The sequence below is a fragment of the Paracoccus xiamenensis genome (assembly GCF_011308835.1).
In the GTDB taxonomy this organism is placed as follows: Bacteria; Pseudomonadota; Alphaproteobacteria; order Rhodobacterales; family Rhodobacteraceae; genus Paracoccus; species Paracoccus xiamenensis.
Map to the genome: position 1 here is coordinate 56794 of NZ_JAAOHY010000010.1, position 49471 is coordinate 106264.

Here is a 49471-nt window from a genome sequence, read left to right on the forward strand (position 1 = left end):
TGCTTGTTGAACAGATATTCAGTTGTCGGCCCATCCTTGACCATCGTGACGGCGGTATCCGGCACGAAAGTCAGCACCCAGCCCAGCCGTCTGCAGCGCGAGCAGTTGCAGGCATTAACCTGATCGAGATCGGCGTCGACCTCGAACGCGATGGCACCGCATTGGCAGGAACCGGAATAGTGTTGAACAGCCATTTCACTCCTCCATTTGTTCTGTTAATGTTCTGGCGACTTGTGCATTCCGTTGCAATGATTATCTGATGCGCTTGCGTCTTAGGGACAGGTCCATGGAACAGAAGTTCATCGAAGTGCGCGGCGCGCGCGAGCACAATCTGAAGGGCGTGGATATGGATATCCCGCGCGATCAGCTTGTGGTGATCACCGGCCTGTCGGGTTCGGGCAAGTCCAGTCTTGCCTTCGATACGATCTATGCCGAAGGGCAGCGGCGCTATGTCGAAAGCCTGTCGGCCTATGCGCGGCAGTTCCTCGACATGGCCGGCAAGCCCGATGTGGACCATATCAGCGGTCTCAGCCCCGCGATCAGCATCGAACAGAAGACGACCAGCAAGAACCCGCGTTCGACCGTGGGCACGGTCACCGAAATCTACGACTACCTGCGCCTCCTGTTCGCTCGTGTCGGCACCCCCTACAGCCCCGCGACCGGCCTGCCGATCGAGGCGCAGCAGGTGCAGGACATGGTCGACCGCATCATGGCCATGCCCGAAGGCACGCGCGGCTATCTGCTGGCCCCCATCGTTCGCGACCGCAAGGGCGAGTACAAGAAGGAGTTTCTGGAGCTTCGCAAGCAGGGCTTCCAACGCGTCAAGGTCGATGGCGAGTTCCATGAGCTTGAGGCGCCCCCCGAACTCGACAAGAAATTCCGCCATGACATCGACGTGGTGGTCGACCGTCTGGTGACTGCGCCGGGGATGGAAACGCGGCTGGCCGATTCGCTGCGCACGGCGCTGGATCTGGCGGACGGCATCGCCGTTCTGGAAACCGCGCCGTCAGAGGGCGAGCCTGAGCGCATCACATTCTCCGAAAAATTCGCCTGCCCGGTTTCCGGCTTTACCCTGCCAGAGATCGAGCCGCGGCTGTTTTCCTTCAACGCGCCGATGGGGGCCTGCCCGGTCTGCGACGGGCTGGGGATGGAGCTGTTCTTTGACGAACATCTCGTCGTACCCGATCAGGCGCTTTCGGTCGCGGGCGGGGCCATTGCGCCCTGGGCGAAATCAAAATCGGCCTATCTGACCCAGACCATCAATGCGCTGGCGAAGCATTACGGCTTTGACAAGAAAACCGCGTGGCGCGATCTGCCCGACAGCGTGAAAAAGCTGTTCCTCTATGGTTCGGGCAAGGACGAGATCAAGTTCCGCTTCGACGATGCCGGCCGCGTCTATGAGGTCACCCGCCAGTTCGAAGGTGTCATCCCCAATATGCAGCGCCGGTTGCGCGAAAGCGACAGTAACTGGGTCCGCGAGGAGATGGAGCGTTATCAGAACAACCGCCCCTGCGGCGCCTGCGAAGGCTATCGCCTGCGCCCCGAGGCGCTGTCGGTCAAGATTGCCGGCACCCATATCGGGCAGGTGGTCGAAAAATCCATCCACGAGGCGCTTGCCTGGGTCAAGGACGCGCCCGAACACCTGTCGAAGCAGAACAACGAAATCGCCGTCGCCATCCTGAAGGAAATCCGCGAAAGGCTGGGCTTTCTGGTCAATGTCGGCCTTGATTACCTGACCATGTCGCGGGCGGCGGGCACGCTGTCGGGCGGGGAAAGCCAGCGGATCCGGCTGGCCAGTCAGATCGGATCGGGGCTGACCGGGGTGCTTTATGTGCTGGACGAACCCTCGATCGGGCTGCACCAGCGTGACAATGACCGGCTGCTGCAAACGTTGAAGGGGCTACGCGATCAGGGCAACTCGGTGCTGGTCGTCGAACATGACGAGGACGCGATCCGCCATGCCGATTATGTCTTCGACATGGGGCCGGGCGCGGGCGTTCACGGCGGCACCGTTGTTGCCAAGGGCACGCCTGCCGAAATTGCCGCCAACACCGCCAGCCTGACCGGGCAGTATCTTTCGGGTCTGCGTGAAATCGCGGTGCCGGCAGTACGGCGCAAGGGCACCGGCAAATCGGTGACCGTGGTCGGCGCGACGGGCAACAACCTGCACGATGTCACGGCGGAATTTCCGCTTGGCCGCTTTGTCTGCGTGACCGGCGTATCGGGCGGCGGCAAGTCGACGCTGACGATCGAAACCCTGTTCAAGACCGCATCCCAGCGGCTGAACGGCGCGCGTCAGGCGCCCGCGCCGTGCGAGACGATCAAGGGGCTGGAAAACCTCGACAAGGTGATCGACATCGACCAGCGGCCCATCGGGCGCACGCCGCGGTCAAACCCGGCGACCTATACAGGCGCTTACGACCATATCCGCGACTGGTTCGCCAACCTGCCCGAATCGAAGGCCCGCGGCTATAAGCCCGGCAGGTTCAGCTTCAATGTGAAGGGCGGCCGGTGCGAGGCTTGTCAGGGCGACGGGCTGATCAAGATCGAGATGCATTTCCTGCCCGACGTCTATGTCCAATGCGAGACCTGCAAGGGCAAGCGCTATAACCGTGAAACGCTGGAGGTGCTGTTCAAGGGCAAATCCATCGCCGATGTGCTGGATATGACGATCGAAGAAGCGCAGGAGTTCTTCAAGGCCGTGCCCTCGATCCGGCGCAAGATGGATGCGCTGATGCAGGTCGGGCTTGGCTATGTGAAGGTCGGCCAGCAGGCGACGACGCTTTCGGGCGGCGAGGCGCAGCGGGTGAAGCTGGCCAAGGAGCTGGCGCGGGCTTCGACCGGAAAGACCCTGTATATCCTTGATGAACCAACGACCGGCCTGCATTTCGAAGACGTGCGCAAGCTGCTGGAGGTGCTGCATCACCTGGTCGATCAGGGCAATACGGTGGTGGTGATCGAACATAACCTCGATGTCATCAAGACCGCTGACTGGATCATCGACATCGGCCCCGAAGGCGGCGATGGCGGCGGCAGGATCGTGGCCGAGGGCACGCCCGAGGATGTGGCGCAGGTCGCTGAAAGCCATACCGGGCGTTATCTTGGGCCGATGCTGCCTGCTGCGCCGGCGCGGAAGGCCGCCAACCGGAAATAACTGCGGCAAATCCGTCACGACTGGTGCGGGAAGGCTGCATTTCGTTCAAAACTGCGGGAACTTCTGGGCCGGGCGCTTGCTTTTCCCTGCATGTCAGGGCGATAGCCCGATAGTATGCAGGGCGGTTTCGACCCGCCCCACTGGTTGTTACGCGCCGCCGGTCTGCCCCGGGGCGCCATGGAAGGAAGTCAGAATGCGCATTCTCCCCGTCGCGCTTGCGGTGGTTCTCGGGCTTGCGGCCTGCGCCCCCACTACGCCTGTCGCCACCGCCCCCTCGAAATTCGTACCGACCTATTACGAGGCCCGCACCGATAGCGGCCCGAATGGCGAGCCGATTGAGATCAAGGCCGTGAAGACCGCCTATCTGAACGAGCGCACGATGCGCACGACGGTGCCCTATAACGGCCCCGAAAGCGCCGGCAGCATCGTTGTCGACCCCTATGCGCGCCTGCTGTATTACGTTCAAGCGGGCGGTATGGCCGAACGTTACGGCGTGGCCGTGGGCGCGGCGGGCAAGAACTTTGCCGGCAATGGCACCATCGCCCGCAAGGCGGCCTGGCCCAGCTGGACCCCGACCCAGAACATGGTCAACAGCCAGCCTGAACTTTACGGCTCGCTGAAGGGCGGCATGAAGGGGGGCCCGGACAACCCGCTGGGCTCGCGCGCGCTGTATCTCTATCAGGGTGGCCGCGATACCTATTACCGCATCCACGGGACGCTGGATCCCTCGTCGATCGGCAAGGCGACCTCGGCCGGCTGTATCCGCATGTTCAACCAGGACATCATTGACATGTTCGACCGCGTGCCGAACGGCACCCCGGTCCATGTTCGCACCCGCTCGGAAAGCGTGCGCTATGAAGGCCCGGTGGTGGAATCGCCCGAAGGTTATGCGCTGCCGGCCAATCAGACCCCGGCCACGACTTCGGAAATGGCGCCCGGTGTAAGCCCGGTTGAAAGTGCCGTGCAGGGCTGATCGACCTCAGCCAAGTTATGAGGAATTGCCCCGATCCGGCTGGATCGGGGCTTTTTCTTGCGGGTCCCGCCTGCAAGCGGAACTTTCTTTGTTATGCTGGTTCGGCTATCAAATCTATGACAGCTGCCGAGGATCGTCATGCCGAATTTTTCTGCCGAAGAACGTCGCGCCCTTTCTGGTGAGGAACTGGAACTGGCCACCCAATCGCGTCAACCCCAGCTTGGCGCGCTCAGTGACGCCGCGCTGGCGGGGCTGATTTCGCGGCTGCGGTCAGCGCGCGACAAGGCGCGCGGTCGGGGCAACCGCCAGGCGCGAGAGGCGCGTGGCAAGGCCGATCCCGCCGGTGTTCAGCCCGCCAGCGGCAATGCTGGCACGGTGCAGAAGGAAAAGCTGCTGACTGCTGCCCTGCGCCGGGCGACAATTGAACACAAGCGCCGGCTGGCCAACGCGGCGAAGACCGCCGGCAAGGCCGTTGACGCGGCGCAGGCGGCCAAGGCCGATGCATCGGTGCCGGAGGCCGTGAAATCAGCCGACCCCGCGCCCCTCGGCGCTGCCGCGAAAAAGCCGGGCGGCGTTCGCAAGCCTGCGACCCGCAGCAATGCTGCCGCGCGGGGCGCGCGCGCCAAGGCCGCAGCCCAGCCGACCGACCGCCGCGGCAGTGGCCCGCGCAAGGTGGCACAGCCGAAGCGGGCCGCTTCGGAGGCGGTTACCGAGACCCCGGCCGTGGACGCCCCGGTCATCGACACCCCGGCTGCGGACACGGCGCCGGTTGCGAAGGCCGCGCCTGCATCCCAGCAAAAGCCGGCCGTCACGGCGAAGGAAAAGCCCAAGTCTGCGTCCGTGCCGGCCGCAGAAGCCACGCCTGATCCGGTGGCTGTGACGCCCTCGGCCGCCGCGCTGGTAAAGGATCTGACAGAGAAGGCCGCCCGTCGCACCGCCAAGGCCGAAAAGGCAGAGGGCAAGGCAAGGAAAGCGGCCCGGCAGGCGGACAAACTGGGCAACAAGAAGTCGGCCAAGGCGCTGAAGAAGGCCGAGGAAAAGGCCCGCAAGGCGCAGCGCAAAGCCCGCAAGACGGTGCGGCAGGCACGCAAGGCCGCGGCTGATCTGAGCTGAGGCATTCCGGCCCGGATCGTCCGAAATTCCGCTGCGGCGCGGTTTTACAAGCTGCGCCGATTTGCTAATCCGACAGGGGGTAAGCAAGCGCGGGTTCGGGTCATGCGCCGTCTGGTAACGACAATCACGGCAATTCTGCTGGCGGCGAACGCAGCGGGCGCACGCCCGGCGGTGGACGCGATCTATGGCCTGCCGCCAGTCGCCGAAGTGAAGGACCGCCGCTGCACCGCCGACGGGCTGCATTGCATCAGCGTCGCGACCTATGTCGCCGATGTCTGTCGCAGCATCGAACGCGCCGCCTCGCGCGAGGGGTTGGACAAGGGCTTTTTCGCCCGGTTGCTGTGGAAGGAAAGCCTGTTCGAACCGGGCGCGATTTCGCCCGTCGGGGCGGAAGGCATTGCGCAGTTCATGCCCGGCACCGCCCGTATTGTCGGCCTGCACGACCCTTTCAACCCGGCCGAGGCGATCCAGGTCTCTGCCGCCTATCTGTCGCGGCTGTCGCGGTTTTATGGCTCGATCGGGCTTGCCGCTGTCGCCTATAACGGCGGCGAGGGGCGGGCCGATGGCTTCATGCGCTCGGGCGGGACGCTGCCCTATGAAACTCAGGATTATGTCCAGGCGATCACCGGCTTCAACGCCTGGAAATGGCGCGAGGACCCACCCAAGCCCGAGGAGGTCGATCTGCGGCTGGACGGCGACAAGCCGTTCATTGACGCCTGCGTCGAGATGGCGGGCAATCGCAAACTGCGCGATTTCAGCACCGAGCCGCGCGACCCCGTGCTGCCCTGGGGCGTGATCCTGGCCTCGCACCCGACGCGTGGGGGCGCGCAGGGGCAGGTGACGCGGCTGAACCGGGCGCTGCGTCCGCTGCTGGGCGGCAAGAACGTCACCTATGTGCGCCGCTCGCTTCGGCAGGGTGCACGGCGGGTCTATACCGCGCAGGTCGGCTGGAATTCACGCGGCGAGGCGAACAAGTTCTGTCAACGCGCGCGCACCGTCGGCGTGAACTGCATCGTGCTGAAGAACTGATCTGAAATAGAGACACGGGGCGGGCATTCGAGCCCGGACGGTGACAAATGCCCGTCGCGCGCTGATGGCGACCAAAGGCGAGGGGCGCCGCAACGCGACGCCCCCCTTGTTGCTGCTGGCCCCGATCACTCGGTCCAATGCACCTTTGACAGGTCGTTCGCCGGGGTGGGCGCGTTTTCCCACAGGCCTTCAATCTTGGCATTGGCCACGCCGGTCTTGGCCAGCTGGAACAGATAGGCATTGGCGAAATCATCGGCGATGAGGGTCTGGGCCTGCTTCAGCAGCTCGGACCGGCGGGCGTCGTCGGTCGTGCTGTTCGCCTCGGCCAGCAGGTCCTTGAGCGCCTGATTGTTGTAGTTGAAGTAGTAATCATCGCGCGTGTAGATCCCGATATCCATCGGCTCGACATGGCTGATGATGGTCAGGTCGTAATCCTTGCCCTTATAAACCGTTTCCAGCCATTGCGCCCATTCCATGTTGGTTGCTTCGGTCTGGATCCCCACAGCGCGCAGCTGGGCGGCCAGCAATTCGCCACCGCGGCGCGCGTAGGGCGTTGGGGGCAGGGCCAGACGCAGCTTCAGGTTTTCGACCCCAGCCTCGGTCAGCAGGGCCTTGGCCTTTTCCGGGTCATAGGCCGATTTCTCGGTCAGGTCGGTATAGTCGGGGTGGTGCGGGGCGAAATGGGTGCCGATGGGGGTGCCATAGCCGAACATCGCGCCGTCGATCAGTTCCTGCCGGTTGATGGCATGGGCGATCGCCTCGCGGACCTTGACGTTATCCAGCGGCGGCACAGCCTTGTTCATGGTCAGGATCGTCTCGCCCTCGGTCGTGCCGACGATGACCTTGAAGCGCGGATCAGCGCCAAGCTGGGCCAGCGTTTCGGGCGCGGGATAGATCGGGAAGGCGTCGACATCGCCGGCCATCATCGCGGCAAAGGCAGCCGTTGGGTCGCCAATGAAGCGGAAGGTGGCGGTCTTCAGCGCGGGCTTGTCGCCCCAATAGCCGTCGAACGCGTCCAGCCGGATGGAATCCCCCTGCCGCCATTCGCCGAACTTGAACGGGCCGGTGCCGACGGGCTGGGTTGCTTCGTTGGCGACGCTGGCCTCGTCCAGCATCACCGCATCGCCCCATGCCATCTTGAAGGGGAACATGCCGTCAGGTGCTTTCAGGGTGACCCGCACGGTCTTGGGATCCACGGCCTCGACCGTGTCGATATTCTCGAACAGGGTCTTTTGCGGGTTGGTCGAATCCGCCGCCCGCGCCCGATCCAGCGAGAAGACGGCGTCTTCGGCGGTGAAATCGGCGCCGTCGTGGAATTTGACGCCCTCGTGCAGGTGGAAGACATAGGTCTTGCCGTCGTTTTCCACATCCCAGCTGGCCGCCAGCGCGGGCAGGATCGCACCGTCAGGGCCGAACTTGGTCAGCCCTTCGAAGACATTGGCATAGACGATTTCGTCGATGGCGGCGGCGGCGTTGCCGGTCGGGTCAAGGCTTGGCGGCTCCAGCACCATGCCCAGCGTGATCGTGTCCTGCGCGGCAAGTGCGGGCGAGGCCATCAAGGCGAATGCGGCAACGGTCGACTTCCAATCGTGGAACATTGTTCCCCCCAAAGGTCAAAGCTGCTGGCCATAATGGGAGGATATTGCACGCAATCAAGGCCAAACCGCGCTGACCCGCAGGCGGCGGGGGCTAGCGCCGCTCGGTCAGTTGCTGCAGGGCGCCCGCGCACATCAGCCACAGGCTGGTGATGACAAGGCCCCAATTCGCCCAGCTGGCCGGGTGGAAGTCAACTAGGATCGCCCAGCTTGCAAAGGCCACCCAGGCAGCGGCCATCGGCAGCGAAATGGCGCGCCAGCGCTCGGTCCGGACCGGGTGGATGAACTTGACATTGGTGAACATGGCCACGGTCAGGATGGTCACGATCAGCAGGATCAGCCAGAAATTCGGTTTCAGCGCGAACAGCACCAGCACCAACATGTTCCAGCAGGCCGGAAAGCCGGCAAAGGAGTTGTCACGCGTCTTCATCCGCGCGTCCGAAAAATATAGGATCGAGCCATAGGTGATCGCGATGATCGCGAACCAGCCCGTCCAGCCCGGCAGCAGCCCCGATTTGAACAGCGCAAAGGCGGGGATGAAGACATAGGTCAGGAAGTCGATGATCAGGTCCATCAGCACGCCGTCATACAGCGGCCAGTTTTCCTTGACTTTGTAGCGGCGCGCCAGCGGGCCATCGACGCCGTCGACGACAAGCGCCACGATCAGCCAGAAAAACATCAGCGACCACATGCCATCGGCAGCCGCCAGCATGGCCAGCATGGAAAAGACTGCGCCGGTGGCGGTCAGCAGGTGGACGGACAGGGCTTTCAGGCGGATCTGCATCAGGTGCTTGTCGCATCCCCCTTCAAAACACGCAAGTTGGAAGGCGGTCAGGTATACAATCGGGCGCTTCAGCGGTTTAGGGCGGCGAAAGGGCTGGGCAGGACGGCCATTCCTTTGGGATTGTTCGATTCTCTGCTAGGATCGGCGCATCTGATTGACGGGGCTGAAATGACGTTTGTTCCCATTGCAGATGCCGCGACCCAGACCGGGATCGCCGAGGATGTCATTCGTGACTGGGTTGCCCGCAAGCGGCTGTCAGAGGTCGGGGGCAATGTCGACCCGGTCGCCTTGGCCGAAATCGCCCGGATGGAGAATGTGGCTCATCGGGCTGACCAGCGTGATGCCGCGCTTGCGGTGTTGGGCGACAAGATCCCCGCACCGGATCCCTTATGGCTGAAAGTATTACCGGTTCTCGTGGGCCTGCTCGGGACCGTGATCGGGTTGGTGGCGCTTGGGGTCTCGAACGGGCAGTTGCAGGTCGCGACCGACGCCGCAGTGACCTCGCAGCAGGCGCTGGATCAAAGCCGGCAGGCATTCGAGGCGCAAACCAAGGCAATGCAGGTCCAGACGGCCCATGATTACCAAATGGAGCTGCTTCAGACGTTCAGGGATCTCTCTGCAACGTCCGAAACCGCGATGACGCAACCCGATACGCTGAGCATGATCTATCAGGAACAGCTGTTATTGGGGCAGGAGCTGGCGATTGGAGAGAGCATCGCCCCCGATTTCTGGGCGAAATTCAGCGGCCGGCTTTGTTCCAGCTGGAAGGCGCAACTGTGCGAGATTCAAGATCCCTATTACGCCGGGGTGGCGCGGCAGAACTATCCGCAATTGAGTGAAATCTGTCTGCCGGATGAAGCAGGAGACCAGATGATATGCAGTTGAAACGTAATTTGCGTGTTCCTGCCGCGGCCGTGATGTTGCTGGGTCTGGTCGCGGCGGCTGTCGCGCAGAACGACGCCACGCGCGGCGCTGTCGAGGCCGCGATCGGGTTCATCATCGGAAACAGGCAGTCGCAGGAAAGCGCTGCCCTGCAAAACGCCACCTATGGCGCCAATGCAGGCCATGCCCGGCTTGCCCGTTTCAACGCAGATATGTCCAACCCAGAGTTGACGAGCTTCGGACCGGAGATCGTGCAAGAACTGGTGTCCACGCTGGTCCGCGCGCAGCAGAACTATGGCAATGCCGCGCAGATTTTTGGTCAGATGACGGAAAACGGCGAAGAGTTCGCGCTCGCGGACGAACAGCGCGCCGCGCTGGACCGACTGGGTTATCCAACCGATCCAAAGACGCTGACCGCGCGCTTGGCCATGGAAACCGGTGCGGTCGCCACGCTGCTCAATTCGGTGATGGTTGCGACGGATGCGGATGGCGTGATCGACTTGCAGCTTTATCCCGACGGGGTGGAGAATGTGGAGCCTGCATTGGCGCTGGGAAGTGCGATGCAATTGTCCAGCCGGCTGAATGCGGTCATGCTGATCCTCGGGCCGATCCCGGGCGCGCAGAATGTCGCGGTCGGGCTGCCGTCACCGGCGCAATTCTAGGCCGCTTGCGGACCGCTAGCGCCTTGGATGGGCGCGGCGATAGACCTCCATCAGGTGGGCATCATCGACGCCGGTATAGACCTGCGTGGTGGCCAGGCTGGCATGGCCCAGCAATTCCTGAATGGTGCGCAGGTCGCCGCCTGCGGCAAGCAGATGGGTGGCGAAGCTGTGGCGCAGCGCGTGGGGTGTCGCGGTGGGCGGCAGGCCCAGCGATTGGCGCATCTTGGCCATCGCGCCTTCCAGCACACCGGCGCGCAATGGCCCGCCGCGCGCGCCGCGAAACAGTGGGTCGTCCGCCTCCTCCGGCGGATAGGGGCACAGGCGCAGATAGGCAGTGATGGCGTCCCGCGCGGCAGGCAGCACCGGCACCATGCGTTCGCGTCCGCCCTTGCCGCAAATGGTCAGCGCCTCTCCCATTGGCCAGTCGCGGGTGGTCAGCGCCAATGCTTCGGAGATGCGCAGCCCGCAGCCGTAAAGCAGGGTCAGCACCGCCGTGTCGCGGGCGGCGATCCAGGGCTCGGGGTGGTGCTGGCCCGCGTAATCCAGCAGCTCGCGCGCCTGTTCGGTGCCAAGGGGACGCGGCAGCGAACGCTGATATTTCGGCCCGCGTGCCGACAGGGCGGCGGAAAGGTCATAGCCCTCGCGGTCGGACATCCAGCGCAGAAAGCTGCGGATGGCCGACAGCCTGCGGGCCAGCGACCGCGCAGACAGACCGCGCGCACGTTCGGCGGCCGCAAAGGCGCGGATGTCGGTCTGTTTCAACGACGCCAATGAGGCAGGCGTCGCCCCCGCGCCACGATAGCCACCCAGAAAGGACAGAAAGCCGATTACGTCATCGCGGTATGCGGCGATCGTGTGAGGGGAACGGTCGCGGGCCGCGGCCTCGCCTTCTAGCCATCTCGCGACTGCATCCGCCATGGCGGGCGTCAGCGCGAGCGGCTGGCTCATTCGTCCAGCCAGCGCAGCAGGGCCAGCCGGAAGGCCTGCCCGAAGAAGCGCAGTAGGTCGGTGCCCTGCGCGGCGCTGAAACGGCCCGGCTCGTCCGAACCCATCAGCAGCAGCGCGGGCATCCGGTTGGGGCCAAGATCAAGCGGGATCAGTGCCTCGGATGCGACCGGCGCGCCATGCAGGCCCGAGGTGGCAAGGGCGACCCGGCGCAGGATCACCTCGCCCGAGGGCTGGCCGCGCCGGCCGCCAGCGATGGCGCGCGCGACGGTGCCGGCCGGGACCATGGTCAGCGGGCCACCCAGTTCGGGCGCGCCTTCCTTGGTCGCGGTCTCCATGACCAGCACCAGCGTATCGACGCGCAGGATGTCGGCCAGGTCCGCATGCAGGTTTTCAAGGAAGCCGTCAAAGTCGACCGGCTCCAGCAGGGACAGCACGGCGCGATGGACGGTGTTCATGCCTGACTGGTTGTCATAGGCGGCGGCGATAACGTGCTCATGCGCCGATTCAAGCCGGTCCAGCCGTGCCTCCAGGGCCGTCATGGCACGGCCCCGGATGTCGATGACATTGGCGCCGACCCCGTCCTCATGCGCGCCGACAATGGCGCGCATCAGGTCGCGGTCCATCAGGATCGCGCTGGGATCGTCCAGCAGCGCCTGCCGCAATTCGGGGGTCAGGGCCTCGTCGCTCATTTGCCGATCTTCTGGCCGGTCTTGGCCCAGTCGGCGTTGAACTGCGCCAGACCTTTGTCGGTCAGCGGGTGGCTGGCCATCGACTTGATGACCGAGGGCGGCGCGGTGATGACATCGGCGCCGATCTTGCCGGCTTCGATGATGTGGTTCACCGACCGGATCGAGGCGGCGAGGATCTGGGTGTCATAGCCGTAATTGTCGTAGATCTCGCGGATGTCGGCGATCAGGTCCATGCCGTCCAGATGGATGTCGTCCAGACGCCCGATGAAGGGGCTGATGAAAGTGGCGCCAGCCTTGGCGGCCAGAATTGCCTGCGCGGCCGAGAAGCACAGCGTCACGTTGACCATATGGCCGTCATCGGACAGCACCTTACAGGCTTTCAGACCGTCCCAGGTCAGCGGCACCTTGATGGTGATGTTCGGCGCGATCTCGGCCAGGACTTTGCCTTCGCGGATCATGTCATCAGCCTTTTCGGCGACGACTTCGGCCGACACCGGGCCAGCGACCATGTCGCAGATCTCTTTGGTGACCTCGGTGATGTCGCGGCCCGATTTCAGGATCAGCGACGGGTTGGTGGTCACCCCATCGACCATGCCCAGATCGTTCAGCTCGCGGATGGCATCGACATCAGCGGTATCGAGAAAGAATTTCATGGCGCACTCCTCAGCAGCATTTGCCGAAGTGATAGCGCATCCGGGGGCGCGCTGAAAGCCGGGGCGCTTGTTTTTCGCGCCCGCTCGGGCCAAGTCTGCGGGACTTCGCTTCTGGGCAGGCATTCGCACGTGAGCTTCTATCAACAAGGCCAACGCATCGGCGTGATGACGACCGAACCCGTGGGGCTGCTGGATTATCTGGCCCCCGAGGGCGGGGTGGCCGAAGGTCAGATCGTGATCTGCCCGCTGGGTCCGCGCCGCGTCATGGGCGTGGTCTGGGGACCGGGCGAGGGGTCGTTCGATCTGGCCAAGCTGCGCCCCATCGTGCGCGCCGTCGATGCCGCGCCGTTGTCGGGCGAGATGCGCGAATTCCTGACCCGCGCCGCCGAATACACGCTGACGCCGATGCCGCTGATGGTCCGAATGGCCATGCGCGCGCCCGATCTGGACAAGCCCCCCGCCGAGCGCCGCATCATCCTGCGCGCCGGACCCGAGCCCTCGCGCATGACCGACGCCCGCGCCGCCGTCCTGCGCGTCATCGACGATCACGGTGGGGCCAGCTTTTCGCCGTCCGAACTTGCGGGGTTGGCGGGCGTGGGCAGCAGCGTGGTCAAGGGGTTGGTGGCCTCGGGCACGCTGGTCGAGATGAGCGCGCCGAAGGACGCACCTTATCCGCGGCTGGACCCCGATCTGCCCGGCAAGCCGCTGGCCCCGGATCAGGCCGCCGCCGCCGATGCGCTGCGTTCCGCCATGGCCGGGGGCACTTACGGCACCACGCTGCTGCGGGGCGTCACCGGGTCGGGCAAGACCGAGGTCTATCTGGAGGCCGTCGCCGCCTGCCTGCGCGCCGGCCGGCAGGCGCTGGTTCTTCTGCCCGAAATCGCCCTGTCGGCCGAATTTCTCGACCGGGTCGAGGCACGCTTCGGTGCGCGTCCCGGTGAATGGCATTCCGGCATCAGCCGGACCGAGCGGCGCCGGTTGTGGCATATGGCCGGGCAGGGCGAGGTCGGGCTGGTCGTCGGCGCCCGGTCGGCGCTGTTTCTGCCGTTCCGCGATCTTGGCTTGATCGTCATCGATGAAGAACACGATTCGTCCTATAAACAGGAAGATACCGTCTATTATTCAGCCCGCGACATGTCGGTGCTGCGCGGCTCGGTGGCGGGGGCGCAGGTGGTGCTGGCCTCGGCCACGCCCTCGCTGGAAAGCTGGGTGAATGCGGCCAGCGGCAAATATGCCCGGCTTGATCTGCGGTCCCGCTATGGCGAGGCGGAGTTGCCCGACATGGCCGCCATCGACCTGCGCGCGCAGGAGATGAAGGGCGCGCAATGGATCTCGCCCGCACTGGCGGGCGCGGTCGAGGCGCGGATGGCTCGGGGCGAACAGTCGCTTCTGTTCCTGAACCGTCGCGGCTATGCGCCGGTCACCGTTTGCCGGGCCTGCGGCGAACAGGTCGCCTGCCAGCAATGCGACGCCCGGATGGTCGAGCATCGCTTTCAGAATCGCCTCGTCTGCCATCAATGCGGTGAATCGCGGCCGATCCCGACCGAATGCCCGTCTTGCGGGGCCGAAGGCAAGCTTGCCCCCATCGGTCCCGGCGTCGAAAGGCTGGCCGAGGAGGTCGCGGCGCGGTTCCCCGACGCCAAGGCGACAGTGCTGTCATCCGACCTGTTTGGATCGGCGCGGGCGCTGAAGGACACTATTGCCGAGATCGCGCAGGGTGACACCGACATCATCATCGGCACGCAGATCGTCGCCAAGGGACATAATTTCCCGCGCCTGACTCTGGTCGGCGTGATCGATTCCGACCTGGGCCTGCAAGGCGCCGACCTGCGCGCGGCCGAGCGGAGCTTTCAACTGATGCGGCAGGTTGCGGGCCGGGCCGGACGGATGGGGGGCGAAAGGCCGGGGCTGGCGCTGTTGCAGACCCACCAACCCGAACACCCGGTCATTCGTGCGATCCTCGCGGGTGATGACGAAGGGTTCTGGGATGCCGAGGCCGCGATGCGCCGTCAGGCCGGCATGCCGCCTTACGGGCGCTTGGCGGGGATCATCCTGTCACATCCCGATCCGGCAACGCTGGCCGACTTCGCCCGCCATCTGGCCAGTCGCGCGGGTCCGATCCATACGGCGGGGGCGGAACTGTTCGGCCCCGCGCCCGCGCCGATTGCGCGCATTCGCGGGCGGCACCGGATGCGGATGCTGATCCGCGCGCCGCGTCAGGTGGCGATCCAGTTGGCGATTGCCGATTGGCTGGGGCCGGTGAAACTGCCAACCAATATGCGGCTATCCGTCGATATTGATCCGCAGAGTTTTCTGTGATGCAGCGCTACGGATTCTGAATATCAGCGCCGCGCCGCGAAGAAGTCGCGTAGCAGATTGCGTGATTCCTCGGCGGCGATGCCATCGTGGGTTTCCGGGCGGTGATGGCATTGCGGATGGTCGAAGACGCGCGCACCGTGGCGCACACCGCCCATGCGCGGATCGTCGGCGCCGTAATACAGCGTAGCGATGCGGGCGGCGGAAATGGCGGCGGCGCACATCGGGCAGGGCTCCAGCGTGACCCAAAGGCGATAACCGGGCAGGCGTTCCGACCGGGCGGCGGCACAGGCGGCGCGGATGACCTCGATTTCGGCATGGGCGGTGGGGTCGTGGTTTTCGCGCGTGCGATTGCCGGACGCGGCGATGACGCGGCCTTGCGGGTCGGTGATGACCGCGCCCACGGGGATCTCGCCGCGCAGCGCGGCGGCGCGGGCCTCGTTCAGCGCGCGCGGCATATAAGAGGTAAAGCCGGTCATGAGGCCTTGTCGCGTGGGGCGGGCGATCTGGCAAGGGGTCGATGAAACGCTTTCCTTCGTGATACGTTAGGCGCTATACACGCCAATTCGCCGCAGAGATGCGCCAAAGGAGAATCGCATGACCGACACCCCGAACACCCCCGCAAAACCCGAATCTGCCGATCGCATCGCCAAGGTGATGGCGCGCGCCGGCGTCGCCAGCCGCCGCGAGGCAGAGCGGATGATCGTCGAAGGCCGCGTCACCGTAAACGGCAAGAAGATCGACAGCCCGGCGCTGGATGTGTTGCCCAGCGACAGGATCGTCGTCGACGGTACCCCGCTGGAGGCACCGCAGGAAACGCGTTTGTGGCTGTATTACAAGCCGCTGGGTCTGGTAACCTCGGAATCGGATGAAAAGGGCCGTCAGACGGTGTTCGATGCCCTGCCGCGCGATCTGCCGCGGGTGATGTCGGTCGGCCGGCTCGACCTGAACTCGGAAGGCTTGCTGCTGCTGACCAATGACGGCGAGCTGAAGCGGCGGCTGGAGCTGCCCGCCACCGGATGGCTGCGCCGCTATCGTGTGCGGGTGAACGGGCAACCCAACGATCTGACCTTTGCGCCGTTGCGCCGCGGGGTGACTATCGAGGGCGAGGAATTCGCCCCGATGGAGATCAAGCTGGACAGTCAGCAGGGCGCGAATGCCTGGCTGACCGTCGGCATCCGTGAGGGCAAAAACCGCGAGATCCGCCGCGCCATGGCGCATGTCGGGTTGCAGGTGAACCGGCTGATCCGTATCGGCTATGGCCCGTTCAAGCTGACCGGGCTGGAGGAAAACGAGGTCCGCGAGGTCAAGCGCCGGACCTTGCGCGACCAGCTGGGTGGCCTTCTGACCGGCGAGACCGAGGAAAAAGAGCGCCCCTTCCGCGAACGCGGTGCCGAGGACAAGCCGCGCGGCGACCGCAAGCCCTATGCCCGCCGCGAGGATGGCGACCGTAAGCCCTTCGCGCGTCGCGATGACGGTGACCGCAAGCCCTATGCCCGCCGCGAGGACGGCGATCGCAAGCCCTTCGCACGTCGCGAGGATGGCGACCGCAAGCCCTATGCGCGTCGCGATGACGGTGACCGCAAGCCCTATGCCCGCCGCGAGGATGGCGACCGCAAGCCCTATGCCCGCCGCGAGGATGGCGACCGCAAGCCCTATGCCCGCCGCGAGGATGGCGACCGTAAGCCCTTCGCGCGTCGCGAGGATGGCGACCGCAAGCCCTATGCCCGCCGCGAAGATGGCGACCCTAAGCCCTTCGCGCGTCATGAGGACGGTGACCGCAAGCCCTATGCCCGCCGCGAAGATGGCGACCGTAAGCCCTTCGCGCGTCGTGAGGACGGTGACCGCAAGCCCTATGCCCGCCGCGAAGATGGCGACCGTAAGCCCTTCGCGCGCCGCGAGGATGGTGATCGCAAGCCCTATGCGCGTCGCGAAGACGGTGACCGCAAGCCCTCAGGGGCGCGGGGTGGGTTCAAGTCGGGTGGAAAGGGGCCGGGCGCGAAAGGGCCGGGAGGGCGCTCTTTCGGCGGGCCGCGCGGCGGCAAGCCCGGTGGTGCGGCGGGCGGCCCCAAGGGGCCGCGCCGGCCAAAGGCGTAATCACTTCGTCAGGATCAGCTTGCCGGCGCGGGTGACGCGCAGGTTGTAGACTTGGTCGTTCAGGACGATCAACGCCTGGTTGCCGCCTTTCGTCAGGTCAGTTGCTTCGTGAACGGGAAGACCGTTCACGGCAGTAATTCCGGTCATTCCGAAGTCGGCGGGGCGTGTCGCAGTCATGGCGCATCCTTTCTTGAGTCCTGCGGGCAGATTGCGCGACGCCTGCCTGAATGTCAAAGTGTTTTTGTCGTCTATTTATTTTCTTCGGTCAGGCAGGCAACGATCCGCTGCCCGAGTTGATCGAGAAGTTGCCCGTAAAGCGCTGCACCCGGCTCGAATTCCGTGCCTTCCGGCGACAGTGCCTCGCCGATACGCAGGTCGGTGCCGGTGGTCAGATCCTCGATCAGGCGGGCGGGTTGATTCGCCTCTGGGAAGGCGCAGACCGCGCCGGCTTCCGCGATCTGTTCCTGCACCTCGTTGATACGCGCCGCCGAGGGTGCGGTCGCATCCCCCAAAGACACCGCGATTGCCGGCCGCAGACTGTAATGGTCGGTGAAATAGCCGTAAGCGTCGTGGAAGGTCACGAAGGGCTTGTCCGTCGCCGCGGCGAGCAGCCGGGCAAGCGCGGCGTCGCGATCGGCGAGATCGGCTTGTGCTGCCTCGGCATTGCTGCGGTAGGTCGCCGCATTCTCGGGGTCGGCCTCGGCCAGGCGCGCAGCGATGGCGTCAAGCCAGGCGGCACCGTTCTGCGGATCCAGCCAGGCATGAGGGTCAAGGCCGGAATGGTCGTGGCCGTGATCGTGGCCGTCGCTATGATCGTGATCGTGATCGTGATCGTGATTGCTGGTGGCATGGTCATGGTCATGGTCATGGTCATGCGCGGCGTCGTCACCGAAGCTGCGCTGTTGGGGGCTGGTGGGCAGTAGCGGCAATTGCTGCCCAGCCGGCATTTGCGTTGCGGCGCGATCCAGCCAGGGCGTCAATTCCGGGCCAACCCATACCAGCAGGTCGGCATTCTGCAGCGCGCGCGCCTGACTGGGGCGCATCTGGAAATCATGAGGATCCGCACCCTTGTCCAGCAACAGGACCGGCTGGCCCAGATCGCCCATCACCTGCTGGACCAACGACGCGGTGACCGGCGTATCCGCCACCACAGACGGCACTTCGGCCATTGCAGGGGCAGCCAACAGGCCAAGACTCAGCATAATTTCGGGACGCATGGCGGTTCCTTCCTTGAGATTTCCGCCGGAAAATGTATGTAATAATGTAACAGGTCAATAGGAATGTTATAGCATAACATGAAATCTGCATTCGAGAGCCATAACCACAGTGCCTGCGCCGATGCCGCCATGACCCGCGCGACGAACCTGGCGGCGGCGCGGGGGCTGCGCCTGACCCCGGTCCGGCGCCGTGTGCTGGAAATCCTGCTGGAGCGTCATCGCGCCCTCGGCGCCTATGAGGTGCTGGAGCGGTTGGCGGCGGAAGGCTTGGGCAAGCAGCCCCCGGTCGCCTACCGGGCGCTGGAATTCCTGGTCGAGAATGGCCTTGCCCATCGCATCCAGCGGCTGAACGCCTTCACCGCCTGCCAATCTGTGCATGAGGACGGGCAGGCGCCTGCCTTTCTGATCTGCCGCGAATGCCAGACCGTGGATGAGCTTGACGCGGCCGACCTGCGGGACGCGCTTTCCACGAGGGCAGGGCAGGCGGGCTTCACTGTCGAACGCGCCACCATCGAGGCGCTGGGTCTGTGTGCCACCTGCGCAGGCCGCGCATGAGGGCCGAGATCACCGATCCGACGCCGCTGATCGAGGCGCGCGATCTGACCGTGCGCCTTCGCGGTGCGGATCAGCCGATCCTCACCGATGTCGATTTCACCATCAGGCCGGGCGAAATCGTCACCGTGGTTGGGCCGAACGGTTCTGGCAAGTCGACGCTGGTGCGTGCGGTTCTGGGCCATGTGGCGGCTGAATCCGGGCGGGTCATCCGCCGCAAGGGGCTGCGCATCGGCTATGTCCCGCAGCGCGTTCATGTTGATGACCGCATCCCTATGAGCGTCCGGCGGTTCCTGTCGCTGCCCAGACGCGTCAGCGACGCCGATGCCGCCAGCGCGCTGGCGCGTACCGGGGTCGATGGGTTGCAGGACCGCCAGATCACCCGGCTGTCGGGCGGTCAGTTCCAGCGCGTTCTGCTGGCCCGTGCGCTGCTGCACAGGCCTGAATTGCTGGTGCTGGATGAACCCACGCAGGGGCTCGACCAGCCCGGAATCGTCGCCTTTTACCGCCTGATCGAGGAGATCCGGCGCGAAACCGGCGCTGCCGTTCTGATGGTCAGCCATGACCTTCTGGTGGTCATGCGGGCCTCGGATCATGTGATCTGCCTGAACGGTCATGTCTGCTGCCATGGGACGCCGCAGGCGGTCAGTGCCGCGCCCGAATATCAGGCGCTGTTCGGTGCCGATTCCGCGCAGACGCTGGCGCTGTATCGCCACCAGCACGACCATGACCATGATGGCCATCACCATGGCGAACACGATCATCACCATCACGGGGACGCCCATCATCATGCTTGACGATTTTCTGGTGCGTGCCGGCCTGGCTGGGCTGGGCGTTGTGCTGGCGGCGGGTCCGCTGGGCTGTTTCGTGGTCTGGCGGCGCATGGCCTATTTCGGCGACGCGACCGCACACGCGGCGATCCTGGGCGTCGCGCTGAGTCTTGGATTCGGGGCGCCCGTCTATCTGGGGACGCTTGGCGTCGCCATCGCGATGGGGTGGCTGGTCGCCCATCTGGCGGGGCGGGGAGAGGCCGTGGACACCGCGCTGGGGGTGCTGGCCCATGGCGCGCTGGCGGTGGGGCTGGTCGCGGCCAGCTTTGTGCCGGGGCTGCGCAATGACCTGAATGCCTGGCTGTTCGGCGATATCCTGCTGGTGCGCCCGGCAGATCTGGCCTGGGTCTGGGGCGGTGCGCTGCTGGTGCTGGGGCTGCTGATCTGGCGCTGGCAAGCCATGGTAACCGCCACCGTGAACGAGGAACTGGCCATGGCCGCAGGCATCAATCCCGCGCGCGAGCGGCTGATCCTGACGCTTGCCATGGCGATTATCGTCGCCGTCGCGATTCGCATAGTCGGTGCGCTGCTGGTGTCTGCGCTGCTGGTGATTCCCGCCGCCGCTGCGCGGGGTCTTGCCCGCAGCCCCGAGCACATGGCCGTGATCGCCACCCTGATCGGGGCGGTTTCCGTCGGGTTGGGGCTGGCCGCAAGCCTTTACGCCGACACCCCGGCCGGCCCTTCGATCATCGCGGCGGCGAGCGTGATTTTCCTGTGTGCGCTGCCTCTGCGCCGGGGCTTGGCATAAATGCAACAGTACCCCGCAGGTTGCCGAACCGGGCTGGAACCCCACCCCTCGCAAGGTGTTGTGAAATATGCAACAGTCGGCGCAAACCCGCTTGGTAAAGGAATTAATCCGGCTTTCAAAGCCAAGCGGATTGTGAGACTGTCGCGTCGATGTTGCTGGTAACGGCAGCTTTCATCAAGACCTAACGGAGCATGATCATGACCAAATTTGCTACCTTCTCGCTGGCCCTCGGCCTGACCGCTTCTTCGGCTCTGGCCGGTGGCTACGTTGCCCCCGTCGTGGAAGTCGAGCCCGTCGTCGTTGACGCCGCTGAGCCGGCTTCGTCGAACGCTGGCCTGGTTGTCCCGGCCCTGCTGCTGCTGGGCGTCATCGCCGCCGTCGCTTCGGACGACGACGATGATGATGACGACTCGACCAACTAATCATTGTCCGTAAGGACTTGATTGCGGAAGGGCTGGCGTTTCGCCAGCCCTTTTCGTTTTTGGGTGGTGCTGTCGTCAAAGGCCGTCACCTACGCGCTGAACGTTCTCAGGCTCTCCGGGCCGTATATGAAAAACGCCCGGCCAAAGGGCCGGGCGATGCAATTGGACCTGGTGGTGAACGATCAGGGGCGGATGGTCTGGATCGTCACATAACCGAGGTTGGGGCTGATCCATTGGCGCGAGACCGGGATTTGGCCCGAAGCGCTGACCAGATAGGAGTTCTGGACCTCAATCCCGCCACCCTGGCAGGTTTCCACGACCTGCGTGGCGTTCCAGCCCGTGCCTGCGAAGGCAAAGCTTTTGCCGCCGCCGATCGCAACCGTGCAGTTCATCGGTAGCGGACGTTCCACCCCGTCGCCTTCCAGATAGCGGTTGATGCGCGTGGCCTGACCTGACCGGCGTGACCGGATCAGAGCGGCGACATTGTCGACCTCGGCCACGGACAGATCATGGCCCAGCCCCTTGGTGCCGGTCAGCATGCCGCCGCGGGTGATGAGCGCCTGCTCGTTCGGGGTCATGTAGGTGCGCATGCCGCCATTCTCGCCGGTCATGGCCATCACCTGCGTGGCACCGCTGCTTTCCAGCCCGACCAGGATCAGCGGTGCAGGGTTGGCGGCAAGCGCGCGCGCGGCCATTTCGTCCGCCGACAGGGGGGCTTTTTGTTGGGCCTCGGCCTGATCCGCGTTGCCGGTGACGCGGCCCATGGTCGGGCCTACGGCCTGACGCAGCTGGCCGAGGATGGTGCCCTGCGCCTCGTCGTCAGGCGTGCCGCAGGCGGCCAGCAGCAGCGCGGTGGCCATCAGCCCCGCCACGTTATTCATCACGCGAGTCATCGCCAGAATTTCCCCCATCCGTCATAGAGTTTGTTGGTGTGGTTCTCGCGCACCATTTCATACAGCCGTCCATCGACACGCACGCGCGAGCCGCCGTCGCGCGACAGCGACCGGATGGTGCCGCCGATCCGGCGGTTCGAAGGCTGTCCGATCGCCCAGGTCAGCGGAATCGACAGCTTCACGCCCTTGTCGTAGGAGCCTTCGCCGAATTCTTCCTCGCTGAGGTCGGTCTTGCTGGCATAGGCGCCGACGCGCCAGCCGTTTTCGAATTCACGGTTCAGCGCCACGGTGGCGCCGACGTCGCCCGCCAGATACTGGCCGACGTCGATCTGCCCCCAGATACCGCCGCCGAAGTCGTAATAGGCCGAGACGTGGCCGGTGGTGACTTCGTAGTCGCGGAACTCGAACGCCTTTTCAAAGTCGCGCTTGCGGACGCGGTTGATTTCCGCGCCAAGCGCCAGGCGGCTGTCGACGGGTTTCCACAGGATCTCGCCCGACACGCCGCCGTAAGCGCGTTCCAGCAGGCCTATGGTGACGCGGCTATAGGTGGTTGCGGTCGGCTTGGCATACCATGCCAGCGTCAGCTCCGGCACGGTCGGGCTGGTATTGCCCGAATACATCCGGCTGTCGGACCGCACCCGCGGCACGCCGTATTCGTTTTCATCGACGCTCTGCGCTTCATATTCGCTGGTCGACATGTTGCCGGGGGCCTTTTGGTCGCTATTGCCAAAGACGCGCTGGCGCACGGTGCCCGACAGGATCAGGCCGGGCCGGATCTCGTATTTGGCCGAGGCTTCCAGCCCTGCCTCGTAACGGATCGGATCGTCCGGGTCGAACATGCCCAGCGACAGGAAGGGTTTGATACCCCAGGTGAATTTCGGATAGATGCCGGGCGAATAGATCAGGCCTTCGGGGCTGGGGTCGCCGTCGACGATCTGGGCGCGCTGCGCGATATGGGCCGAGGCGGTGTTTTCCAGCCGCTCGATATCGGAGCGTTGCAGCACCACCGACGAGGCCGGGATGCCGTTTTCCATCGAGGTGATGACGAAGGTTTCCACCGAAGGGGGCAGTGCGCGGGTCATCAGGCGGGCCGTCCGGCCGATGGCTTCGGCCTGCATGTTATAGCGCAGGTTGCGGATCCGCACCTCGGCCCGGTTGGGGGTCAGCGCCATGGATTCCAGCACCTGGCCCTCGCCCTTAAGCGCCTTGCTCAGCGCGGTCTGGATGGCGGGCTGGGCGGTCGGATCGGCGGCCCAGGAACCCGACCAGCCGTCGGGATCGGCCGACGGGGCAGGGCGCGGACGCACCGGGGCCGGGGCCGGTTCCAGACCGGAAGGGAAGGCCGATTTGCGCGCATTCAGCGCCACGGTGCCCTTGATCCCGAAGGTCTTGCCGCCGACCGTATAGGCGCCCAGCTGATAGGTGTCACCGATGCGATAGTTGACGCCGAGGTTCAGCTTGCTGTCGACCTCGTCCATGTTGCCGCGATCGACCTCGGGGTCGTAGTCGTCATAGGAGTATTCGGCCAGCACCGACAGGTTGTCGGTTGCCAGCCATTCGACCGATGCGAAAGGCTTGGCGTCGCCCCTGAACCAGTCGTCGACATTGGGCTTGCCGCCTTCATCGCTGTAATCGGTTTCCCGCCATGCGCCTGCCAGACGCCCCCAGCCCACACCGGCCGAAACCCGCAGCCGCGGGGTGATGGTCTTGCTGGCGACCAGATATTCGCCGGAATAGACGCCCGTGCCCAGGAAATCGCGCAGGCCAATCGCCAGCGAGGGCTGCCAGCCCGGCTGTTCGTTCAGCAGCTGGAATTGCAGGTCGAAGCTGCGGTCATACAGGGTATCCCTGCTGCCGTCGTCATTGGTGTTGCCGATGTCGTCGATCTGGGAATAGCGCAGCGCCGTCGTCAGCCGCGGCACCGGCTGGAAGCTCAGCGTGACGCGGCGGCCGTAATCGCTTTGGCTGACCGTTGCCGACAGCTCGCCTTCGGGCGGGGCGAAGGCAGAGGGCGTGTCGATCGCGCCCGGCATCCCATAGCTGTTCAGGGTCTGCCCCAGCGTGGGCGAGGCAACCCCCAGCGCGGTTACCGAAGCGGTCAGCAGCGCGGTAGAGGTCAGAAGCAGCGGGCGGAAGCGGCGCATGAAGGGTTCCTCGGCATCTTTTTTGTTGCGGGGACTATAGGGCGGGGGCGCGACCGCGCCAATGGCGGTTGGTCAGATTGCGGCGGGAATCCGCAACCTGTTGCCCAACTGCCTGCGCAGGCAGGACCGACCACCATGCAGAGGGCCGGTTTATGAGGTCCGATCAGCCCTGCGCGGGCTTGGCGGCAGGCGCCGTCGCGCTGGAGGTTGTCGCGGCCGTGGCCGGTGCGGCGCAGCCATTGTTGTTGCGCGAGCCGATGCGCAGCGACGCGGTCATCGGGAACTTTTCGCCCGACATGTCGTCGACGCAGTCCTTGCCGGTGATGTTCAGCGAAAACGGCACTCCGTCCAGGACGCCGATATATTCCACGCCTGAAGCATAGACCAGGCGGTTGACCGAGATGTTGCGGCCGCTTTGGTTTTCCGGGGTCTGGTACTTCGCCGTGTTGCCGGACACGTCGATGCGCCAGAACGGTTCGTTTCCGCGGGCGACGAAGGCGGCGGTGTTCAGCGTCTCGGATTCCGCGGTGGCGACGGCCTTCTGTTCGCCGGCGGTCTCGATCGGGACATCGCGGGGGGATACCGCCGGATCGACCAGCGGCGTGCTCATCGGGTCGACGGGGGTGGCGGGGGGCGTGGCCTCCAGCGGCTTGTCCCAGGGCATGCGCAGGTCTTTCATGGCCTGCTCGTCGCAGGCAGCCAGCGCCAGCGGCAGAAGCACCAGGGCGAGACGGAATTTCATCGGGCTGTCCTTCATTCTGTTTGTGGCCGTTTCGGGCTTGGGCGCGTGGCACCAATCCTGTATCCGGCCCGGGTCTGGGCGTATATTTGGGCCTGCAATAGCCTATTGCCCCCGGATCCGGCAAGCGCTGCGCCAGAAGGCAGCCGGGGGCGGCAGGTTTCGATCCGCCCAGATTCTGGTCAGCGGGCAGGATATTGCCTATTTTTCGGGCATGGGTGAAGGTTTTTCAGCGCCGTCCTGCCCTAATCTGCTTGAGAAGACCGCAACCGCGCATTCTGCAAGGCATATGGAGTTGATGACGACGATGCAGACCCCCGACGAAAAACGCCCCGCGCCCGTTCTGTCGGACCCGATCCGGCTGGGTGCGGTCACGCTGGGTGCGCCGGTTTTTCTGGCGCCAATGGCCGGAATCACCGACCTGCCGTTTCGTCGTGCCGTGGCCGGTTTCGGTGCCGGCCTCGTGGTCAGCGAGATGGTGGCCTCCAGCGAGATGGTGACCAGCCGGCCCTCGCCGCGCGCCTCGGTCCGGGCAAGGGCGCTGACCGAGGGGGGCACGCCGGTTTCCGTCCAGATCGCCGGGCGCGAGGCGGCACCCATGGCTGAAACTGCGCGCATCGTGGCCGGAATGGGCGCACGGATCATTGATATCAACATGGGTTGCCCGGCCAAGAAGGTGACGGGCGGTCTGTCGGGGGCGGCGCTGATGCGCGATCTCGATCATGCGCTTGGGCTGATTGATGCGGTGGTCGGCGCGGTCGATCTGCCGGTGACGCTGAAGATGCGGCTGGGCTGGGATGGCGATTGCCTGAACGCGGCGGAGCTTTCGGCGCGTGCGCGCGATGCAGGTGTGCAGATGCTGACCGTTCACGGGCGCACACGGGCGCAGTTCTACACCGGCAGTGCCGATTGGGCGGCGATCCGCGGGGTGGCGAACCTGCCCGACCGGCCGCCGCTGGTTGCCAATGGCGATATCGTCGATGCGGATAGCGCCCGCGCGGCGCTTGCGGCCTCTGGTGCCGAGGCGGTGATGGTCGGGCGCGGCGCGCAAGGCGCGCCGTGGAAGCTGGCCGAGATCTCCCACGCGCTTTACGGCACGCCCGCGCCGCTGGTGCCGCAGGGGGCCGCGCTCGCCGATCTGATCGCCGGCCATTACGAGGACATGATGGCCTTCTATGGCACCGATCCCGGCCTGCGCGTCGCCCGCAAGCATCTTGGCTGGTATGCGCAGGCCACCGGCGCCGAGGGCCGTGATCTGCTGATGCGCGCGCCAAGCCCGGCCGAAACGCTGCGGCTGATCCGCCAGGTGTTTGCCGACGCGCCCGGCCCCCAGCAAAAGGCCGCCGCATGAATTTTTCCCCCGGCCCCAGTTTCGATGCTCTGCCTTTGCCGGGGCTGATGCTGGACGCCGAAAACCGGCTGGTCGGGGTGAATGACGCGGCAGAGCTGTGGCTGAACCTGTCGCGCCGGACTGCGCTTGGTCACCGACTGGATGATGAGATGATCCAGTCCCGGCTGCGGATCGACCCGCCGATCTGTCCGTTGACCGACCGGGTGCGTCAGGCGCAGGGCGCACTTGGCCTGCCGCGCGTGCGCTTTGATCTTGGCGACCGCTCGGGCGGGCATCAGCCGCGTTTTGGCGACATCCATCTGGGACCGGCCCCCGAGGCACTGCCCGGCGGCGTCACCGTGCTGATCGCCCCCACCGAACCGGCAGAGCGGATGGAGCCGGGCCATGCTGCCCGCAAGGCCGCGCGTCAGGCCATCGGCATGGCCGAGATGCTGGCCCATGAGATCAAGAACCCTCTGGCCGGCATTCGTGGCGCGGCGCAGCTTCTGTCGATGAACGTTGCCGAGGAAGACCGCGAGTTCACCGAGTTGATCGTCGAGGAATCGCGCCGGATCGTGGCGCTTCTGGATCAGGTTGAACGCTTTGGGGACACCACGGCGCCCGATATGCGCGCGGTGAACCTTCACGATATCCTTGAACGCGCCCGCCGCTCGGCCGAGCTTGGATTTGCCCGCAATGTCGAGGTCATCACCGAATACGACCCGTCGCTGCCCGACGCGCTTGGCGATGACGACCAGCTGATGCAGGTGGCGCTGAACCTGCTGAAGAACGCCACCGAGGCGCTGACCCGTGGTCAGGCCGAAGGGGCAGGCGGCCGCACCATCCGCATCCGCAGTTTCTATGACGGTGCGCTGCGCGTCGACCGCAGTGCGGCAGCGCCGCAAGGCCGCCTGCTGCCGCTGCAGGTCGAGATCGAGGATGACGGTCCCGGCATCCCCGAGGGTATCGCTGCGCAGATTTTCGAGCCCTTCGTGTCGGGCCGCGAGAACGGCACCGGGCTGGGCCTGGCGCTGGTGTCGAAGATTGTCACCGATCATGGCGGCTGGCTGCGGGTCGATTCACGCCCCGGCCGCACTGTTTTCCGTATTTCATTACCAAAGGCTTGAACCCATGGACGGAACCATCCTGATTGCCGATGACGACCGCAGCATCCGCATGGTGCTGACGCAGGCGCTCAGCCGGGCGGGGTGCCGCGTTCATGCCACCGGCAGCCTGCAGCAGCTGTTGAAATGGGTCGAGGAAGGGCGCGGCGATCTGGTGGTGACCGATGTGATGATGCCCGATGGCAATGGCATCGACACCATCCCGGCCATTCGCCGCATGCGCCCGGACCTGCCCGTCATCGTGATCTCGGCCCAGAATACCATCGTCACCGCCATTCGCGCGACCGAGGCAGAGGCCTTTGATTACCTGCCCAAACCTTTCGATCTGCCCGATCTTCTGACGCGCGCCCGCGAGGCGCTGGCGCGCAGGCCCCGCAAGTCCGACCTTGCCCCCGAGGCCCGGACACTTGGCCCTATACCAGAGCCGGTCGCGAACCCGGAGCTGCCGCTGATCGGCCACGCACCTGCGATGCAGGCGCTGTTTCGGCTGGTGGCCAAGGTGCTGAATGCCGACCTGCCGGTGATGGTGACCGGGCAGGCTGGGGTGGGCAAATCGACCATCGCGCGCGCGCTGCATGAATTCTCGGACCGTTCGGCCAGCCCGTTGGTGGTGGTGACGCCTGCCGATGGCGGCGTAGAAAGCCTGACCCGCGCCGTGCAGGATGCGCATGGCGGAACCCTGCTGGTCGAAAACCCGGCCGGCTTCGACGCCACCGCGCAGACTCGGCTTCTGGCGTTGCTGGAACAGGCCGATGGGGCGGGCAGGGCGCCGCGCCTTGTCTCGACCAGCGGACCGAACCCGCAGGAGGACATGGATGAGGGCCGGTTGCGCCCGGATCTGTATTACCGCCTTGCCGGGGCGACGATCTCGGTGCCGCCGCTGTCGGCGCGACGCGACGACATCCCCGCACTGGCGCAGCACCTGATGGCGCGGGCCGCAGGGCAGGGGCTGGCCGAACGCCCCTTACCCGAGGATGTTCTGTCCGAGCTGCGGGGCCAGGACTATCCGGGCAATGTCCGCCAGCTTGAAAATCTGGTGCGGCGGCTGGCCCTGACCGGGTCGGGCCCGGTGACAATGGCCGAATTGCGCGATGCGCCGGGACCGGCGGCCCCGATGCCGACGGCTGCCGCACGCACGCCCCAACGCGCGGGTGGTGGCGGGGCAGGGCAGTTGTCCGCCTCGGTCGCGGATCACCTGCAACGCTATTTCGACTTGCATGGCGACGCGCTGCCGCCGCCCGGCCTTTACGACCGCATCCTGCGCGAAATCGAGGTCCCCTTGCTGGAAATCGCCCTGGATGCCACCGGCGGTAATCAGCTGCGTTGCGCCGAGCTGCTGGGCATCAACCGCAATACGCTGCGCAAGAAGCTATCGGATCTGAATATTCAGGTGACACGCCGCCGCCGAGTGATGTAAAACGGTCACAGCGACGCGCATATCGTCGCGTCGAAGCAACAGAGACGCCGCCCCGAACGGCGCAGGACCGAGCAGAACGAGGCCATGGCAGCATCCGGCCTGACAGCAATACGTGCCTCAAGGCTGGCCGACAGGCTGGCCCGTCTTGCCGCGCGCCGCCGTTGGCGGACGGTGGTGACGCTGGCCATCGTGTTGACGGCGCCGGTTCTGGCCACGCTTACCGTCATCGTGCTGGGCACGGTGGGGGTGACGGGCGGTTCTCGCGGGCTCAGCCTCGTGCTGGTGCTGGACTTCGTCTATTTGCTGCTGCTGCTGGGTCTGGTGCTGATCCGGCTGACGCAGATGATCGCATCGCGCAAGCGGGCGCGGGCGGGGTCGCGGCTGCATGCGCGGCTGGTCGGAATCTTCGCGCTGATCGCCATGGTGCCCACTGTGCTGGTGGCGCTGTTTGCCGGGGTGGTCATCAATATCGGCCTTGAAGGCTGGTTTTCCGATCGCGTGCGCGAAGTGGTAGGTAATGCCCAATCCGCCGCGGTGGCCTATCAGGACGAACATCGCGAGGACCTGACCGAGGATGCGACCGCCATCGCCGTCGTGCTGCGTCAGGCGGCCTCGGCCGATCCGCTGATCGATGATGGCGACCTGCGCCTGATCCTGACCGACCAGCAGTCGCGCATTCAGCGCGGCCTGCGCGAGGCCTACGTGATCGACGGCGCTGGCACCATCCACGCCCGCGGCGAGCGGTCGTATGATTTCTGGTATGAGCGCCCCGAGACGACCCAGTTCGACGCCGCGCGCAGCGACGGGGTGATCCTGATCGAGGACTGGTCGCAGAACGAATTCCGCGCGCTGGTGGCGCTGCCGCCGCTTGCAGACCGCTTCCTGTATGTCGCCCGCGACGTTGATGGTCGGCTGCTGGGCCTGCTGGACGACACCCGCGAGACGATTGGCGAATATCAGCAGCTTGAACGCGACCGCGGCCGGGTTCTGCTGGAGTTCTCTCTGGTCTATCTCGGCTTCGCGCTGTTGCTGATCGCCGCCGCGATGTGGCTGGCGCTGTGGTTCGCCGAACGCCTGTCGCGCCCCATTGGGCGGCTGGCTGAGGCCTCGGAACGGGTTGGGCAGGGCGAGCTGGACCTGCAGATCCCCGAACCCGATACCGGCGACGAGATCCAGACCTTGGGTCAAAGCTTCAACCGCATGATGCGGCAGCTGAAACAGCAGCGCGAGGAACTGGTCCAAAGCCATCAGGCCAGCGACGAACAGCGCCGCCTGTTCGATTCCGTGCTTTCCAGCGTAACCGCCGGGGTCATCGGGCTGGATGCGGGCGGGGATGTGGATTTCCTCAACCGCTCGGCCGTGCGAATGCTGGGGGTGGATCCGGCACGCGCCCATGACCGCCCGCTGGCCGAGGCGGTGCCGGAGTTCGAGCCGCTGCTGGAACGGCTGGCCGGCTCTGTCGCAGAGGCGGTGCAGGACGAGATCCGGCTGGTCCGCGAAGGCCGGATGGAAAACCTGCTGGTGCGGCTGGCCGTGCGTCACGGTCGTGATGGCGGGCTGGAAGGTTATGTGGTGGCCTTTGACGACGTGACCGAACTGGTAAGCGCCCAACGCATGGCCGCCTGGGGCGATGTGGCCCGGCGCGTGGCGCATGAAATCAAGAACCCGTTGACGCCAATCCAGTTGTCGGCGGAGCGGCTGCGGCGCAAATTCGCCAAGGCCGTGCCCAATGCCGAGGAACGCGAATCCGTCGACAGCTATGTCGATGTCATCATCCGCCAGACCAACGACCTGCGCCGGATCGTCGATGAATTTTCGCGCTTTGCCCGGATGCCCGAACCCGACCGGCGCGAAACCGATATTGCCAAGCTGCTGCGCGACACCGTGCTGCTGCAACAGGACGCCGTCCGGGCCGAGGTGATCGCGGACATCCCCGCCAGCCCGGTCAGGGTGGATTGCGACGCCACGATGATGGCGCAGGTCTTCACCAACCTGATGAAAAACGCCGCCGAGGCCATCGACGAATGCCGCGACGCCCCCGCCGAGGGCTGGCAGCCCGAAATCCGCGTGGCCCTGACCGAAACCCCTGACGCGGTCACCATCACCATTGCCGATAACGGGCCGGGCCTGCCCGAGGACCGGACGCGGCTGTTTGAACCCTACGTAACGCTGAAGCCGGGGGGGACCGGCCTTGGTCTGCCGATCGTCAAGAAGATCGTGGAAGAACACGGGGGCAGCTTCGCGCTGACCGATGCCCCCGGCGGTGGTGCATTGGCCGAAATGCGGCTGCCGCGCGAAAGAAACCCAATACGTATTGCAAGAAAAAACAAAGAGCAGGACGTGACATGAGCGACATTCTGATCGTCGATGACGAACGGGACATCCGCGAACTTATCGCCGATATCCTTCAGGACGAGGGTTTTCAGACCCGCACGGCCGCCAATTCCGATGAAGCCATTGGCGCGCTGAACGATGCCGAACCCTCGCTGATGATCCTGGATATCTGGCTGAAGGACAGCCGGATGGACGGGATCGACATCCTCAAACAGGTCAAGCGCAACAATCCCGATGTGCCGGTCATCATCATCTCGGGCCACGGCAACATCGAAATCGCCGTCGCTGCGATCAAGCAGGGCGCTTACGATTTCATCGAAAAGCCGTTCAATATCGACCAGTTGATGGTGGTGCTGAACCGGGCGATGGAAACCAACCGCCTGCGCCGCGAAAACGCGCAGCTGAAGCGGGGCGAGGTGAAGGCTGCGGAAATGCTGGGCGGCTCGGCCGCGTTCAAGCGGATGCGCGACCAGTTGGACAAGCTGTCGAAATCGAATGGCCGCGTCATGCTGACCGGAGAGCCGGGGGCCGGCAAGGAACTGGCCGCGCGCTATATCCACAGCCAAAGCCCGCGCGCGCATGCGCCTTTCATCATCGTGCCCTGCGCCACCATCGAGCCCGAACGGATGGAAGAGGTCCTGTTCGGTCGCGAAAGCGCCGACCGGGGGATCGAGCCGGGGTTGCTGGAGCAGGCACATGGCGGCTCGATCTATTTCGACGAGGTGGCGGATATGCCCCTTGGCACCCAGCCGAAGATCCTGCGCGTGCTGACCGAACAGCAATTCGCCCGCGCGGGCGGCTCGGACAAGGTGCGGGTGGACCTGCGGGTGATATCGTCCACCAATCGCGACCTGCCGGCCGAAATCGCCGCCGGACGCTTCCGGCAGGAACTTTATGACCGGCTGAACGTGGTGCCGCTGGCGGTGCCTTCGCTGGCCGACCGGCGCGAGGATATTCCGATGCTTTCGGCCTATTTCATGGCGCAGGTGCACGAGGAGCAGGGCCTGCCCACCCGCGACCTGTCCGAGGAAAGCGCCGCCGCGCTGCAGGCGATGGACTGGCCCGGCAATATCCGCCAGCTGCGCAACGTGATCGAACGGGTGCTGATCCTGGCCGAGGATAACGGCCCGATCCGCCCCAGCGAATTGCAGGGGCAGGGCGCGCCGCAGGGCGAAGGCGCCGACACGCTGACGCTTGGTCCTCGTATCACCTCTTTGCCGCTGCGCGAGGCGCGAGAATTGTTCGAACGTGAATATCTGCTGAACCAGATCAATCGCTTCGGCGGCAATATCAGCCGCACCGCGCAATTCGTGGGGATGGAGCGCAGCGCGCTGCACCGCAAGCTGAAATCGCTGGGCGTGGTTGGCGGCCGCGCCATCGACGAAGAAGACGAATAAGAAGACGGGAACGAATGGAAAAGGGGCGCGGTGTGAAAACCGCGCCCCCTTCCTTTTTTGGTGCCCAAACAGCTCGGGTTGCGGGGACGGCGCCCCGCAAGCTTAGCTGGCCGATTGCAACTGCTTCAGCAGCGTTTCATTGGCATAGCCGTCCGGGCTGACGCCGATCCGTTGCTGGAACGATTTGATCGCCGCCATGGTCTTTTCGCCGATGGCGCCGTCCGGCTCTCCCACGTCATAGCCCATGCGGTTCAGCAGGCGTTGGACTTCTTCCTTCTGGTTATGGGTCAGCGCGCCCGCTTCGCGCGGGAAGGCGCCGACGATGCCTGGACCGCCGCCGATGCGGTTGCCCAGCATCGCCACCCCAAGCGCATAGTTGTCCGAGGCGTTATAGGCCCGGATCGCCATGAAGTTCTTGGTCACCAGGAAGGCCGGCCCCTGCGCACCTGCAGGCGCGATGATCCCGCCAGCGGGCAGGCTGCGCCCGTTCACGGCGCGCACGCCCTGCGCAGCCCAAGTGGCGCCCGATTTCACATTGCTGCGCCCGGTTTGGCCATAGTTGAAATTGCCCGGCAGACGCACTTCGACCACCGCAGGCAGACCCGGCACCCAGCCCGAACGCGCCAGATAGGCCGCGGTCGAGGCCAGCGAGTCGGTCGGATCGTCCGACCAGATGTCGCGCCGGCCATCGCCGTTGAAATCGACCGCATAGGCCAGGTACGACGTCGGCATGAACTGGGTATGCCCCATCGCGCCGGCCCAACTGCCCAGCATATGCGCCGGATCGGTATCGCCGGCTTGCAGGATCTTCAGCGCCGCGATCAGCTGGCCCGCGAACATCTCGCCCCGACGCCCATCATAGGCCAGCGTCGCCAGCGATGGGATGATCTGCATCTTGCCGCGATTGCCGCCGAAGTTGGATTCCATCCCCCAGACGGCCATGACGATATTGCGATCGACGCCGTAGCGGCCCTCGATCTGGCTCAATACGCCGCGATATGTGCTTGCCAGCGCACGGCCCTTGGTGGTGCGGCTGTCGGATGCGGCGCTGTCCAGATATTCCCAGACCGGGCGCGAGAATTCGGCCTGTTTGCGGTCCAGCCGGATCACGTCGGGGTTATAACGCGCCAGCCGCATGGCGTTGTCATAGGTGGACGCGCTGATCCCTGCCGACAGGGCGCGTGGCCGGAAGGCCCGAACCCAGTTCTGCAGGCCTGCCTCGGATGCGGGCGAGGCCGCCGGGATCGGGGCCGGGGTGACCGATGACCCGGTCGAGACCGATCCGACGGGCGCGGCCGCGCAGCCCGCAAGGATCGCCAGCGCGGCGGCCGAAAGGGTAAGTCTGGTGTATCTGCTGCTCATTTTGTCCCTGCCTTTTGGGTGATTTGCAGCAACGATAGCGCAGCCAGAGGCTGAGGAAAACGGGGTGATTCGCACCCCCCGGCATCGGCGGAAATCCGCGCGGATCAGTCCTCGTCTTCGTCGGCCAGGTTCTCGCCTTCGAAGAAGGGCTGCATCTGGGCCACGATCACGGCGTTTTCTTCCAATGCGCGGGCCATCAGGGCGCGGTCCTCGTCGCCGATTTCCTGTCCGTCTGCCTCGCGTTCTTCCAGCGTGCCATAGCCGGTGACATCCAGCGGCGCCATCTCGGCCTGTTTCAGGATCGCCACGGTTTCGCGCACGGCCTCGGCCTCGTCCTTGCCAGAGGCATAGATCAGCAGCCCGGCCCCGGTCGCATCCTTGGGCAGGCCGTCGCCCTCGGTCCGGCCGACCTGCACCAGCAGCGTATAGACTTGTTGCGCCATCCCGGCCCCCTTACACATTCTGTGGAAACGGGAGTGCGCGATGAGCAAGAGTTTGGCAAGGGTCGAAGCAGCCCTGCGCGCGGCGGGTCTGGACGCCGATATCCGAGAGATGGGCGACACCCGCACGGCAGTCGATGCGGCTGCGGCGGTCGGCTGCGAGGTCGACCAGATCGCGAAATCCATCATCTTTCGGGGCGAGGACAGCGGCCATGTCGTCCTGTTCCTGACCGCCGGCGGCAACCGCGTCGATGCGGACAAGGCCACAGCGCTTGCGGGCCAGCCGCTGGGCAAGGCCGACGCGGGTCTGATCCGCGCGGAAACCGGCTTTGCCATTGGCGGGGTGGCCCCGGTCGGCCACCTGACCCAGATCGCGGCCTTCATCGACCCGCGCCTGTTGCAGTTCGGCACCGTCTGGGCCGCCGGAGGCACACCGCGCCATGTCTTCGCCATCGCCCCGGACGATCTGGTCCGCGTCAGCGGCGCACAGGCGGCGGATTTCACGCGCTGATGGATTGGCGGGGCGAGGGCACGGTGATCTCGCGCCGCCCGCATGGTGAACATGCGGTAATCCTCGATATTCTTTCGGCCGAGGCGGGGCGGGTGTCGGGCATGGTGCCGGGCGGGGCAAGCCGCAAAAGGGCGGCGATGCTGCAACCGGGCAATCGCGTCGCGGCGACATGGCGCGCGCGGCTGGAGGATCAGCTTGGCACCTTCACGGTGGAACCCGAACGCGCCCGCCCCGGTCTTCTGGCCAGTGCTGCCGCCCTTGACGGGATGAATGCGACCGCCGCGCTGCTGCGCTTTGCGCTGCCTGAACGCGACCCTCATCCGCGGCTGTCGCAGGCTTCGGAAGCGCTGTGGGACGCCATGGATGCAGGCGCCGACTGGGCCGGCGATTACGTCCGGTGGGAGCTGTTGTTGCTGGACGAAATGGGCTTTGGTCTGGACCTGTCCAGTTGCGCGGTGACCGGCGCGCGGCAGGGGCTGGCCTATGTCAGCCCGAGTTCGGGCCGGGCGGTGACGGCGGAAGGGGCGGGGGAGTATGCGCCGCGCCTGCTGCGCCTTCCGCCGATGCTGGGGGGGACGCCCAGCAATGACGATCTGGCCAATGCACTGGCGCTGACCGGGCATTTTCTGGATGCTTGGCTGGCGCGCGGGCATGTCGGAAAACCATTGCCCGCCGCGCGCGAAAGGCTTGTCGCCCGCCTTAATCGGCGGTGAAGCGCAGGCTGTGACCCGGCCCTGTCAGGACCAAAGTGTCACCGCTGCGTTCCGCCGCCGTCACCTGTCCGAGTGCTGCGTGGAACGCCCCCTCGCCGCCTTCGGTAATGCAGGCGCGCCGGGTCATGGCGATGGCAGACAAATCGACCGCCGGCCAAGCCGCGCGGTTTTGCCCGTGATAGGCGTTGCAAGGCCCCTGACCAGAGATCTGGTCGCCCGCAATCACCAGCGTCGCGCTGCCGGGAATGGCGGCGCCGTCAATATCGGCAAGCGTATAGCTGCCATCGAAACCCGGCGCCTGCTGCGCACATCCCGCCATCAGCATCACCCCCAGAACTGCCGCGCTAAAAGACTTCATCGCCACGTGCCTCTCGTTGTTCGAAGATCATTTCTACGCCGGGGCCGGTCAGGATCAGCCGCGACCTGTCGCGGCGTATCGCCTCGGCCCGGGCAAGGTGGCCAAGATAGCGGGCCTCGGCCTGACTGCGCAGCGGATCGGCGCAGGCCATCAGGGTTGCATTCAGCCCCTGTGCTGAAAAGCCCGGCGGCGTTGCGGCCTGCGCGCCCGAATAGACATTGCAGGGCCCCACGCCCGTCAGCCGATCACCGTCGATCCGCAGCGAGGCATCGGCGCCCCACGGCAGCCCGTCCATCTCGACCAGAATCCAGTCGATGCCGTTGATCCGCTGCGTCTCGGGCAGTTCGGGGGGGCCGCAGGCCGTCAGGAATGCCAGCGGGATCAGGCCCAGCCACCATCTTGCCGGCGGCTTTACCACTTTGGCCGCGGCTTTTCTGCAATATGTCCCGGTGGTCATCTGGCGCGGTCCTGTTCCGATTTTCGCGCAGCATAGGCCAGCCTTTTGCGCAGCGTAAAGGCAGCCGGCAAAATGAAACCCCCGCAAGCCGGGGCCCGCGGGGGTTTTGAACCTAATCCGGTTCGCTTTGTCTAACAGAGCGCTGTCGCGCGACCGTCAGAGCGCGCCTTCGCGCTGTGCCTTTTTACGGGCCAGCTTACGGGCGCGGCGTACGGCCTCGGCCTTTTCACGGGCCTTCTTGACGGACGGCTTCTCGAAATGTTGCTGAAGCTTCATTTCACGGAACACGCCCTCGCGCTGAAGTTTCTTCTTCAGTGCGCGCATCGCCTGTTCGACGTTATTGTCGCGAACGTTCACCTGCATGTGGTTGTCACCACCTTCCTAGGTTAGAGTTGATCGAAATTGCAGGAAGCCGCCGTATAGCGGCCAATTGCCCATTTGTCCAGTCCGGAGGCGGAAGATGACAGATACACGCGACAGGCTGGCCGAGGCCGCCATCCCCCATATCCCCTTCGACGGGATGAACATGGCGTCCTTGCGCGCCGGCGCCCGCGATCTGGACCTGTCTGCGGATGTGGCCACCGCGTTTTTCCCAGGCGGCGGGGCCGATCTGGCGGCCTGGATCCACAGGCGTGGCGACGACGATCTGGCGCAGTGGCTGGCCGATACTGCACCCGAGGGCCGATTCCGCGACCGCGTCGCCGCCGCCATTTGGCAGCGGCTGGCATTCGCCGATCCCGAAATGGTCCGCGCCGCCTCGGCGGTGCTGGCGCTGCCGCAGAACCAGCCGCTGGCGGCAAAGCTGATGTGGGGGACCGCCGATGTGATCTGGTCGGGCTTGGGCGACAGCTCGCGCGATGTGAACTGGTATTCGAAACGCGCCACGCTGTCGGCCGTCTATGCGGCAAGCGTGCTTTACTGGCTGGGCGATCAATCCGAGGGGCGGCAGGACACGCGCGCCTTCATCGACCGTCGCATCGACGGGGTGATGCAGTTCGAAAAACTGAAAGCTTCGGCCCGCAAGATACCGGGCGTTGCCATGCTGACCGATCTGGCACTGGGCTGGGTGCAGGCACCAAAGACCGCAGAGACAAAGGAATAACCATGACCCTTCCCGACACAATGCGCGCCGTCGAAATCACCGAGGCCGGCGCACCAGAGGTGCTGGTCGAGACCACTCGCCCGGTGCCGATGCCCGGCCATGACCAGATCGTCATCCGGCTGGCCTATGCGGGCGTGAACCGTCCCGACGTGGCGCAGCGGAAGGGCACCTATGCGCCGCCGCCCGGCGCGTCCGACCTGCCGGGTCTGGAGGGCGCGGGCGAAGTCGTGGCCGTTGGCCGCGGGGTGACGATGTGGAAGCCCGGCGACCGCGTCTGTGCGCTGTTACCCGGTGGCGGTTACGCCGAATATGTGGCCTGCGATCAGGCCCATGCGCTGCCCATCCCCGAAGGCATGACCCTGCGCGAGGCCGCCGCCCTGCCGGAAACCGCCTTTACCGTCTGGTCGAATGTCGTCACGCGCGGCGGCCTGCAGGCGGGCGAGCGGTTCCTGGTCCATGGCGGGTCGTCCGGCATCGGCACCATGGCCATTCAGGTGGCGCGTGCGCTGGGGGCGCGGGTCTGGGCCACCGCCGGCTCGGCCGAGAAATGCGATGCGATTACGGCGCTGGGGGCCCATGCGATCAACTATCGCGAGGCCGATTATGTCAAGATCCTGCAAGAGGCCGGTGGCGCGAACCTGATCCTCGACATGGTCGGCGGCAGCTATATCGAACGCAACCTCAAGTCGCTGGACATGGACGGGCGGCTGGTGATGATCGCGTTCCTGCAAGGCCCGAAGGCGGAAATCAATTTCGCCCATGTGATGACCCGCCGGCTGACCATCACCGGCTCTACCCTGCGGCCGCAATCGGACGCCGCCAAGGGCCGTATCGCCGAGGCGCTGCGCAGCCATCTGTGGCCGCTGATCGCCGCCGGCAAGGTCCGCATCCTGATTGACAGCGAATATCCGCTGGCCGAAGCCGCCGCCGCCCATGCCCGCATGGAAAGCAGCGAGCATATTGGCAAGATCGTCCTGAAAATCCGCTGAGGCCAAGATGAGCAACGAACCCGAATTCCTGACCCTCGATTCCGAGGTCTTCTATAACGGCCCCGCATTGGAGGCGGCCGGCATCGGCCCCGACATGTGGGACGAGGATCGCTTGTCCGAATATCTCGACGAAGGCGTCGCCTTCGAGGCCGAGGACGATCCAAACAGCGCCATCGTGCAATACCCCTCGGAAGAAGGGGGGCTGGCGATGCTGCTGCGCTGGGACGACGAGGCTTACGAACTGCTGAATGCCTGGCCATTCCTGCCCGAGGTCGTCAGCACCCCTGCCGCGCCCTTCCGTATCGGCGAATCCGCCGAGCGCGATCAGGCGTTTGTTACCTGCCAGGTCGGCGGCGCGGCGCTTGTCTATTTCGAAGACTCCTATCTGCTGACCCGCGACGAATACCGCGCGGGCGAGATTGAATTCGCCCAGTTCTACGCCATCGGCGCCCAGCTGCGCCCCGCCAGCGACGGTGCGCTGGAAATCGGTCCCGACGATCCGGCCTATGCAAGCCTGCTGGAAAGCGGATCGACCCCTAACGCCAGCGGCAATCTGGAATTCAGTCTGGCGGGTGCAGCGCTGATGGCGCCGCGCTTTGACATCGCGCCCAATGCTTACGAATTTCGTGGGCCGGTGGTGTCGGTGGTGCCGCTGAACGACTGGATCGTGCCCGATGCGGCCATTGCCCGCATTACCGTCATGCGCCCCTTTGAGGATGAAGAGGGCCAGCCCGATGCCGAAGGGCTGGACCTGCCGATCCTGCTGCGCAAGCCGGTGCTGAGCGGCGATGACTGGCCGCAACCCGGCGAGGAGGTCGAGGGGATCATCTATGTCTACGGCTCGGGCTTCGCCGCGCCGTTTGACGATGACGGCGAAGGCGGTGCCGATGCGGGTGTCCCGATCCTGCGCTGACCGCGCCTAGCGCACCTTTTCCATGATAACTGCATCGCGCGAACAGTCGCGCCGGACATCCGGCGCGCAGTCGCGCGGTTGCAGGTCCTTGGTCAGGCAGATGCGGACCTCTTGCAGGTCCTCGCCCCGGCAGGCAACGGTGATGCCGTCGGCGGACATCGCAGGGTTGGCCTCCATGAAGGCCTGTTCGATCAGTGCCGGAGGGATCGAGATGTCGCGATCGAGGTCGACGAAATAGTCTGGCAGGGTGATGGTCTCGAACGCGTCGCGCGACAGGTCCAGATAGGCCGCCGCCGACAGTCCGGTGCAGCGGCCGTGTTTCTGCCACTGATACCAGGCCAGCCCTTCGGATCCCATGATGTCCGCCATCGCCCGGCTTTCCCGGCGCGAGGGGTCGCGTTCGTTGGTGCGGCAATTCTGCGGCCAGCCCTTTTCGTATTGCGGCCACAGCCCGTGCAGCACGAAATCGACCTTGCCGCCCGCGTCGCATTGCCGCGCGCCGCGTTTGTCACCGGTGCCCCGGCACCAGCTGGGCGACCAGCTGAGCGCCACGACGTAATAGTCGAATTGCCCGGCGCGGTGGGATTGCGCGGCGGCGGGCAAGGCAGGGGTGCCAAGCAGGGCAGCGGTCAGGATGGCGAAGATGGGGCGCATGAGGTCCTCGGGTCGGCTTGGTTCCTTGATAGCCGGGGCGGGGTGCAAGGGCCAGACCGGGGGCCGTCTGCCCCCGGACCCCCGAGGATATTGGGTCCAGAATGAAGGAAAAATCCCTGCAAATTGCACTTTCACTTTGCCGCGGGCGGCGCTATATACGCTGCAAATTCCCCCGAAAACGTGACTGGCCCCGCCGAAACGCCGTTTTCCCCGGCCGGGAAAGATATGCGCAAGGAGTAGATCCGATGAACAAACCGCTGATGGCAAAGGCCACCGCCGTCTGGCTGATCGACAACACGACGCTCAGCTTTAAACAGATCGCCGATTTCGTCGGCATGCACGAGCTGGAAATCCAGGGCATCGCCGATGGCGACGTGGCGACCGGCGTGAAGGGCTTTGATCCCATCGCCTCGCATCAGCTGGATGCGATCGAGATCGAAAAGGGTCAGAAGAACCCGGCCTATAAGCTGAAGCTGAAGCACAACCCCGCCGCCGAGGGCGAAGAGAAGCGCCGTGGCCCGCGCTATACGCCGCTGTCCAAGCGTCAGGACCGCCCGGCCGCGATCCTGTGGCTGGTCAAGTTCCACCCGGAACTGGCGGATGCGCAGATCGCCAAGCTGGTCGGCACCACCAAGCCGACCATTCAGGCCATCCGCGAGCGCACCCATTGGAACATCGCCAATATCCAGCCTATCGACCCGGTGGCGCTGGGTCTGTCGAAGCAGTCGGAACTGGACGCGGCCGTCCAGAAGGCCGCCAAGAAGGGCGGTGCCGAGGGTGGCGTGATGTCGGATGACGAACGTCGCAAGCTGGTCTCGACCGAGACCTCGCTTTCGATGACGGATGAGCCGCGCCTGCCGAGCTCGATCGCCGGGCTGGAGAATTTCAGCCTGTCGCGTGAGGAAAAGAAGCCCGAGCCGGAACTGGATGCCGCCAGCTTCTTCAACCTGCCGGAAGGCGACGATGACGAGGAAGACGACGACAAGTGATCGTCGCGGATCTTGCGCAAAAGGCCCTCGGATTTCCGAGGGCCTTTTTTCTGGTCAGCCGCCATTCACCACGGCGTCGGGGATTTCGTAGCGCTCGTTCCCGAGGTTGATGACGGTCAGATCACCGCGCCGTTCGGTCCGCAGGCCCTCGCGCGGGGCAGGGGCACCGCCGGTGAAGCTGATCGCGCGGCTGCCGCCATCGGGCCAATTGACGGTAACGGTGGCATTGCCTTCGCCCTGGCGAGTGACGGTAAAGCTGCAATCGCGGGTTGGCATTCCCAGCGCGGTCGAGCAGGGCAGGCTGCCGCGCGCCGTGCCACGCTGGCCGGGCTTCGGTGCAGGCTTTGCGGCCGAAACAGCGGTGCTGGCCGGGGGTGCGTCGGATGCCGACAGCGCTTTCGCAGGTGCGGGGACTGGCGGTCGGGCCGAACTGGCGACGCGGGCGGCAGGTGCCGGGGCCGTGGCGGCGGTCGTCATGCTGGCGGCGGCACCGGTTGCCGCAGCGGGGGCTGCGCCTTCGCGGAGGTATTGGTTGACGGTCCAGCCCGATTGTCCGGCGGTGGTTTCAACCTTGCACCAGGTCCGGCCATCGACGGCCTTGCAGCCCTGATTGCGCAGTGCATCGCCATTGCCAACAGTGGCCACAACGCTGGCCCCTGTCGAGGCTTCGGCGCGGATGTTCAGGCGGCCCGCGATCCCGGTGACCTGCCAGTAATCGGGGCCGCCGCCAAGGCTGTCAGCCAGGTCGGCCGCCGAAGCCTGCGCCGGTTGGGGCGTCGCGGCCGGGGCAGCGGTCGGGGCCTTTTGCGGCGTGCCGCCGACATCGATGGTCAGCGAGAAGCGCGCGGTTTCATTCTCTCGCCCGGCATTTGCCATCAGATAGGTGCGGATCAGATAGGTGCCGGTGGCGGGCAGCGTGATGCCAGCCTCCAGCCCCGAGGTGCTGCCGATGAACAGCGCCTGCGATTCGCCCGGCACGTCGCCGGGGGCGTAGATGTTGAAATAGCTCGACGGGTTGTTGGTGATCATCTGCACCGACATCTTCTGGCCGGCGCTTGCGGCGACGGTGAAATCCGCCGTGTCGCGCCCCGCGATCTGGCCGGTTACTGCGGTGCCGGTCGCGCCGTCACCGAAATGGACGGGGGTGGTGGTGCTTTCGGCCCAGACCGGTGCCGCCAGCACGGCTGCCAGCGCGGCGCTGCGGAGCATTTTTCCCAACATGTTCTGCCTCATTCATTCTTGTCTTATTGGGCGCGCCGGCGGGGTCGGGCGCGCATGTTCTGCATCAGCTTTGCGCCGGAAGGGCCGGTTGCGTCACGCGCAAACGGCCGCCGTCGCGGAACTGTGTTCGGTCGTGAGCCTCCTCAGACCGAGAGGCAGATGTACTTCAGTTCCAGATAGTCGTCGATGCCGTGATGAGAGCCCTCGCGGCCCAGACCCGACTGCTTGACGCCGCCGAAAGGCGCCACCTCGGTCGAGATGATGCCGGTGTTCACGCCGACGATGCCGTATTCCAGCCCTTCCTGCACGCGGGTGATGCGGCCGATGTCGCGGGCATAGAAATAGCTGGCGAGGCCGAAGATCGTGGCATTGGCCTTTTCGATCGCTTCTTCTTCGGTTTCGAAGCGGAACAGGGGGGCGAGGGGGCCGAAGGTTTCCTCGGTCGAGACCTTCATCGCGTCGGTCACGCCGGTCACAACGGTGGGTTCGAAGAACAGCCCGTCCTTGCGCTTGCCGCCGGTGACGACGCGGCCGCCGCCATCCAGCACGTCGCGGATATGTTCCTCGACCTTTTCAACGGCGTCTTCGTTGATCAGCGGGCCGGTGGTCACGTCCGCGTCCAGCCCGTCGCCGACGCGCAGCTTTTCGACCGCTGCCGCCAGCTTTTCAGCGAAGGCATCATAGACGCCTGACTGCACATAGATGCGGTTGGCGCAGACGCAGGTCTGGCCGTTATTGCGGAATTTCGACGCCATTGCGCCTTCTACCGCCGCGTCCAGATCGGCGTCGTCGAAGACGAGGAAGGGGGCGTTGCCGCCCAGTTCCATGCTGCATTTCAGCACCTGATCGGCGGCCTGACGCAGCAGGATGCGCCCGACCTCGGTCGAGCCGGTGAAGGTCAGTTTGCGGATCTGCGGGTTTTCGCAGAACTCCTTGCCGATATCCGAGGACCGCGACGAGGTGACGATGCTGAACAGCCCCTTCGGCACGCCCGCGCGTTCCGCCAGCACCGCCAGCGACAGCGCCGACAGCGGGGTTTCCGCGGCGGGGCGGCCGACAAAGCCACAGCCGGCGGCGATGGCGGGGCCGCATTTGCGGGTGATCATCGCATTGGGAAAGTTCCAGGGCGTGATCGAGCCGACCACCCCGATCGGCTGGCGGATCACCGTCAGGCGCTTGTCGCGCATATGGCCAGGGATGGTTTCGCCATAGATGCGCTTGGCCTCTTCGCCGAACCATTCGATGAAGCTGGCGCCGTAGGCGATCTCGCCCTTGGCCTCGGCCAGCGGCTTGCCCATCTCGGCGGTCAGAATGGTGCCGAGATCGTCCTGGTTTTCCATCATCAGGTCGAACCAGCGCCGCATGATTTGCGCGCGTTCCTTGGCCGGGCGCGCGGCCCAGTCCTTCATCGCGATGGCGGCGGCATCGATGGCGCGGGCGACCTCGGCGCGCGACAGATCGGCCACCTGCGCGATCACGTCGCCGCGCGCGGGGTTCACGACGTCGAAGGTCTTGCCGTCATCGGCGTCTATCCACTCGCCGGCGACATAGGCGCGGGTTTCCAGCAGGCTAGGATCCTTGAGCAGCGATTTCAGTCCGGTGATGTCTTTCGGCATGGCGTCCTCCGCAGGGTTGGCAAGATCATCACCATGCCGGGCGGCGCTTGTCAAAGGCGCAGACCGGTGGCCGTCCTTCAGCCGTCCTCCGCAAGACTGCGCCAGCTGTGTTGCAGATCGCCGGGCATTGGTGCGGCGGCGTGAACGCCCCGCGCGATGGCCCGCGCGAGGCAGCTGGCGGCGGCGTGGCCCAATGCGAAAACGTCAAGGTTCGGGTCCGCCATTTCGCGCGCGCCAGTCGAGACGGCAAAGACCAGATCGCCGTCAAAGGGCGTGTGGCTGGGCACCAATGCGCGCGCCATGCCGTCATGGGCGGCTGTCGCCAGCCGTTGCAGCGCTGGCTTGCCCAGCCTTGCATCGGTGGCGACGATGGCGATGGTGGTCGCCTCGCCCAGCCGCTTTGCCGGGTTTGGTTCGAAACCGGGGTCAAAGTCGCGGGCGGGGCCGAGGCCGCCAAATTCGGCCCCCATCTCCCACGGCGCGGCCCAGAAATGCCGGCTTTCGCCCACGGTGGCAGACCCGAGCGCATTCACCACCACCAGCGCCCCCACGGTGATCCCGCTCTCCAGCACCGCCGAGGCGGAACCCAGCCCCCCCTTCAACCGCGCCGTCATCGCGCCCATGCCTGCGCCCGCCGTGCCGATGGCGAAATCATGCGCCGCCGCTTCCAGCGCGGTCCGACCAAGCGCCGGATAGGGGTTGTCGGTCCAGCCCTTGTCGCCGCCGTTCAGCAGGTCAAAGACGATGGCGCCGGGGACGATGGGCACCCGCATCTCGCCCACGGCAAAGCCGCGCCCCATGGCGCGCAGGCCGGCCATCACCCCATCACCCGCCGACAGCCCGAATGCAGAGCCACCGGACAGAAAGATCGCATCCACCGCCTCGACCAGCTTGTCAGGTGCCAGCAGATCGGTTTCGCGCGTGCCCGGCGCGCCGCCCATGACATGCACGGCCGCCGCGAAAGGCGCGTAGGCCGTCAGCACCGTGGTGCCAGACCGCAGCACCGCGTCATCGGCATTGCCGACCCGCAGGCCGGGGACGTCAGTGATCAGATTACGGGTTCCGGGGCGCATCGCGGTCCTCCTTATATGCAGCGACCGCCGTCGACTTCCATGGCGACGCCGGTAATCATCGAGGCTTCGTCCGAGGCGAGAAAGCAGGCCGCATTGCCCAAATCCTCGGGCGTCGAGAAGCGTCCGATCGGGATGGTCGACAGGAATTTCGCCCGCATTTCCGGCGTATCCTCGCCCATGAAGCTGGCCAGCAACGGGGTCTCGCCCGCGACCGGGTTCAGGGCGTTGACGCGGACGCCAAAGGGGGCGAGTTCGACCGCCATCGCCCGCGTGGCGGTGATGACCCAGCCTTTCGAGGCGTTGTACCAGCTGAGCCGGGGCCGGGGCGAGACCCCTGCGGTCGAGGCGATGTTGACGATGGCCCCGGATTTCTGCGCTTTCATCAACGGCACGATGGTCTTTGCGGCCAGGAAAATGGCCTTGCAGTTCACTGCCAGAATGCGGTCGAAATCATCCTCTGATACCTCCTCCATCGGGCTGGGCAGATGGGTGACGCCGGCATTGTTGACCAGGATGTCGATGCGTCCGCCAAGGCTCAGCGCGGCTTCGGTCATTGCACGGATGCCGCCTTCGGTGGCGACATTGGCGGTGACGGCGGTGCCGCCGATCTGCTCGGCGATGGCGCGGGCGGCGTCCCCGTTCAGGTCGGCCAGAATGACGCGGGCGCCTTCTGCCGCGAATTTCCGTGCGATGCCGGCGCCGAAGCCCGACCCGGCGCCGGTCACGATGGCGATCTTGTCCTGAAGTCTCATATGTGCCCCCCTCGCTTCGGGAACAGTGGCGCGAAGCGGGGCCGGGGGCAAGCGGTCGACATTTGCGCCCCGATGTGAGGCCTGCCGGGGCAAGGTCAGCAAGGCGGGCCAGTCCATCGAGCAGACGCCACGTTGGTTGTTATTCCTGCGATGGCCATCGCCATTTTTGCAAGAGGTACCGGTCCATGCGTCCCGTCGGTCACAATTTGTCCTGTGAAGCCAATGTGCTTGTGCTGTTAAACCCATCTGTTTATGTCGGCGCCGTTAACGCTCGCCAGTGGGGCAGGGTTTCGTGTGTCATTCCAACGGCTTCCGAACCCTTTCCGTTTAATCAAAGCCAGCCCGTTTTGTGATCTTCAGGTGAACGCTGCGCAGGCAGAGGGCGATGGCTCATGGTATGGAAAGCGGAACTCCGGCACGAAATCTACCGGGATCAGCGGGTCAGGCTGATCGAATATGCGACGCCTATCCTTGGCTCACGCGAGTTGGCCGAGGACGTGGTGCAAGACGCCTTCATGCGCTTTGCGCCCGAGCGGTCGCATGGCACGACGCCCGAACAGATACTGGCGTATCTTTATCGTATCGTGCGCAATCTGTCGTTTGACAAACTCAAGCGGAGCCGGATCGAACAGCGTTATGATGAACGCTCGGCGCCTTATTGGGTCACGCCGACCGCGCCGCCAACGCCGGAAGAAAACCTGCTGCTTGGCGATCAGGTTCGTATCGTCAATGAAGTGTTGGCAGAGTTCCCGCCAGAGGTCCGCATCGCGGTTGAGATGAACCGCTTTGGCGGCTTCACGCTGGAGGAAGTGGCTGCCCATCTCCATATTTCGGTGGCAACTGCGCACCGGCATATACGCAAGGTCATGGTCGCCCTTGCGCTGCGTCTGGATCGCCGCGACTGATGGGGCGCGAGAAGACCGAAAGTGGCTAACGAAAAAAACCGCTTCGCTGATCGTCTGTTTAGACAGGACAACAGTGCAGCCAACACGACGCAGCGAGACGAAATGAAAGGATACCCCGAAGCAGCAGTATCTGAAGCGCGGCTTGAAGAGGCCGCGGACTGGTTTCTGCGGCTGAATGATCGCGCTGCGGATGAGGCGCTGAGGCAGGAATTTGACGAATGGCTTGCCCAGAACCCGCAGAACCGGCTTGCCTGGGAAAAGGCCTGCGGGTCGTGGCGGGTTCTCGGGCTGGCCGTTCCGATTCATGAAGACCAATGGCCCGGCACGGGCAGCGCAACCAACCGCCCCGGTATTGAAGCGCCACCTGCCACCCGGCCGTCGCGGCGGATCTGGCAGATGGCAGCGGCCGTGCTTGCGGTGCTGGTTCTGGTCGCCATCTCTGGCCGCAGCATGCCGCTGTGGGACCCGTCCGACTATCGCACCCGGACCGCCGAGACCCGGACCATTCAACTGGCTGACGGTTCGGTCATCAGTCTGGGCGCAAGAAGCGCGGTCGAAATTGATATGTCCGGGGCAGAGCGCCGCGTGCAACTGCTTTCTGGTGAGGTGTTTTTTGACGTGGCCCCCGACCCTCAGCGCCCGTTTATCGTTTCCACTCGCGATGTCAGCGCGCGGGTGCTGGGAACGGCCTTCAATGTCCAGCTGTCGGCGGATACGACCCAGATCGCGCTTGAACACGGATCGCTTCATGTATCGGCCGGCGGGGACGCTACACTTGCACCGGGCGACAGTGTGACGGTCAGCCACGACACCGGGCAGATCCAGCTTGGCCATGTCGCGCCGGACCAGATCGCAAGCTGGCGCGACGGGAAAATCTTCGTCGATGATATGCCGATCTCTGCGGTCGTCGAACAGATCCGGCGCTATCATCCGGGATGGATCAGGCTGTCGGATGGGCATCTGGGGCGGCAAAGGGTCACCGGGCTTTACGACCTGAGCGATCCCGACAAGGCCCTGCAGGCGCTTGTGCGACCCTTCGGCGGGCAGGTCCGGAAGATCTCGCCCTGGCTCGTTCTGCTAAGTGCCGGTCAGCCGAAATAGTCCTTCGCAGGGTGGCCGCTGCAAAAATTATGCCGCGAGGTGAAAAATTTGTCCGTGCTGGTCGTCTCTTAGACGTAACCGCGCGCCGGAAAGGTGCCGAAAGTCAGGGACAAAACCATGAATTCATATTCCATCCAGAGCTTGACCAGAAAGCACCGGGTCCGGGGGCTGGCCGTGCGATTGTTGCTTGGCAGCGCGCTTGGTGCGCTGGCGGCCGTCGCGCCGGTTCTGATCCCAACGGCACAGGCGCAGGTCACGCAGAATTTCGACATTCCCGCGCAGCCGCTGCCTTCGGCGCTGAACACCTTTGGTCGGCAGTCGGGATTGCAGATCTCATTGGCGGCTTCGGTCGCGCGCGGGATGTCTTCTCGTCCGGTTCGCGGTGCCTTGACCGCCAGTCAGGCCCTGTCGCAGCTGCTGAGAGGAACGGGCATCCCCTTCCAGATCACTGCCGACGGCACGGCGTTGATCGGCGCGGTGGGCGCAGCATCGGGCCAGGCTGCGCCGGTCGATGGCGCGATCCTGCTGGATACCATCACCCTCAGCGCGGCGGGCACGGGCGGCGTGCCGGCGGCCTATGCGGGCGGACAAGTGGCGACGGGTGGCGGCCTTGGCATGTTGGGCAACAAGGAGCTGATGGATACGCCTTTCAGCACGGTCAACTATACCAGCGATTATGTCGCCAACCGTCAGGCGCAAAACATCTCGGAAGTGATCGCCGCCACCGATCCCAGCGTGTTCACCACCGGGTCCAGCGGGATGATCGCGGACGGCTATTGGGTGCGCGGGTTGCGGGTTGCGGTACCCGATGCCACGGTTGGCGGCCTGCATGGCGTCACCCCGCATTTCCGGGCCACGCCAGAGATGTTTGAGCGGGTCGAGGTGCTGAAAGGACCTTCGGCGCTGCTGAACGGTATGGCGCCGAACGGTTCGGTCGGCGGTGTGATCAACCTTGTGCCAAAGCGCGCGCCGGAAGGCCCGCTGACGAACGTGACGCTGACCTATATGAATGATGCTCAGCTTGGCGGCCATGTCGATCTGGGCCGCCGCTTTGGGCAGGACAAGCAATTCGGGCTGCGTTTCAACGGCGTTTATCGCGACGGCGACACGTCGGTAGACGGCCAGCAAATGGGCACTCGTCTGGCGGCCCTCGGCTTTGACTGGGAAGGGGAAAACGCACGTATCAGCGCGGATATTTATTACAGCCGTCAACGCGTGGATGGGGTGAACCGGGGTGTTTCCCTTGCGCCGGGCGTGGATCTGCCGTCTGCGCCCAAGCCTGACACGCTGCTGAACCCGGACTGGACGTTCCTCACGACCGACGACAAGGCCGCAATCATCCGCGGCGAATACGATCTGACCCCCGCCATCACCGCTTATGCCGTCTATGGCGCCAGCAAAACGGATTACGACGGCATCGTTTCCGGCAGTCACCAGATATTCAACGACAAGGGCGATTACCGCACCAATGTCGCCCATACCGGCTTCAGCTATGACAAGCGCTCGGCAGAGATCGGGGTCCGGGGGCAATTCGATACGGGGTCGGTGGCGCATGAATGGACCATCAACGCCACCCAGTTTAAACAGGATTACGGCTTCCGCAGCGTCTATCCGCTGCTGGCAGAGGACTGGATCACCAACATCTATGATCCGGTGTGGGGGCCGGCACCCGGCCGGGCCTTCAACGATGCGCCGCCCAAAATCAATTCGGTGAAGATGCGCAGCTTCGGCATTGCCGACACGCTTTCCTTTGCAGGGGGCCGCGCGCAGCTTACGGCCGGCCTGCGTCATCAGTCGGTTGTCAGCGACAGTTTCGATGCAAATTCGGGCAAGCGGACGGAACGCTATGAAGCAAGCGCCAACTCGCCCGCTGTTGCGCTGAACTATCGCCTCACCGATCAGATCTCGGTCTATGGCAACTATATGGAGGGGCTCAGCGCCGGTTCGACCGCACCCGCCTATGCCGCAAATGCCGGTGAGGTCTTTCCGCCCTATAAAACCCGTCAAAAAGAGGTCGGGCTGAAATGGGATCTGGGCGAGATGACCCACAGCTTCAGCCTTTACGACATCCGCCAGCCCAACCGATATACCGATCCGGTGACCAACGTCTTTTCCTTTGGGGGCGAGCAGCGGAACCGCGGCGCTGAATGGAGTGAGAACGGCGGTGCGAAATTAGTCCACGTTAGCGGCGGCATGGTGCTGCTGCGGGCGGCGTAAAAGTCGTCCACCTATTGCCTTTCTGCGTCAGCAGGGAGGGCGTGAGGATTTACAGC

The 49471-nt window shown here is 65.1% G+C and carries 48 protein-coding genes (1 of these 48 cut by a window edge); 26 read left to right on the top strand and 22 right to left on the bottom strand.

Going from position 1 to position 49471, the window contains the following annotated elements:
- On the bottom strand, positions 1 to 194 hold the 5' portion of the coding sequence (locus tag G7044_RS16360; protein ID WP_166330821.1) for a GFA family protein. 157 nt of this gene lie to the left of the window's left edge; the window shows 194 of its 351 coding nt (coding positions 1–194); its start codon is at positions 192 to 194; its stop codon lies off the left edge, out of view.
- A 92-nt stretch (positions 195 to 286) separates the two neighbouring features.
- On the opposite strand from G7044_RS16360, the gene uvrA reads away from it, so the two are divergent.
- From uvrA to G7044_RS16380, 4 genes are all read left to right on the top strand, one after another.
- Entirely contained in the window at positions 287 to 3154 is a 2868-nt protein-coding gene (gene uvrA / locus G7044_RS16365; RefSeq protein ID WP_166330823.1) for an excinuclease ABC subunit UvrA, read from the top strand.
- Between the two features lie 193 nt (positions 3155 to 3347).
- Complete coding sequence (locus G7044_RS16370) at positions 3348 to 4127, top strand: L,D-transpeptidase (RefSeq protein ID WP_166330825.1); 780 nt, start codon at positions 3348 to 3350, stop codon at positions 4125 to 4127.
- Positions 4128 to 4265: 138 nt separating this feature from the next.
- Positions 4266 to 5240 (top strand): hypothetical protein, encoded by a 975-nt coding sequence (locus G7044_RS16375; protein ID WP_166330827.1) that lies wholly within the window; start codon positions 4266 to 4268, stop codon positions 5238 to 5240.
- A 102-nt stretch (positions 5241 to 5342) separates the two neighbouring features.
- On the top strand, positions 5343 to 6269 hold the full coding sequence (locus G7044_RS16380; RefSeq protein ID WP_166330829.1) for a lytic transglycosylase domain-containing protein: 927 nt from the start codon (positions 5343 to 5345) through the stop codon (positions 6267 to 6269).
- 125 nt (positions 6270 to 6394) lie between these two features.
- Here G7044_RS16380 and G7044_RS16385 read toward each other — a convergent pair whose 3' ends face one another.
- Both G7044_RS16385 and G7044_RS16390 read right to left on the bottom strand, forming a co-directional pair.
- On the bottom strand, positions 6395 to 7867 hold the full coding sequence (locus G7044_RS16385) for an ABC transporter substrate-binding protein (RefSeq protein WP_166330831.1): 1473 nt from the start codon (positions 7865 to 7867) through the stop codon (positions 6395 to 6397).
- Positions 7868 to 7958: 91 nt separating this feature from the next.
- Positions 7959 to 8648 (bottom strand): CDP-alcohol phosphatidyltransferase family protein, encoded by a 690-nt coding sequence (locus G7044_RS16390; protein WP_166330833.1) that lies wholly within the window; start codon positions 8646 to 8648, stop codon positions 7959 to 7961.
- Between G7044_RS16390 and G7044_RS16395 the strand changes: the two genes are divergently transcribed.
- On the top strand, positions 8616 to 9533 hold the full coding sequence (locus G7044_RS16395) for a hypothetical protein (RefSeq protein WP_166330835.1): 918 nt from the start codon (positions 8616 to 8618) through the stop codon (positions 9531 to 9533). The two genes, G7044_RS16390 and G7044_RS16395, sit on opposite strands and share 33 nt — an antisense overlap.
- Positions 9530 to 10192 carry a hypothetical protein gene (locus G7044_RS16400; RefSeq protein WP_166330837.1) on the top strand — a complete coding sequence of 221 codons (663 nt, stop codon included), beginning with the start codon at positions 9530 to 9532 and terminating at the stop codon, positions 10190 to 10192. Before G7044_RS16395 ends, G7044_RS16400 begins: the two co-directional genes overlap by 4 nt.
- Before the next feature lie 15 nt (positions 10193 to 10207).
- Here the strand turns inward: G7044_RS16400 and G7044_RS16405 are convergent, their stop codons facing one another.
- Genes G7044_RS16405 through fsa form a run of 3 tightly spaced genes read right to left on the bottom strand, consistent with a single transcriptional unit; the run spans position 10208 to position 12482 of the window.
- Positions 10208 to 11140 (bottom strand): tyrosine recombinase XerC, encoded by a 933-nt coding sequence (locus G7044_RS16405; protein WP_166330839.1) that lies wholly within the window; start codon positions 11138 to 11140, stop codon positions 10208 to 10210.
- Positions 11137 to 11829 carry a DUF484 family protein gene (locus tag G7044_RS16410; RefSeq protein ID WP_166330841.1) on the bottom strand — a complete coding sequence of 231 codons (693 nt, stop codon included), beginning with the start codon at positions 11827 to 11829 and terminating at the stop codon, positions 11137 to 11139. Before G7044_RS16410 ends, G7044_RS16405 begins: the two co-directional genes overlap by 4 nt.
- Positions 11826 to 12482 carry a fructose-6-phosphate aldolase gene (gene fsa / locus G7044_RS16415; protein WP_166330843.1) on the bottom strand — a complete coding sequence of 219 codons (657 nt, stop codon included), beginning with the start codon at positions 12480 to 12482 and terminating at the stop codon, positions 11826 to 11828. The genes G7044_RS16410 and fsa overlap by 4 nt, the downstream gene beginning before the upstream one ends.
- A 129-nt stretch (positions 12483 to 12611) precedes the next feature.
- Here fsa and G7044_RS16420 point away from each other — a divergent pair, with 129 nt between their 5' ends.
- Positions 12612 to 14801 carry a primosomal protein N' gene (locus tag G7044_RS16420; protein WP_328803870.1) on the top strand — a complete coding sequence of 730 codons (2190 nt, stop codon included), beginning with the start codon at positions 12612 to 12614 and terminating at the stop codon, positions 14799 to 14801.
- Between the two features lie 23 nt (positions 14802 to 14824).
- Here G7044_RS16420 and G7044_RS16425 read toward each other — a convergent pair whose 3' ends face one another.
- Entirely contained in the window at positions 14825 to 15277 is a 453-nt protein-coding gene (locus tag G7044_RS16425) for a nucleoside deaminase (protein ID WP_166330845.1), read from the bottom strand.
- A gap of 118 nt (positions 15278 to 15395) precedes the next feature.
- Between G7044_RS16425 and G7044_RS16430 the strand changes: the two genes are divergently transcribed.
- On the top strand, positions 15396 to 16895 hold the full coding sequence (locus G7044_RS16430; RefSeq protein WP_166330847.1) for a pseudouridine synthase: 1500 nt from the start codon (positions 15396 to 15398) through the stop codon (positions 16893 to 16895).
- Here the strand turns inward: G7044_RS16430 and hemP are convergent, their stop codons facing one another.
- Both hemP and G7044_RS16440 read right to left on the bottom strand, forming a co-directional pair.
- On the bottom strand, positions 16896 to 17072 hold the full coding sequence (gene hemP / locus G7044_RS16435) for a hemin uptake protein HemP (RefSeq protein WP_166330849.1): 177 nt from the start codon (positions 17070 to 17072) through the stop codon (positions 16896 to 16898). It lies immediately after the preceding gene.
- A 71-nt stretch (positions 17073 to 17143) separates the two neighbouring features.
- The gene (locus G7044_RS16440) at positions 17144 to 18112 is read right to left on the bottom strand and encodes a zinc ABC transporter substrate-binding protein (protein WP_166330851.1); all 969 of its coding nucleotides are present in this window, start codon (positions 18110 to 18112) and stop codon (positions 17144 to 17146) included.
- Positions 18113 to 18190: 78 nt separating this feature from the next.
- Between G7044_RS16440 and G7044_RS16445 the strand changes: the two genes are divergently transcribed.
- The 4 genes from G7044_RS16445 (at position 18191) to G7044_RS16460 (ending at position 20664) form a co-directional block, all read left to right on the top strand.
- Complete coding sequence (locus tag G7044_RS16445; protein ID WP_166330853.1) at positions 18191 to 18667, top strand: Fur family transcriptional regulator; 477 nt, start codon at positions 18191 to 18193, stop codon at positions 18665 to 18667.
- The gene (locus tag G7044_RS16450) at positions 18664 to 19461 is read left to right on the top strand and encodes a metal ABC transporter ATP-binding protein (protein WP_166330855.1); all 798 of its coding nucleotides are present in this window, start codon (positions 18664 to 18666) and stop codon (positions 19459 to 19461) included. The genes G7044_RS16445 and G7044_RS16450 overlap by 4 nt, the downstream gene beginning before the upstream one ends.
- Positions 19454 to 20242 carry a metal ABC transporter permease gene (locus tag G7044_RS16455; protein WP_166330914.1) on the top strand — a complete coding sequence of 263 codons (789 nt, stop codon included), beginning with the start codon at positions 19454 to 19456 and terminating at the stop codon, positions 20240 to 20242. Before G7044_RS16450 ends, G7044_RS16455 begins: the two co-directional genes overlap by 8 nt.
- 197 nt (positions 20243 to 20439) lie before the next feature.
- Entirely contained in the window at positions 20440 to 20664 is a 225-nt protein-coding gene (locus G7044_RS16460; RefSeq protein WP_407947418.1) for a hypothetical protein, read from the top strand.
- Positions 20665 to 20846: 182 nt separating this feature from the next.
- Here the strand turns inward: G7044_RS16460 and G7044_RS16465 are convergent, their stop codons facing one another.
- The 3 genes from G7044_RS16465 to G7044_RS16475 all read right to left on the bottom strand — a co-directional run bounded on the left by G7044_RS16465 (position 20847) and on the right by G7044_RS16475 (position 24443).
- Positions 20847 to 21557, bottom strand: coding sequence for a YjbF family lipoprotein (locus tag G7044_RS16465; RefSeq protein WP_235931363.1), 711 nt, complete (start codon positions 21555 to 21557; stop codon positions 20847 to 20849).
- Positions 21554 to 23701: a YjbH domain-containing protein gene (locus tag G7044_RS16470; RefSeq protein WP_166330859.1), complete on the bottom strand. Its 2148-nt coding sequence runs from the start codon at positions 23699 to 23701 to the stop codon at positions 21554 to 21556. The genes G7044_RS16465 and G7044_RS16470 overlap by 4 nt, the downstream gene beginning before the upstream one ends.
- 163 nt (positions 23702 to 23864) lie before the next feature.
- Positions 23865 to 24443: a COG3650 family protein gene (locus G7044_RS16475; RefSeq protein WP_166330861.1), complete on the bottom strand. Its 579-nt coding sequence runs from the start codon at positions 24441 to 24443 to the stop codon at positions 23865 to 23867.
- 295 nt (positions 24444 to 24738) lie between these two features.
- Between G7044_RS16475 and dusB the strand changes: the two genes are divergently transcribed.
- The 5 genes from dusB (at position 24739) to ntrX (ending at position 32042) form a co-directional block, all read left to right on the top strand.
- Positions 24739 to 25791, top strand: a complete 1053-nt coding sequence (dusB, locus tag G7044_RS16480) for a tRNA dihydrouridine synthase DusB (protein ID WP_407947419.1) — start codon at positions 24739 to 24741, stop codon at positions 25789 to 25791.
- Positions 25788 to 26897, top strand: coding sequence for a two-component system sensor histidine kinase NtrB (locus G7044_RS16485; protein ID WP_166330863.1), 1110 nt, complete (start codon positions 25788 to 25790; stop codon positions 26895 to 26897). The genes dusB and G7044_RS16485 overlap by 4 nt, the downstream gene beginning before the upstream one ends.
- Positions 26898 to 26901: 4 nt before the next feature.
- On the top strand, positions 26902 to 28311 hold the full coding sequence (locus tag G7044_RS16490; RefSeq protein WP_166330865.1) for a response regulator: 1410 nt from the start codon (positions 26902 to 26904) through the stop codon (positions 28309 to 28311).
- A gap of 84 nt (positions 28312 to 28395) precedes the next feature.
- Positions 28396 to 30660: a sensor histidine kinase NtrY-like gene (locus G7044_RS16495; protein ID WP_166330867.1), complete on the top strand. Its 2265-nt coding sequence runs from the start codon at positions 28396 to 28398 to the stop codon at positions 30658 to 30660.
- Positions 30657 to 32042 carry a nitrogen assimilation response regulator NtrX gene (gene ntrX / locus G7044_RS16500; RefSeq protein ID WP_166330868.1) on the top strand — a complete coding sequence of 462 codons (1386 nt, stop codon included), beginning with the start codon at positions 30657 to 30659 and terminating at the stop codon, positions 32040 to 32042. Before G7044_RS16495 ends, ntrX begins: the two co-directional genes overlap by 4 nt.
- A gap of 102 nt (positions 32043 to 32144) precedes the next feature.
- On the opposite strand, the gene G7044_RS16505 is transcribed toward ntrX, so the two are convergent.
- Positions 32145 to 33404 carry a lytic murein transglycosylase gene (locus G7044_RS16505; protein ID WP_166330870.1) on the bottom strand — a complete coding sequence of 420 codons (1260 nt, stop codon included), beginning with the start codon at positions 33402 to 33404 and terminating at the stop codon, positions 32145 to 32147.
- Positions 33405 to 33508: 104 nt separating this feature from the next.
- Entirely contained in the window at positions 33509 to 33847 is a 339-nt protein-coding gene (locus G7044_RS16510) for a hypothetical protein (RefSeq protein ID WP_235931364.1), read from the bottom strand.
- 40 nt (positions 33848 to 33887) lie between these two features.
- Between G7044_RS16510 and G7044_RS16515 the strand changes: the two genes are divergently transcribed.
- Together G7044_RS16515 and recO are read left to right on the top strand one after the other, a co-directional pair.
- On the top strand, positions 33888 to 34355 hold the full coding sequence (locus G7044_RS16515) for a YbaK/EbsC family protein (protein WP_166330873.1): 468 nt from the start codon (positions 33888 to 33890) through the stop codon (positions 34353 to 34355).
- A complete protein-coding gene (gene recO / locus G7044_RS16520) occupies positions 34355 to 35068 on the top strand; it encodes a DNA repair protein RecO (protein WP_166330875.1) in 714 nt (237 codons plus the stop codon). Before G7044_RS16515 ends, recO begins: the two co-directional genes overlap by 1 nt.
- Here recO and G7044_RS16525 read toward each other — a convergent pair.
- The 3 genes from G7044_RS16525 to rpsU all read right to left on the bottom strand — a co-directional run bounded on the left by G7044_RS16525 (position 35055) and on the right by rpsU (position 36246).
- On the bottom strand, positions 35055 to 35426 hold the full coding sequence (locus G7044_RS16525; RefSeq protein ID WP_166330877.1) for an META domain-containing protein: 372 nt from the start codon (positions 35424 to 35426) through the stop codon (positions 35055 to 35057). The genes recO and G7044_RS16525 overlap by 14 nt on opposite strands.
- On the bottom strand, positions 35413 to 35883 hold the full coding sequence (locus tag G7044_RS16530; RefSeq protein WP_166330879.1) for an META domain-containing protein: 471 nt from the start codon (positions 35881 to 35883) through the stop codon (positions 35413 to 35415). The genes G7044_RS16525 and G7044_RS16530 overlap by 14 nt, the downstream gene beginning before the upstream one ends.
- 156 nt (positions 35884 to 36039) lie before the next feature.
- Entirely contained in the window at positions 36040 to 36246 is a 207-nt protein-coding gene (rpsU, locus tag G7044_RS16535; RefSeq protein WP_166330881.1) for a 30S ribosomal protein S21, read from the bottom strand.
- Positions 36247 to 36343: 97 nt separating this feature from the next.
- Here rpsU and G7044_RS16540 point away from each other — a divergent pair, with 97 nt between their 5' ends.
- The 3 genes from G7044_RS16540 to G7044_RS16550 are packed head-to-tail and all read left to right on the top strand — an operon-like array spanning position 36344 to position 38887.
- Positions 36344 to 36985, top strand: a complete 642-nt coding sequence (locus G7044_RS16540) for a COQ9 family protein (RefSeq protein WP_166330883.1) — start codon at positions 36344 to 36346, stop codon at positions 36983 to 36985.
- 2 nt (positions 36986 to 36987) lie between these two features.
- Positions 36988 to 37974 carry an NAD(P)H-quinone oxidoreductase gene (locus G7044_RS16545; protein WP_235931365.1) on the top strand — a complete coding sequence of 329 codons (987 nt, stop codon included), beginning with the start codon at positions 36988 to 36990 and terminating at the stop codon, positions 37972 to 37974.
- Positions 37975 to 37981: 7 nt separating this feature from the next.
- Entirely contained in the window at positions 37982 to 38887 is a 906-nt protein-coding gene (locus G7044_RS16550; RefSeq protein ID WP_166330885.1) for a hypothetical protein, read from the top strand.
- A gap of 6 nt (positions 38888 to 38893) precedes the next feature.
- Here the strand turns inward: G7044_RS16550 and G7044_RS16555 are convergent, their stop codons facing one another.
- Complete coding sequence (locus G7044_RS16555; protein ID WP_166330887.1) at positions 38894 to 39541, bottom strand: ribonuclease T2 family protein; 648 nt, start codon at positions 39539 to 39541, stop codon at positions 38894 to 38896.
- 245 nt (positions 39542 to 39786) lie between these two features.
- Here G7044_RS16555 and G7044_RS16560 point away from each other — a divergent pair, with 245 nt between their 5' ends.
- Positions 39787 to 40530, top strand: coding sequence for a DUF1013 domain-containing protein (locus G7044_RS16560; protein WP_166330889.1), 744 nt, complete (start codon positions 39787 to 39789; stop codon positions 40528 to 40530).
- A 54-nt stretch (positions 40531 to 40584) separates the two neighbouring features.
- Here the strand turns inward: G7044_RS16560 and G7044_RS16565 are convergent, their stop codons facing one another.
- The 4 genes from G7044_RS16565 to G7044_RS16580 form a co-directional block, all read right to left on the bottom strand.
- Positions 40585 to 41751: an SH3 domain-containing protein gene (locus G7044_RS16565; protein WP_166330891.1), complete on the bottom strand. Its 1167-nt coding sequence runs from the start codon at positions 41749 to 41751 to the stop codon at positions 40585 to 40587.
- Positions 41752 to 41894: 143 nt separating this feature from the next.
- Positions 41895 to 43367 (bottom strand): NAD-dependent succinate-semialdehyde dehydrogenase, encoded by a 1473-nt coding sequence (locus G7044_RS16570; protein ID WP_166330893.1) that lies wholly within the window; start codon positions 43365 to 43367, stop codon positions 41895 to 41897.
- A gap of 77 nt (positions 43368 to 43444) precedes the next feature.
- Positions 43445 to 44440, bottom strand: coding sequence for a P1 family peptidase (locus G7044_RS16575; protein ID WP_166330895.1), 996 nt, complete (start codon positions 44438 to 44440; stop codon positions 43445 to 43447).
- A gap of 11 nt (positions 44441 to 44451) precedes the next feature.
- Positions 44452 to 45192, bottom strand: coding sequence for an SDR family oxidoreductase (locus tag G7044_RS16580; RefSeq protein WP_166330897.1), 741 nt, complete (start codon positions 45190 to 45192; stop codon positions 44452 to 44454).
- Between the two features lie 392 nt (positions 45193 to 45584).
- Here G7044_RS16580 and G7044_RS16585 point away from each other — a divergent pair, with 392 nt between their 5' ends.
- From G7044_RS16585 to G7044_RS16595, 3 genes are all read left to right on the top strand, one after another.
- Positions 45585 to 46097, top strand: coding sequence for an RNA polymerase sigma factor (locus G7044_RS16585; protein WP_166330899.1), 513 nt, complete (start codon positions 45585 to 45587; stop codon positions 46095 to 46097).
- A 102-nt stretch (positions 46098 to 46199) separates the two neighbouring features.
- Positions 46200 to 47198: a FecR family protein gene (locus G7044_RS16590; RefSeq protein WP_166330901.1), complete on the top strand. Its 999-nt coding sequence runs from the start codon at positions 46200 to 46202 to the stop codon at positions 47196 to 47198.
- Positions 47199 to 47315: 117 nt separating this feature from the next.
- A complete protein-coding gene (locus G7044_RS16595) occupies positions 47316 to 49415 on the top strand; it encodes a TonB-dependent receptor (RefSeq protein WP_166330903.1) in 2100 nt (699 codons plus the stop codon).
- Positions 49416 to 49471: the final 56 nt, after the last annotated feature.

Bases quoted from the DNA above. Each gene is read 5' to 3' on its own strand.
- uvrA (WP_166330823.1), top strand. From the start codon at position 287: ATGGAACAGAAGTTCATCGAAGTGCGCGGCGCGCGCGAGCACAATCTG.
- G7044_RS16370 (WP_166330825.1), top strand. From the start codon at position 3,348: ATGCGCATTCTCCCCGTCGCGCTTGCGGTGGTTCTCGGGCTTGCGGCC.
- G7044_RS16375 (WP_166330827.1), top strand. From the start codon at position 4,266: ATGCCGAATTTTTCTGCCGAAGAACGTCGCGCCCTTTCTGGTGAGGAA.
- G7044_RS16380 (WP_166330829.1), top strand. From the start codon at position 5,343: ATGCGCCGTCTGGTAACGACAATCACGGCAATTCTGCTGGCGGCGAAC.
- G7044_RS16385 (WP_166330831.1), bottom strand. From the start codon at position 7,867: ATGTTCCACGATTGGAAGTCGACCGTTGCCGCATTCGCCTTGATGGCC.
- G7044_RS16390 (WP_166330833.1), bottom strand. From the start codon at position 8,648: ATGCAGATCCGCCTGAAAGCCCTGTCCGTCCACCTGCTGACCGCCACC.
- G7044_RS16405 (WP_166330839.1), bottom strand. From the start codon at position 11,140: ATGAGCCAGCCGCTCGCGCTGACGCCCGCCATGGCGGATGCAGTCGCG.
- G7044_RS16410 (WP_166330841.1), bottom strand. From the start codon at position 11,829: ATGAGCGACGAGGCCCTGACCCCCGAATTGCGGCAGGCGCTGCTGGAC.
- fsa (WP_166330843.1), bottom strand. From the start codon at position 12,482: ATGAAATTCTTTCTCGATACCGCTGATGTCGATGCCATCCGCGAGCTG.
- G7044_RS16425 (WP_166330845.1), bottom strand. From the start codon at position 15,277: ATGACCGGCTTTACCTCTTATATGCCGCGCGCGCTGAACGAGGCCCGC.
- G7044_RS16430 (WP_166330847.1), top strand. From the start codon at position 15,396: ATGACCGACACCCCGAACACCCCCGCAAAACCCGAATCTGCCGATCGC.
- hemP (WP_166330849.1), bottom strand. From the start codon at position 17,072: ATGACTGCGACACGCCCCGCCGACTTCGGAATGACCGGAATTACTGCC.
- G7044_RS16440 (WP_166330851.1), bottom strand. From the start codon at position 18,112: ATGCGTCCCGAAATTATGCTGAGTCTTGGCCTGTTGGCTGCCCCTGCA.
- G7044_RS16445 (WP_166330853.1), top strand. From the start codon at position 18,191: ATGAAATCTGCATTCGAGAGCCATAACCACAGTGCCTGCGCCGATGCC.
- G7044_RS16450 (WP_166330855.1), top strand. From the start codon at position 18,664: ATGAGGGCCGAGATCACCGATCCGACGCCGCTGATCGAGGCGCGCGAT.
- G7044_RS16455 (WP_166330914.1), top strand. From the start codon at position 19,454: ATGCTTGACGATTTTCTGGTGCGTGCCGGCCTGGCTGGGCTGGGCGTT.
- G7044_RS16460 (WP_407947418.1), top strand. From the start codon at position 20,440: ATGACCAAATTTGCTACCTTCTCGCTGGCCCTCGGCCTGACCGCTTCT.
- G7044_RS16465 (WP_235931363.1), bottom strand. From the start codon at position 21,557: ATGACTCGCGTGATGAATAACGTGGCGGGGCTGATGGCCACCGCGCTG.
- G7044_RS16470 (WP_166330859.1), bottom strand. From the start codon at position 23,701: ATGCGCCGCTTCCGCCCGCTGCTTCTGACCTCTACCGCGCTGCTGACC.
- G7044_RS16475 (WP_166330861.1), bottom strand. From the start codon at position 24,443: ATGAAATTCCGTCTCGCCCTGGTGCTTCTGCCGCTGGCGCTGGCTGCC.
- dusB (WP_407947419.1), top strand. From the start codon at position 24,739: ATGACGACGATGCAGACCCCCGACGAAAAACGCCCCGCGCCCGTTCTG.
- G7044_RS16485 (WP_166330863.1), top strand. From the start codon at position 25,788: ATGAATTTTTCCCCCGGCCCCAGTTTCGATGCTCTGCCTTTGCCGGGG.
- G7044_RS16490 (WP_166330865.1), top strand. From the start codon at position 26,902: ATGGACGGAACCATCCTGATTGCCGATGACGACCGCAGCATCCGCATG.
- G7044_RS16495 (WP_166330867.1), top strand. From the start codon at position 28,396: ATGGCAGCATCCGGCCTGACAGCAATACGTGCCTCAAGGCTGGCCGAC.
- ntrX (WP_166330868.1), top strand. From the start codon at position 30,657: ATGAGCGACATTCTGATCGTCGATGACGAACGGGACATCCGCGAACTT.
- G7044_RS16505 (WP_166330870.1), bottom strand. From the start codon at position 33,404: ATGAGCAGCAGATACACCAGACTTACCCTTTCGGCCGCCGCGCTGGCG.
- G7044_RS16510 (WP_235931364.1), bottom strand. From the start codon at position 33,847: ATGGCGCAACAAGTCTATACGCTGCTGGTGCAGGTCGGCCGGACCGAG.
- G7044_RS16515 (WP_166330873.1), top strand. From the start codon at position 33,888: ATGAGCAAGAGTTTGGCAAGGGTCGAAGCAGCCCTGCGCGCGGCGGGT.
- recO (WP_166330875.1), top strand. From the start codon at position 34,355: ATGGATTGGCGGGGCGAGGGCACGGTGATCTCGCGCCGCCCGCATGGT.
- G7044_RS16525 (WP_166330877.1), bottom strand. From the start codon at position 35,426: ATGAAGTCTTTTAGCGCGGCAGTTCTGGGGGTGATGCTGATGGCGGGA.
- G7044_RS16530 (WP_166330879.1), bottom strand. From the start codon at position 35,883: ATGACCACCGGGACATATTGCAGAAAAGCCGCGGCCAAAGTGGTAAAG.
- rpsU (WP_166330881.1), bottom strand. From the start codon at position 36,246: ATGCAGGTGAACGTTCGCGACAATAACGTCGAACAGGCGATGCGCGCA.
- G7044_RS16540 (WP_166330883.1), top strand. From the start codon at position 36,344: ATGACAGATACACGCGACAGGCTGGCCGAGGCCGCCATCCCCCATATC.
- G7044_RS16545 (WP_235931365.1), top strand. From the start codon at position 36,988: ATGACCCTTCCCGACACAATGCGCGCCGTCGAAATCACCGAGGCCGGC.
- G7044_RS16550 (WP_166330885.1), top strand. From the start codon at position 37,982: ATGAGCAACGAACCCGAATTCCTGACCCTCGATTCCGAGGTCTTCTAT.
- G7044_RS16555 (WP_166330887.1), bottom strand. From the start codon at position 39,541: ATGCGCCCCATCTTCGCCATCCTGACCGCTGCCCTGCTTGGCACCCCT.
- G7044_RS16560 (WP_166330889.1), top strand. From the start codon at position 39,787: ATGAACAAACCGCTGATGGCAAAGGCCACCGCCGTCTGGCTGATCGAC.
- G7044_RS16565 (WP_166330891.1), bottom strand. From the start codon at position 41,751: ATGTTGGGAAAAATGCTCCGCAGCGCCGCGCTGGCAGCCGTGCTGGCG.
- G7044_RS16570 (WP_166330893.1), bottom strand. From the start codon at position 43,367: ATGCCGAAAGACATCACCGGACTGAAATCGCTGCTCAAGGATCCTAGC.
- G7044_RS16575 (WP_166330895.1), bottom strand. From the start codon at position 44,440: ATGCGCCCCGGAACCCGTAATCTGATCACTGACGTCCCCGGCCTGCGG.
- G7044_RS16580 (WP_166330897.1), bottom strand. From the start codon at position 45,192: ATGAGACTTCAGGACAAGATCGCCATCGTGACCGGCGCCGGGTCGGGC.
- G7044_RS16585 (WP_166330899.1), top strand. From the start codon at position 45,585: ATGGTATGGAAAGCGGAACTCCGGCACGAAATCTACCGGGATCAGCGG.
- G7044_RS16590 (WP_166330901.1), top strand. From the start codon at position 46,200: ATGAAAGGATACCCCGAAGCAGCAGTATCTGAAGCGCGGCTTGAAGAG.
- G7044_RS16595 (WP_166330903.1), top strand. From the start codon at position 47,316: ATGAATTCATATTCCATCCAGAGCTTGACCAGAAAGCACCGGGTCCGG.